Annotated in this window: 53 protein-coding genes and 1 tRNA gene (2 of these 54 cut by a window edge); 23 read left to right on the plus strand and 31 right to left on the minus strand. The window is 66.7% G+C overall.

Annotated elements, in window-relative coordinates; all coding sequences use genetic code 11:
• Together FIU85_RS16245 and FIU85_RS16250 are read right to left on the minus strand one after the other, a co-directional pair.
• On the minus strand, positions 1-1,184 hold the beginning of the coding sequence (locus FIU85_RS16245; RefSeq protein WP_152497628.1) for an ABC transporter permease. It extends 1,318 nt beyond the left edge of the window; only the first 1,184 of its 2,502 coding nucleotides appear in the window; its start codon is at positions 1,182-1,184; its stop codon lies beyond the left edge, outside the window.
• Positions 1,181-1,879, minus strand: coding sequence for an ABC transporter ATP-binding protein (locus FIU85_RS16250; RefSeq protein ID WP_152497629.1), 699 nt, complete (start codon positions 1,877-1,879; stop codon positions 1,181-1,183). Before FIU85_RS16250 ends, FIU85_RS16245 begins: the two co-directional genes overlap by 4 nt.
• Positions 1,880-1,928: 49 nt before the next feature.
• Between FIU85_RS16250 and FIU85_RS16255 the strand changes: the two genes are divergently transcribed.
• On the plus strand, positions 1,929-2,555 hold the full coding sequence (locus FIU85_RS16255) for an arylesterase (protein ID WP_254702926.1): 627 nt from the start codon (positions 1,929-1,931) through the stop codon (positions 2,553-2,555).
• Between the two features lie 190 nt (positions 2,556-2,745).
• Here the strand turns inward: FIU85_RS16255 and FIU85_RS16260 are convergent, their stop codons facing one another.
• Both FIU85_RS16260 and FIU85_RS16265 read right to left on the minus strand, forming a co-directional pair.
• A complete protein-coding gene (locus FIU85_RS16260; RefSeq protein WP_152493436.1) occupies positions 2,746-3,309 on the minus strand; it encodes a L,D-transpeptidase in 564 nt (187 codons plus the stop codon).
• A 118-nt stretch (positions 3,310-3,427) separates the two neighbouring features.
• Positions 3,428-4,594 carry a geranylgeranyl reductase family protein gene (locus tag FIU85_RS16265; RefSeq protein WP_152497631.1) on the minus strand — a complete coding sequence of 389 codons (1,167 nt, stop codon included), beginning with the start codon at positions 4,592-4,594 and terminating at the stop codon, positions 3,428-3,430.
• A gap of 149 nt (positions 4,595-4,743) precedes the next feature.
• Here FIU85_RS16265 and FIU85_RS16270 point away from each other — a divergent pair, with 149 nt between their 5' ends.
• Together FIU85_RS16270 and FIU85_RS16275 are read left to right on the plus strand one after the other, a co-directional pair.
• Positions 4,744-5,073 carry a BrnA antitoxin family protein gene (locus tag FIU85_RS16270; RefSeq protein WP_152497632.1) on the plus strand — a complete coding sequence of 110 codons (330 nt, stop codon included), beginning with the start codon at positions 4,744-4,746 and terminating at the stop codon, positions 5,071-5,073.
• Between the two features lie 43 nt (positions 5,074-5,116).
• Positions 5,117-5,671, plus strand: coding sequence for a transposase (locus FIU85_RS16275; protein WP_152497633.1), 555 nt, complete (start codon positions 5,117-5,119; stop codon positions 5,669-5,671).
• A gap of 172 nt (positions 5,672-5,843) precedes the next feature.
• On the opposite strand, the gene ettA is transcribed toward FIU85_RS16275, so the two are convergent.
• On the minus strand, positions 5,844-7,499 hold the full coding sequence (gene ettA / locus FIU85_RS16280) for an energy-dependent translational throttle protein EttA (RefSeq protein WP_152497634.1): 1,656 nt from the start codon (positions 7,497-7,499) through the stop codon (positions 5,844-5,846).
• 82 nt (positions 7,500-7,581) lie between these two features.
• Positions 7,582-9,435 (minus strand): bifunctional diguanylate cyclase/phosphodiesterase, encoded by a 1,854-nt coding sequence (locus FIU85_RS16285; RefSeq protein ID WP_172978903.1) that lies wholly within the window; start codon positions 9,433-9,435, stop codon positions 7,582-7,584.
• 181 nt (positions 9,436-9,616) lie between these two features.
• On the opposite strand from FIU85_RS16285, the gene FIU85_RS16290 reads away from it, so the two are divergent.
• The 3 genes from FIU85_RS16290 (at position 9,617) to FIU85_RS16300 (ending at position 12,553) form a co-directional block, all read left to right on the plus strand.
• On the plus strand, positions 9,617-10,231 hold the full coding sequence (locus FIU85_RS16290) for a nicotinate-nucleotide adenylyltransferase (RefSeq protein WP_152498287.1): 615 nt from the start codon (positions 9,617-9,619) through the stop codon (positions 10,229-10,231).
• A 77-nt stretch (positions 10,232-10,308) separates the two neighbouring features.
• Positions 10,309-11,811: a D-alanyl-D-alanine carboxypeptidase/D-alanyl-D-alanine-endopeptidase gene (dacB, locus tag FIU85_RS16295; protein WP_152497636.1), complete on the plus strand. Its 1,503-nt coding sequence runs from the start codon at positions 10,309-10,311 to the stop codon at positions 11,809-11,811.
• Positions 11,812-11,992: 181 nt separating this feature from the next.
• Complete coding sequence (locus tag FIU85_RS16300; protein ID WP_152497637.1) at positions 11,993-12,553, plus strand: helix-turn-helix transcriptional regulator; 561 nt, start codon at positions 11,993-11,995, stop codon at positions 12,551-12,553.
• A gap of 14 nt (positions 12,554-12,567) precedes the next feature.
• On the opposite strand, the gene FIU85_RS16305 is transcribed toward FIU85_RS16300, so the two are convergent.
• The 8 genes from FIU85_RS16305 to FIU85_RS16340 form a co-directional block, all read right to left on the minus strand.
• Entirely contained in the window at positions 12,568-14,346 is a 1,779-nt protein-coding gene (locus FIU85_RS16305) for a TadG family pilus assembly protein (RefSeq protein ID WP_172978904.1), read from the minus strand.
• A complete protein-coding gene (locus FIU85_RS16310) occupies positions 14,333-14,779 on the minus strand; it encodes a TadE/TadG family type IV pilus assembly protein (RefSeq protein ID WP_152493427.1) in 447 nt (148 codons plus the stop codon). The genes FIU85_RS16305 and FIU85_RS16310 overlap by 14 nt, the downstream gene beginning before the upstream one ends.
• Before the next feature lie 4 nt (positions 14,780-14,783).
• Positions 14,784-15,755, minus strand: coding sequence for a type II secretion system F family protein (locus FIU85_RS16315; protein ID WP_152497639.1), 972 nt, complete (start codon positions 15,753-15,755; stop codon positions 14,784-14,786).
• Positions 15,748-16,689, minus strand: coding sequence for a type II secretion system F family protein (locus FIU85_RS16320; protein ID WP_152497640.1), 942 nt, complete (start codon positions 16,687-16,689; stop codon positions 15,748-15,750). The genes FIU85_RS16315 and FIU85_RS16320 overlap by 8 nt, the downstream gene beginning before the upstream one ends.
• 3 nt (positions 16,690-16,692) lie before the next feature.
• Entirely contained in the window at positions 16,693-18,390 is a 1,698-nt protein-coding gene (locus FIU85_RS16325) for a CpaF family protein (RefSeq protein ID WP_152497641.1), read from the minus strand.
• Complete coding sequence (locus FIU85_RS16330) at positions 18,387-19,601, minus strand: hypothetical protein (protein WP_152493423.1); 1,215 nt, start codon at positions 19,599-19,601, stop codon at positions 18,387-18,389. The genes FIU85_RS16325 and FIU85_RS16330 overlap by 4 nt, the downstream gene beginning before the upstream one ends.
• Positions 19,602-19,698: 97 nt before the next feature.
• A complete protein-coding gene (locus FIU85_RS16335) occupies positions 19,699-19,908 on the minus strand; it encodes a Flp family type IVb pilin (RefSeq protein WP_152493422.1) in 210 nt (69 codons plus the stop codon).
• Between the two features lie 370 nt (positions 19,909-20,278).
• Positions 20,279-20,713, minus strand: a complete 435-nt coding sequence (locus FIU85_RS16340; RefSeq protein ID WP_152493421.1) for an Lrp/AsnC family transcriptional regulator — start codon at positions 20,711-20,713, stop codon at positions 20,279-20,281.
• Positions 20,714-20,822: 109 nt separating this feature from the next.
• On the opposite strand from FIU85_RS16340, the gene FIU85_RS16345 reads away from it, so the two are divergent.
• Both FIU85_RS16345 and FIU85_RS16350 read left to right on the plus strand, forming a co-directional pair.
• The gene (locus FIU85_RS16345) at positions 20,823-21,953 is read left to right on the plus strand and encodes a type III PLP-dependent enzyme (protein WP_152497642.1); all 1,131 of its coding nucleotides are present in this window, start codon (positions 20,823-20,825) and stop codon (positions 21,951-21,953) included.
• A 311-nt stretch (positions 21,954-22,264) separates the two neighbouring features.
• Positions 22,265-23,341 carry a DUF2235 domain-containing protein gene (locus FIU85_RS16350; protein ID WP_152497643.1) on the plus strand — a complete coding sequence of 359 codons (1,077 nt, stop codon included), beginning with the start codon at positions 22,265-22,267 and terminating at the stop codon, positions 23,339-23,341.
• A gap of 65 nt (positions 23,342-23,406) precedes the next feature.
• Here FIU85_RS16350 and FIU85_RS16355 read toward each other — a convergent pair whose 3' ends face one another.
• Both FIU85_RS16355 and metF read right to left on the minus strand, forming a co-directional pair.
• Positions 23,407-23,904 (minus strand): PaaI family thioesterase, encoded by a 498-nt coding sequence (locus FIU85_RS16355; RefSeq protein WP_152497644.1) that lies wholly within the window; start codon positions 23,902-23,904, stop codon positions 23,407-23,409.
• Positions 23,905-24,967: 1,063 nt separating this feature from the next.
• On the minus strand, positions 24,968-25,834 hold the full coding sequence (gene metF / locus FIU85_RS16360; RefSeq protein ID WP_152497645.1) for a methylenetetrahydrofolate reductase [NAD(P)H]: 867 nt from the start codon (positions 25,832-25,834) through the stop codon (positions 24,968-24,970).
• A 101-nt stretch (positions 25,835-25,935) separates the two neighbouring features.
• On the opposite strand from metF, the gene FIU85_RS16365 reads away from it, so the two are divergent.
• The 8 genes from FIU85_RS16365 (at position 25,936) to FIU85_RS22550 (ending at position 30,514) form a co-directional block, all read left to right on the plus strand.
• Complete coding sequence (locus FIU85_RS16365; protein ID WP_152493416.1) at positions 25,936-26,859, plus strand: LysR family transcriptional regulator; 924 nt, start codon at positions 25,936-25,938, stop codon at positions 26,857-26,859.
• Positions 26,860-26,921: 62 nt separating this feature from the next.
• Positions 26,922-27,806, plus strand: a complete 885-nt coding sequence (locus FIU85_RS16370) for a carbon-nitrogen hydrolase family protein (RefSeq protein WP_152497646.1) — start codon at positions 26,922-26,924, stop codon at positions 27,804-27,806.
• A gap of 81 nt (positions 27,807-27,887) precedes the next feature.
• Positions 27,888-28,106 (plus strand): translation initiation factor IF-1, encoded by a 219-nt coding sequence (gene infA, locus FIU85_RS16375; protein ID WP_005978431.1) that lies wholly within the window; start codon positions 27,888-27,890, stop codon positions 28,104-28,106.
• Positions 28,107-28,191: 85 nt separating this feature from the next.
• Positions 28,192-28,788 carry a nucleoside triphosphate pyrophosphatase gene (locus tag FIU85_RS16380; protein ID WP_152497647.1) on the plus strand — a complete coding sequence of 199 codons (597 nt, stop codon included), beginning with the start codon at positions 28,192-28,194 and terminating at the stop codon, positions 28,786-28,788.
• Positions 28,785-29,810 (plus strand): ribonuclease E/G, encoded by a 1,026-nt coding sequence (locus tag FIU85_RS16385; protein ID WP_152497648.1) that lies wholly within the window; start codon positions 28,785-28,787, stop codon positions 29,808-29,810. The genes FIU85_RS16380 and FIU85_RS16385 overlap by 4 nt, the downstream gene beginning before the upstream one ends.
• A gap of 107 nt (positions 29,811-29,917) precedes the next feature.
• Positions 29,918-30,112, plus strand: a complete 195-nt coding sequence (locus tag FIU85_RS16390; protein ID WP_152497649.1) for a DNA gyrase inhibitor YacG — start codon at positions 29,918-29,920, stop codon at positions 30,110-30,112.
• 80 nt (positions 30,113-30,192) lie between these two features.
• Positions 30,193-30,267: transfer RNA gene (locus FIU85_RS16395), tRNA-Phe, on the plus strand.
• A gap of 112 nt (positions 30,268-30,379) precedes the next feature.
• Positions 30,380-30,514 (plus strand): hypothetical protein, encoded by a 135-nt coding sequence (locus tag FIU85_RS22550; protein WP_302848994.1) that lies wholly within the window; start codon positions 30,380-30,382, stop codon positions 30,512-30,514.
• A 203-nt stretch (positions 30,515-30,717) separates the two neighbouring features.
• On the opposite strand, the gene FIU85_RS16405 is transcribed toward FIU85_RS22550, so the two are convergent.
• A complete protein-coding gene (locus FIU85_RS16405) occupies positions 30,718-31,401 on the minus strand; it encodes a fumarylacetoacetate hydrolase family protein (protein ID WP_152493328.1) in 684 nt (227 codons plus the stop codon).
• A 176-nt stretch (positions 31,402-31,577) separates the two neighbouring features.
• On the opposite strand from FIU85_RS16405, the gene FIU85_RS16410 reads away from it, so the two are divergent.
• The 4 genes from FIU85_RS16410 to FIU85_RS16425 all read left to right on the plus strand — a co-directional run bounded on the left by FIU85_RS16410 (position 31,578) and on the right by FIU85_RS16425 (position 33,201).
• Positions 31,578-32,276, plus strand: a complete 699-nt coding sequence (locus FIU85_RS16410) for a FadR/GntR family transcriptional regulator (RefSeq protein ID WP_254702927.1) — start codon at positions 31,578-31,580, stop codon at positions 32,274-32,276.
• A 112-nt stretch (positions 32,277-32,388) separates the two neighbouring features.
• Positions 32,389-32,610, plus strand: a complete 222-nt coding sequence (locus FIU85_RS16415) for a hypothetical protein (protein ID WP_152497651.1) — start codon at positions 32,389-32,391, stop codon at positions 32,608-32,610.
• 50 nt (positions 32,611-32,660) lie between these two features.
• Positions 32,661-33,047, plus strand: coding sequence for a hypothetical protein (locus tag FIU85_RS16420; protein WP_254702928.1), 387 nt, complete (start codon positions 32,661-32,663; stop codon positions 33,045-33,047).
• On the plus strand, positions 32,935-33,201 hold the full coding sequence (locus FIU85_RS16425) for a helix-turn-helix transcriptional regulator (protein WP_152497652.1): 267 nt from the start codon (positions 32,935-32,937) through the stop codon (positions 33,199-33,201). The genes FIU85_RS16420 and FIU85_RS16425 overlap by 113 nt, the downstream gene beginning before the upstream one ends.
• A 129-nt stretch (positions 33,202-33,330) precedes the next feature.
• On the opposite strand, the gene FIU85_RS16430 is transcribed toward FIU85_RS16425, so the two are convergent.
• The 5 genes from FIU85_RS16430 to FIU85_RS16450 all read right to left on the minus strand — a co-directional run bounded on the left by FIU85_RS16430 (position 33,331) and on the right by FIU85_RS16450 (position 39,371).
• Complete coding sequence (locus FIU85_RS16430) at positions 33,331-34,686, minus strand: TRAP transporter large permease subunit (RefSeq protein WP_152497653.1); 1,356 nt, start codon at positions 34,684-34,686, stop codon at positions 33,331-33,333.
• Positions 34,687-34,691: 5 nt separating this feature from the next.
• Complete coding sequence (locus FIU85_RS16435) at positions 34,692-36,002, minus strand: TRAP transporter small permease subunit (RefSeq protein ID WP_152497654.1); 1,311 nt, start codon at positions 36,000-36,002, stop codon at positions 34,692-34,694.
• Between the two features lie 79 nt (positions 36,003-36,081).
• Positions 36,082-37,182 carry a TRAP transporter substrate-binding protein DctP gene (dctP, locus tag FIU85_RS16440; protein ID WP_152493323.1) on the minus strand — a complete coding sequence of 367 codons (1,101 nt, stop codon included), beginning with the start codon at positions 37,180-37,182 and terminating at the stop codon, positions 36,082-36,084.
• 231 nt (positions 37,183-37,413) lie between these two features.
• Positions 37,414-38,379: an ABC transporter ATP-binding protein gene (locus tag FIU85_RS16445; protein ID WP_152497655.1), complete on the minus strand. Its 966-nt coding sequence runs from the start codon at positions 38,377-38,379 to the stop codon at positions 37,414-37,416.
• Positions 38,376-39,371 (minus strand): ABC transporter ATP-binding protein, encoded by a 996-nt coding sequence (locus FIU85_RS16450; RefSeq protein ID WP_152497656.1) that lies wholly within the window; start codon positions 39,369-39,371, stop codon positions 38,376-38,378. The genes FIU85_RS16445 and FIU85_RS16450 overlap by 4 nt, the downstream gene beginning before the upstream one ends.
• Positions 39,372-39,562: 191 nt before the next feature.
• On the opposite strand from FIU85_RS16450, the gene FIU85_RS22080 reads away from it, so the two are divergent.
• Positions 39,563-39,736 (plus strand): hypothetical protein, encoded by a 174-nt coding sequence (locus FIU85_RS22080; RefSeq protein WP_172978905.1) that lies wholly within the window; start codon positions 39,563-39,565, stop codon positions 39,734-39,736.
• A 35-nt stretch (positions 39,737-39,771) separates the two neighbouring features.
• Here the strand turns inward: FIU85_RS22080 and FIU85_RS16455 are convergent, their stop codons facing one another.
• The 3 genes from FIU85_RS16455 to FIU85_RS16465 form a co-directional block, all read right to left on the minus strand.
• Positions 39,772-40,728 carry an ABC transporter permease gene (locus tag FIU85_RS16455; protein WP_152497657.1) on the minus strand — a complete coding sequence of 319 codons (957 nt, stop codon included), beginning with the start codon at positions 40,726-40,728 and terminating at the stop codon, positions 39,772-39,774.
• Complete coding sequence (locus FIU85_RS16460) at positions 40,728-41,714, minus strand: ABC transporter permease (RefSeq protein WP_152497658.1); 987 nt, start codon at positions 41,712-41,714, stop codon at positions 40,728-40,730. Before FIU85_RS16460 ends, FIU85_RS16455 begins: the two co-directional genes overlap by 1 nt.
• Positions 41,715-41,802: 88 nt before the next feature.
• Entirely contained in the window at positions 41,803-43,383 is a 1,581-nt protein-coding gene (locus FIU85_RS16465; RefSeq protein ID WP_152497659.1) for an ABC transporter substrate-binding protein, read from the minus strand.
• A 220-nt stretch (positions 43,384-43,603) separates the two neighbouring features.
• On the opposite strand from FIU85_RS16465, the gene FIU85_RS16470 reads away from it, so the two are divergent.
• Entirely contained in the window at positions 43,604-43,744 is a 141-nt protein-coding gene (locus FIU85_RS16470; RefSeq protein ID WP_152493318.1) for a DUF2256 domain-containing protein, read from the plus strand.
• A gap of 2 nt (positions 43,745-43,746) precedes the next feature.
• Here FIU85_RS16470 and FIU85_RS16475 read toward each other — a convergent pair whose 3' ends face one another.
• The 4 genes from FIU85_RS16475 to katG all read right to left on the minus strand — a co-directional run bounded on the left by FIU85_RS16475 (position 43,747) and on the right by katG (position 48,403).
• Positions 43,747-45,075: an AarF/ABC1/UbiB kinase family protein gene (locus tag FIU85_RS16475; protein WP_152497660.1), complete on the minus strand. Its 1,329-nt coding sequence runs from the start codon at positions 45,073-45,075 to the stop codon at positions 43,747-43,749.
• Complete coding sequence (locus FIU85_RS16480) at positions 45,072-45,473, minus strand: thiol-disulfide oxidoreductase DCC family protein (RefSeq protein WP_152497661.1); 402 nt, start codon at positions 45,471-45,473, stop codon at positions 45,072-45,074. The genes FIU85_RS16475 and FIU85_RS16480 overlap by 4 nt, the downstream gene beginning before the upstream one ends.
• A gap of 2 nt (positions 45,474-45,475) precedes the next feature.
• Complete coding sequence (locus FIU85_RS16485) at positions 45,476-46,030, minus strand: response regulator transcription factor (RefSeq protein ID WP_152493315.1); 555 nt, start codon at positions 46,028-46,030, stop codon at positions 45,476-45,478.
• Positions 46,031-46,183: 153 nt separating this feature from the next.
• Entirely contained in the window at positions 46,184-48,403 is a 2,220-nt protein-coding gene (gene katG / locus FIU85_RS16490) for a catalase/peroxidase HPI (protein WP_152497662.1), read from the minus strand.
• Between the two features lie 187 nt (positions 48,404-48,590).
• Between katG and FIU85_RS16495 the strand changes: the two genes are divergently transcribed.
• The gene (locus FIU85_RS16495; RefSeq protein WP_152497663.1) at positions 48,591-49,517 is read left to right on the plus strand and encodes a hydrogen peroxide-inducible genes activator; all 927 of its coding nucleotides are present in this window, start codon (positions 48,591-48,593) and stop codon (positions 49,515-49,517) included.
• An 89-nt stretch (positions 49,518-49,606) separates the two neighbouring features.
• On the opposite strand, the gene FIU85_RS16500 is transcribed toward FIU85_RS16495, so the two are convergent.
• Together FIU85_RS16500 and FIU85_RS16505 are read right to left on the minus strand one after the other, a co-directional pair.
• Entirely contained in the window at positions 49,607-53,863 is a 4,257-nt protein-coding gene (locus FIU85_RS16500; RefSeq protein ID WP_152497664.1) for a translocation/assembly module TamB domain-containing protein, read from the minus strand.
• Positions 53,863-55,488, minus strand: the 3' portion of a protein-coding gene (locus tag FIU85_RS16505; protein ID WP_254702929.1) for an autotransporter assembly complex family protein. 171 nt of this gene lie beyond the right edge of the window; 1,626 of the gene's 1,797 nt are visible here — the last part of the coding sequence; its start codon lies off the right edge, out of view; it ends in the stop codon at positions 53,863-53,865. The genes FIU85_RS16500 and FIU85_RS16505 overlap by 1 nt, the downstream gene beginning before the upstream one ends.

Genomic DNA, 55,488 nt, shown 5'->3' on the forward strand with positions numbered 1-55,488 from the left:
AACCCCGCGCCGGGGATGGTGCCGGAGGTGTCGGCATCGCGGTAGAGCGCGGCGGGCCGGATGTCGCGCGCCTGGGCCAGCGGCCAGAGGGTGAAGATGAGGATGCTGAGGGCGCTGTAGATCGCGGCCTCGGCCATCGGTCCCGGATACGGCGCAAAGACCGCCGGAACGGGCAGTTGCGCGGTGATGATGGGCGACAGCAGGACGGGCAGGCCGACGCCGAGCGCGAGGCCCAGGGTGATGCCAAGGACGCCCAGCACGGCGACCTGCATCAGGTAGGTGAGGAAGATCGTGCGTTGGTCCGCGCCGAGGCTGCGCAGGATGGCGATGGTCTGCGTCTTGCCCGAGAGGTAAGCGCGGAGCGCGGCGGAGATGCCGACGCCGCCGACCGCGAGACCGGACAGGCCCACGAGGATCAGGAACGCGCCGAGACGCTCGACGAATTCGGCCACGCCCGGCGCGCCGTTGCGGGCGTCGGACCAGCGCATTCCGCTGCCTTCCAGCGCCGCTTCGGCGTCCGCCCGCGTGGCGTCGAGATCGGTGCCGGGGGGCAGGTCGAGGCGGTAATGCGAGGAAAAGAGCGTGCCGGGTTCCAACAACCCCGCGCCGTCCAGCGCGCTGCGCAGGACGATGGTACGAGGGCCGAGGCCGAAGCCGCCGGTGCGGCTGTCGGGTTCGCGTTCTATGAGGGCGCGGAGGGTGAAGGATTTGGAGCCCAGCGTGACGGTGTCGCCGGGGGCGGCACCCAGGCGGTCGGCGAGGGTGGGGTGCATGACGAGGCCGTCATCGGCCAGCGCCTGGTCCAGAGGGATGTCGGGGGAGAGTTCTACCGTGCCGACAAGGGGATAGGCGCTGTCGACAGCCTTGACCTGCGTCAGGCTGCGTTCCTCGCCCATGACGGCCATGGAGCGGAAATCGGCGATTTCGGAGACCTGCGTGGCGGTGGTGTCCATCCAGGCGCGTTCTTCGGGGGTGGCGAAGCGATAGGTCAGTTCGATCTCGGCGTCGCCGCCGAGGAGCGTGGCGCCTTCCTGTGCCAAGCCTTCGGCGATGCTTTCACGCACGGTGCCGACGGCGGCGATGGCCGCGACGCCGAGGATCACGCAGGCCAGGAAAATGCGGAAGCCGTGCAGGCCGCCGCGCAATTCGCGGCCCGCAAGGCGTGCGGCGAGACGGAATTTCATGCGGTCCGGGCCTTGGGGGGCTGGCGTTCGGACAGATGGCCGTCGCTCAACTCGGCCACGCGGGCGCAGCGGTCGGCGAGGCTGGGATCGTGCGTGACGAGGACCAGCGTGGCGCCGTGGCGCTCCTGTAGCCCGAACAGAAGGTCGATGATGGCGGTGCCTGTGGTGCTGTCGAGGTTGCCGGTGGGCTCGTCCGCCAGGAGGATATCGGGGCGCGGTGCGGCGGCGCGGGCGAGTGCCACGCGCTGTTGCTCGCCGCCCGAAAGCTGCGAGGGGTAGTGATTCAGGCGCTTGCCCAGGCCCACTGCGGTCAGTTCTTCCTCGGCGCGGGCGAAGGCGTCGGGGTTGCCGGCCAGCTCCAGCGGGGTGGCGACGTTTTCCAGCGCGGTCATGGTGGGGATAAGGTGGAAGGACTGGAAGACCACGCCGATATGATCGCGGCGCAGGCGGGCCAGCGCATCCTCGGACATGGTCGTCAGGTCGTTCCCCAGCGCCGTGACCGTGCCGCCGGTGGCGCGTTCCAGCCCGCCCATCAGCATCAGCAGCGAGGATTTGCCGGAGCCCGACGGCCCCACCAGCCCAAGCGTGTCGCCACGGTGGACATCGAGGCTGATCGCCTCAAGTATGTCGACGGGGCCGGCATTGCCTTGCAGCGATAGCGCGGCCTCGCGTAGCGATAACACGGGGTCTGTCATGGGGTTCTGCCTGTCTGTTTTTAGTCGTTTCACATATGGGGTCCGGGCCTTGGCGGGCAAGGTGGCGGCGCTTGTTTTCCTTGGTTTACCGGCCTTTGGTGAAGAGCCGGTGACGATCCTGGCGCTGGGCGACAGCCTGACGCAAGGGTACGGTCTGGCGCAGGCGGATGGGTTCGTGCCGCAGCTTCAGGATTGGTTGCAGGAGAACGATGTGGCCGCCGAGGTGATCAACGCGGGCGTTTCGGGGGACACCACGGCGGGCGGCGCGTCACGGGTGGAGTGGAGTCTGACACCCGAGGTGGACGCGATGATCGTGGCGCTGGGCGGTAACGACATGCTGCGCGGGCTGGACCCGGGGCAGGCACGGGCGAACCTGAGGACGATCCTGGAAGTTGCGGAGGCGCGCGACTTGCCGGTGCTGCTGGTGGGGATGCAGGCGCCGACGAATTTCGGGCCGGACTACAAGGCGGCGTTCGACGCGATGTATCCCGAGCTGTCGCAAGAGTTCGGCGCGCTTTATTTCGAGAGCTTTTTCAAGGGGTTGGGCGAGGGCGATCCGTCCGAGCTGCAGGGGTATTTCCAGTCGGACGGGATTCATCCCAATGCCGAGGGGGTCGACCGGATCGTCGAGGCGATGGGGCCTTCGGTGGCGGACCTGGCTGAGCGGGTGGAGTGAGACCGCGCGGACTCAAGGCCGAAGGCCGCCGCGCGATCGCCAGACCGCCCGGACGGGCTGGCGATTGGGTGAAGATCGCGCGTCGAACAGAGGTTTTTCGGATTCGGCAGCGATAAAGTGCCCTGAAACACGTTCAGGTCGCCAGCCCGCGGTCTGGCGATCGCGCGGCTGGTTCCCTACGGGCTTGGGTTCAGAGAACCGTGACCACCGTGCCCAGCGGCACACGTTCGTACAGGTCGATCACGTGCTCGTTGATCATGCGGATGCATCCGTTGGACACCGAGCGCCCGATCGAGCGGGGCGCGGTGGTGCCGTGGATGCGGAAATACGTGTCACGGCCGTTCTGGAAGAGGTAGAGCGCGCGCGCGCCCAGGGGGTTGCCCTTGCCGCCCGGCTGAACGTAATCGTTGCCCTTGAACTTGGCGTAGGTCTTGGGCTCGCGCTCGATCATCTCTTGCGTCGGGCGCCAGGTGGGCCACTTTTTCTTGACGTCGATGGTGGCGCGGCCGGTGAATTCCAGCCCGGCCTTGCCGACGCCCACGCCGTAGCGGCGGGCCCGGCCCTGTTCGGTGATCAGGTAAAGGAAATGCGCCTTGGGCAGGATCAGCATCTGGCCGGGCGCGTAGCTGGCCGAGATGTTCACGTCCTGCGGCATGTATTTCGGAGCGATCTGGAACGATTGCGCGACCGCGGGCAGGGCGGGCGCAGTGGCGGCCGCGGCGGCGGTGGCCACGAATTGGCGGCGATTTATCATGTTTTCTTCCCCTCGAAACGGCGGCAGATTGAATATGGCGATATTCCGCCACATGAGCATTTAGAAATCAAAAACAAGTGAATGGCGGCAGGGCAAGCGATTCTGTGACCCCCGGGTCTCAGTTTCGCGACGCTGCGGCAGAGAGGTAACGGATTGCCGCGCGGGGCAGGCGCAGGGCGGTGCGGCGCAGCAGGGCGGGATATTCCATGTCGCCCGAAAGCAGGTGCATGTAGTCGCGTTTCAGCGTCTGCGAGGCGGCGAAGGTGCGGGCGAAGAAGGGCTGGAGACGGGCCGAGAAGATCAGCGGCCGCAGGATGCGGGCCTGCGCGATGGCGCGGCGAATGGGCTGTGTGGCCTTCGTGTAGAGGGCCAGGGCGCGCCCGGCATCCGCTTGATCCAGCGCGGTTTTCGCCGCACGCGCGGCCAGCGCGCCGGAGTGGATGGCGTGGCCTATCCCCTCGCCGGTGATCGGGTCGACAAGGCCCGCCGCGTCGCCCACGAGCAGGACATTTCCCTTGCCGGGGGTGGGTTTCGGCGCGCCGAAGGGCAGAAAGTGGCCTTTGACCGTTGCGCTCTGGCCGGTGCCCAGCCTGGCGAGATAGGCGGAAAGGTGGGCCTTCATCTGCGGGTTCCGGGCGTGCAGGCCGCCCAGGCCGATGGTGGTGCTGTGTTTTTTCGGGAAGGACCAGCCGTAGCCCCAGTCGGCGGCGGCGAAGTCGATGCGGATGGGGGTGGCCTCGGTCGGGGCCTGCGACGGGGCCTCGACCTCGAGCGCGAAACCGATGGTGTCGCGGGAAAAAGGCTGTCCGAACAGGGCCTTGGCGGTGGGGCTTTGCACGCCATCGGCGGCGATGAGCAGGCGGTAGGCGAGGGTTTCGCCACTGGCCAGCGTGAGGCGGTCCGCCGTGAGGTCATGGGTCTCGACGCGGTGGCCGGTATAGTCGGCGGCCCCGGCGGCAAAGGCCTCTTGCAGGAGGCGGTGATCGAAATCCCACCGCATGGTCAGGTGCAGGGGCGGGACGTCTTCGAGCGTGCCAAGTGGTTGATCGCGAAGGTGGAATTCGAAGTTGCGGCGGGTCTCGAAGAGGTCGGGGGTGATCTCGATCCCGAAGATCTCGGCCAGGTGCGCGGCGCAGCGGCCTGTGACCAGCCCGCCGCAGAGCTTGGGGCGCGGAAACACGGCCTTGTCCACCAGCGCGGCGGTGAGGCCCAGGCGGCGGGCCTCGCGGGCGGCGGCTGTACCGGCGGGGCCGGCGCCGAGGATGACAAGGTCGAAATCGGGCATCGTGGGATTTCAGATAGAACATCCCGAAGGGGGCGAAAAGACGTGTCGGTATCGCGTCGGTATCCGGGTGGTAATGCGGCGGTGCGGTGGGGTTAAGTGATGGTAAGGGGATTGGGCGAGGATACGGGCTCGCCACAGAGGAGCCCGACATGCCCACCAAGACCGAACGCGCCGCCCGCGCCAGCCTGATGCAAAGCCTGATCTACCTGCAACAGGAAAGCTGGATCCCCGACACCATCGCCGAGGAGATCCCGGAGGCGTGGCACACGCTGGAGATGGACGTGCCGGTGGAGGAGCCGAAGGAGAAGGTGACGCTGTATCTGGACCGGTCGGTGGCGCGGTTCTACCGGGCGATGGGCAAGGGCTACCAGGGGCGGATCAACCGGCTGCTGGCGACGTATATGCAGATGCATCTGGCGAAGGAGCTGCGGTTGGAGGAGGTGCTGAGGGAGAGGGTTGGGATGGGGTGTGAATCCTAGAAACCCAACCATTCGTTAACCAAACTTGCGGCATGGTTTTGCCATGTCGAACTATCTTCGCCCCCGCGTTTCCGGTGCGACCGTGTTCTTTACCGTCAATCTGGCGGAACGCGGTAGCCACCTTCTCGTGGATGATATCGAACGGTTGCGAGCCGCCGTGCGACAGACACGGGCCGAGCGGCCGTTTAAAATCGACGCCTGGGTCGTGTTGCCGGATCACCTGCATGCAATCTGGACCTTGCCGAAAGGTGATGCGGATTTTTCGACACGGTGGGGGGCGATCAAAGCACGGTTTTCGATGGATGTGCGTAGGGCGGGGTTCACCCCGCCGCGCCGCCTGCCGGTGGTTCGATCTGGCCGGTATGCCGGGGTGAACCCCGGCCTACTCAAGGAAAAGGGCGAGGTGGCCATCTGGCAGCGGCGGTTCTGGGAGCATCATGTGAGAGACGACGCGGAATATGCCGCGCTGATGCGGTATTGCTGGATGAACCCGGTGAAGCACGGGTTCGTGGCGGAACCGGAGGATTGGGCGTATTCGTCAGTGCATCGGGACAGGGCGGACGGGCGTTATGCGCGGGGATGTGTGGGGGTGGGGTGAAACCCCACCCTACGTCATCCTCGGGCTTGACCCGAGGATCTCGGGGTCCGGAGGTACCGGATCACGTCCGGGACGGCGGCGTGGAGGGTGGCACCCGGATTTGCTACCGGGGTGCGCACGCATTTCCTGCGGAAACGCTTTCGCGCACGCGTCGAACGCTATGCGTTCGACGTCACCGCGCAAATTTCTTGTGCTTGATCCGTTTGGGTTCCAGCGCATCCGGGCCGAGCCGGCGCTTCTTGTCTTCCTCGTAATCCTCGAAGTTGCCTTCGAACCATTCCACGTGGGCCTCGCCCTCGAAGGCCAGAATGTGCGTGCAGATGCGGTCGAGGAAGAAGCGGTCGTGGGAGATGACCACGGCGCAGCCGGCGAAGTCCACCAGCGCGTCTTCCAAGGCGCGGAGGGTTTCGACGTCGAGGTCGTTGGTGGGCTCGTCGAGCAGCAGGACGTTGCCGCCTTCTTTCAGCAGGCGCGCCATGTGGACCCGGTTGCGTTCGCCGCCTGACAGGAGCGAGACCTTTTTCTGCTGGTCGCCGCCCTTGAAGTTGAAGGACGAGCAATAGGCGCGGGAGTTCACTTGCGCGTCGCCCAGCTGGATGATCTCGGCCCCGCCGGTGATGGCCTCCCACACGGTTTCCCCATCCTTGAGGTCGTCGCGGGACTGGTCGACGTAGGAAAGCTCGACCGTGTCGCCATAGGTGATCTCGCCCTTGTCGGGCTGTTCCTGCCCGGTGAACATCTTGAACAGCGTGGATTTGCCGGCGCCGTTGGGGCCGATCACGCCGACGATGCCACCGGGGGGCAGCGAAAAGGTCAGGTCCTCGATCAGGAGCTTGTCGCCCATGGCCTTTTGCAGGCCCTCGACCTCGATCACCTTGCCGCCAAGGCGCGGGCCGTTGGGGATGACGATCTGGGCGCGGGAGACCTTTTCACGCTCGGACTGGTTTGCCAGCTCGTTGTAGCGTTCGATCCGGGCCTTCTGTTTGGATTGGCGGGCCTTCTGGCCCTGGCGCATCCATTCCAGCTCGCGTTCGAGGGTCTTCTGCTTGGACTTGTCCTCGCGCTTTTCCTGCTCCAGCCGCTTGGCCTTTTGTTCCAGCCAGGCGGAATAATTGCCCTCGTAGGGGATGCCGCGGCCGCGGTCCAGTTCGAGGATCCAGCCGGTGATATCGTCCAGGAAATAACGGTCGTGGGTGACGATCAGGATCGTGCCCTTGTAGTCGATGAGGTGCTGTTGCAGCCAGGCGATGGTTTCCGCATCCAGGTGGTTGGTGGGCTCGTCGAGAAGCAGCATGTCGGGCGCTTCGAGCAGGAGTTTGCACAGCGCCACGCGGCGCTTTTCACCGCCCGAGAGGGTGGTGACGTCGGCGTCGTCGGGGGGGCAGCGGAGCGCCTCCATCGAGACGTCGACCTGGCTGTCGAGATCCCAGAGGTTGTTGCTGTCGATCTCGTCCTGGAGGGCGGCCATCTCGTCGGCGGTCTCGTCCGAGTAGTTCATCGCCAGTTCATTGAAGCGTTCCAGCTTGGCCTTGTGGGCGGCGACGCCCAGCATGACGTTTTCGCGCACCGTAAGGTTGGGGTCGAGTTCGGGCTCCTGCGGCAGATAGCCGACCTTGGCCCCCTCGGCCGACCACGCCTCGCCGGTGAAATCGGTGTCGAGGCCGGCCATGATCTTCATCAGGGTGGATTTACCGGCGCCGTTCACGCCGACGACGCCGATCTTCACGCCGGGCAGGAAGCTGAGATGGATGTTCTCGAAGCATTTCTTGCCGCCGGGGTAGGTCTTGGAGACGCCCTGCATGTGGTAGACGTATTGGTAGGCTGCCATTTTCCGTGCTCTTTTTCCTGAAGGGAATGCGTTGCGGCCCATGTAACCGCGCCGGGCGGCGAATTCAAACGGTCAAAATGCGTCAGTCGCCGGGATGCAGGCGGGTGACGCGCGGCTCGGGCGGGTCGCGTCCGAAATCCGTCGGAAGGGGCAGGTTGGCGGAAAGCCAGGCGATCATGTCGTCGCAGGGCTGGGGATGGGCCAGCACGAAGCCCTGGATCGCGGGGCAGCGGGCGACGCGCAGAAGGCGCAGTTGCTCGGCGGTCTCCACCCCTTCGGCGGTGACATGGGTGCCGAGCTTGCGGCACAGCTCGATGATGGAGCGCACGATGGCGCGGTTGCGCGGGTCGGTGGCGAGGTTGGCGGTGAGCGAGCAGTCGAGCTTGATCTCGTCCACCTCGATTTCCGAGATATGGGCGAGGCCCGCATAGCCGGTGCCGAAATCGTCGAGCGCGACGCGGGCGCCCATGCGTTTCAGCCGGTCGACGGCCGCGGCGATGGTGCGCCCGCCGCCCTGAAGAATGGTGGTCTCGGTGATCTCGACGCAGATCTGCGAGGGATTGAGCCCGCGCGACTGCAGCGCCCAGTCGAGAAGGCCGGGATAGTTGACGTCGGTCAGCGCCTCGGCCGAGACGTTGAGCGCGATGGTCAGGTCGTCGAAGCCCGCCGCGTGCAGGCGCGTGAGCGCGTCGAGCGACAGGTGCATCGAGTGGTAGTCGAGATCGGCCAGAACGCCGGCGCGGCGGGCGGTCTCGAAGAACGCGCCGGGGGGCAATTGGCCCAGGCGCGGATGGTTCCAGCGCAGCAGCGTCTCGCAGCCGGTTACGCGGCCGCGGGCGAGGTCGAGCTGGGGTTGCAGGTGCACGGTCAGCTGCTTTTCCGCGGCGGCGAGGCGCAATTCGCGGGTCATCCGGTTCTGCGCGATCTGAACCTGGCCCAGGGCGGGGGTATACAGCATGACGCGACCGCGACCGCGGGTCTTGGCCTCGTAGAGGGCCTGATCGGCGTGGTGGATGAGCGCCTCGCCGCGCTCGGTGCTGTCCTGGGTGAGGCAGGCGCCGATGGAGAGGCCCACGCGGATCGCCTGGTTGTTCCACATCAGCGGGTCGTGGGTGGCCCCGAGCAGCAGTTCGGCCCGGGTCAGCAGGGCGTCTTCGGTGGCCGTGCCGAGGCAGACCAGCAGGAATTCGTCGCCGCCGATCCGGCAGGCGAGGTCCTGCGGGCCGCAGAAGCGGCGCAGGAGGTCGGCCACGTGCCGGAGCGCGGCGTCGCCCGCCGCATGGCCGAGCGTGTCGTTTATTTCCTTGAACTTGTCGAGGTCGAGATGCAGCACGCCCACGCGCCGTTCGGCCAGGGCGCGGCGCAGGATGTCGGAGGCGAGGTATTGCGTGAGCCGCTTGCGGTTGGCGAGCCCTGTCAGGTCGTCATGATGGGCGGCGTGCTGCAGCCGGGCCTTGGCATGGCGCAGGGTCTGTTCGGCCTCGACCGTTTCGGTCACGTCTCGGCAGGTCACGGCGACCTTGGGACCCGTGGGCGTGGCCAGGAGCGTGAAGCTGTGCAGGTTCCAGAAGACCTGCCCGCCCACGCGCTTGTGCCGGGCGAGGTGGGTGCGGTCGAAGAGACTGCTGCCGATGTCATAGCGGAAGGCGGCGATCTTGGCCGGATCGACCCGGGCGCCGTCGGGCAGGACGTGGCCCATCACCTTGATCCCGCGCACGGCGTCGAGGCTGACGTTGAACATCGCCTCGGCGGCGGGGTTCATCCATTCCAGATGCCCCTCGATGTCCTGGAGGATGATGGCGTCGCGGGTGCGGTGGAGGAATTGCGGGCAGAAGGGCAGGTCGGCGCCGGGCGGCGCCGGGCCGGGGCCGTTCGCAGCCGGATCCTTCGCCGCATCGGCAGGATGCGGGTGCGCTGTGTCGCTTGGCTCTGCCACGCCCAACCTCGTGCCGTCTCTCACCGGGTATCGTCATGCCACGCGACGCTTAACAATCGGTGCGCCTGCAAAGGCTAAATCCCTAAAATTGCGCCGAATCCCGGGGACGCGGGCGGTGGTGAAAAGGCTGGACATCCCGCCGCATCCCGGCGATTTCAGGGGCGACGCGAAGGGAGAGGACATGCGTGTGCGCTTGCCGATGACGCGGCCCGGCATGGTGATCGGGCTTTTGGGGGGATCGTTCGACCCGCCCCATGCGGGCCATGTGCATATCAGCCGCGAGGCGCTGCGCCGCTTCGGTCTGGACCGGGTGTGGTGGCTGGTCAGTCCCGGCAACCCGCTGAAGGCGCGCGGGCCGCAGCCCCTGGAGCGGCGGATGGCGGCGTGCCGGGCGCTGGTGGATCATCCGCGCATCCACGTCAGCGATTTCGAGGCGCAGGTCGGCACGCGCTATACCGCCGAGACGCTGGCCGTGCTGCAAAGGATGCGGCCGCATGTGCATTTCGTCTGGCTGATGGGGGCCGACAACCTGGCGCAGTTCGAGCACTGGCAGGACTGGCAACGGATCATGCAGACGGTGCCGATCGGCGTGCTGGCCCGGCCCGGGCAGCGGATCTCGGCGCGGATGTCGAAACCGGCGCGGATCTATCGCGCCGCGCGCATCCCGGCGCGGCAGTCGCGGGCGCTGCGCTTTGCCGTCGCGCCGGCGTGGTGTTTCGTCAACGTGCCGATGAGCGCACTGTCGTCGACCGCCCTCAGGGCAAGGGGCGACTGGGGCGATCTTTCGGAAAGTTGATCGCGACGTCGCGACCTGGGGCCGGGATGGCGGAATTGCCGATTGTGTGACCCGCCGCGCTTGGGTTAATTGGGCCCATGCGACGCGATATTTCCAGACGTTTCCTGTTGACGACCGCGCTGGCCAGCCTGGCCGGCGGCGCGCTGGCCAATGCGCCCAAGGTGTCCTTGCGCCCGCAGCTGCGCCCCGAGGGCGGCGCGGAGGCGGCCCGCCAGCGGTCGGTGCCGAGTGCCGACGCGCTGATCGAGCGGGCCAAGCTGGGCGGCGATGTCGGCTTTTCGGTGGTTGACGTGAAAACCGGCAAGGTGCTGGAAGGCCACGCGGCAGACATTCCGTTGCCGCCGGCCAGCGTGATGAAGGCGATCACCGCGTTATATGCGCTGGAGACGCTGGGCGAGGATTATCGTTTCGAGACGCGGCTGATCGCGACCGGGCCGGTGACCGACGGCGTGCTGGACGGCGACGTGGTGCTGGCCGGTGGCGGCGATCCGGTGCTGGACACCAACGGGCTGGCCGACATGGCGGCGCGGCTGAAGAAGGCGGGGGTTACCCGCGTGACCGGCCATGTGCGGGCCTGGGCCGGGGCGCTGGCCTTTACCCGGTTCATCGACGACGAACAGCCCCTGCATGTGGGCTATAACCCGTCGCTGTCGGGGCTGAACCTGAATTTCAACCGGGTGCATTTCGAGTGGAAGCGCTCGGGCGGGGATTACACCGTGGAGATGGACGCGCGGTCGGACCGCTATCGCCCGTCGGTGCGGGTGGCGCGGATGCGCGTCGCGCAGCGCAAGGGGCCGGTCTATACCTACGAGGACGGGGGCGATCACGATGCCTGGACCGTGGCGTCGGGCGCGCTGGGCAATGGCGGGTCACGCTGGCTGCCGGTGCGGCGGCCCGGCGAATACGCGGTGGAGGTGTTCACCGCGCTGGCGCAGGCGCAGGGCGTGACGGTCACGGCGGGCGAGCCGGTCGAGGCCGCGCCCGAGGGCGAGGTCCTGGTGCGCCACCAGAGCGAGCCGCTGGTGCCGATCCTGCAGGACATGCTGAAATATTCCAACAACCTGACCGCCGAGCTGGTCGGGCTGACGGCGACGCGGGCGCGGCTGGGCCAAAGCGTGGACCTGGCGGCGTCGGGGGCCGAGATGACGGCCTGGGCGCAGCAAAGCCTGGGCATCACCGGCGCGACGCTGGTCGATCACTCGGGCCTGGGCGAGACGTCGCGGGTGACGCCCGAGGCCATGGCGCGGGCGCTGGCGCGGGTGCATGGCGACGGTCTGTTGAAGCCGATCCTGAAGCCGTTCGGGATGCGCGACGGTCAGGGCGCGCCGATGCCCGACCATCCCGTCAAGGTGGCCGCCAAGACGGGCACGCTCTATTTCGTCAGCACGCTTGCGGGCTATGCCACGGCGCCCGACGACACCGAGCTGGCCTTTGCGATCATGACGGCCAACCAGGAGCTGCGCGAGCCCATCGACAGCACGTCGGAGTCGCGCCCGCCGGGAGCGGCAAGCTGGAACGGCCGGTCCAAGCGGCTTCAGCAGGCGCTGATCGAGCGCTGGAGCGCTCTTTACGCCGGGTGAGGCGGGTTTCGGGGCCGGTCAGAGGCGTGTGTGGACCACTTTTGCCTGAACGAGAGTGGGGAGATTCTGCCAATGCGTGCATGGAGCCTGAAATCGTCGACAATTTAGAAACAGTTACCTCAAAATTGCCTCAATTTGCGGTAAGGTTGCCCGCGGAATAACGCGAACAGGAGGTGACGCGATGTCACGGATTTGGGTATTTGGGTGTGTCTTGGTTTCGGTCATCGCGGCCCTGAAGACGCTATTGGTTCTTCACTTTGCCTTTGCGGGAGCCGAGGCCGCGCCGAGCGTGGCGGTCGTCTCGGGGCTTTTCGCGCTGTTTTTCGCGCTGACGGCGGTGGTGGCCTATGTCGCCTGCACGCAGTTGGCGCGCCACGTGGTGCAGAAGCGGAAGGAAAAGCTGGCCCCGGGCATGAGCGAGCCCATCGCCAAGGAAACGGTGATCCTGCGCCATGCGCCGGACTGGGGCCTGTCGCAGGCCGAGGCGGACGTGGCGATTTTCGTGGCCAAGGGGTTTTCCAACAGCGAGATCGCCGAGATGCGGGGCAGCGCCATCACCACGGTGAAATCGCAGCTGGGCCGGATCTATCAGAAATCGGGACTCGAATCGCGGTATCAGCTGATCGCCTTCGTCACCGACGAGGTCGTGTCGATGGCGCGCGAGGTCGAGGAACCGGCGACGAAGATCAGCACGCAGGATGCGCTGCCGCTGGTCGGGCGCCGCAAGCAGCACGTCGCCTGACACCGCGGCCGGGCTTACTGCACCAGCCGGATGAGTTCGCAGTGATGGCCGGTCAGGGTCAGCTCGCCCGCGCCAAGCTCCAGCCCCACATCTGCCAGCACGCCGTCGACCACGCCGTCGACAGGCGTGGTGAGCGCGGCCAGAAGCTGGCCGGGAAGGTTGGCGAGCAGGGTGTTGACGACGGGCGCCGCAAGGCCGGTGACAAGGCCCTGCTGGTCGGGTTTCACACGGATCTCGGTGGTTTCAGATGACAAAAGCGTGCTGACGGCACTTGTCACCAGCTGTTCCGAGCCGAAGCTGCGGACGGTGTCACCTGCGGCCACGTCGCCGCGGGTGAAGGTGATGGTTTCGGTGTTCGAGCGGCCCAGGGCGACGTGGCTGCGGGCCTGGACCACGAGATCGGCCAGCACCAGATCGGGCAGGAGCGGCACGGGGATCGCGATGCGCACGGTCAGAAGGTCGGCAAAGCCGAGGCTGGCCGGGTCGATCGCGGCGGTGGCGCTGGTGCCCGTGGGCAGGGTGCCGAGGTAAAGCGCGGCGACCGAGGTGCCGTTTGCGGGGTGCAGGGGCGTGTGCGAGACCGAGAAGGACGCCGCGAGATCCGAGGCGCGCGCGGCAGTGCAGCTGATCTCTTCCAGCGAGGCGGTGGCGCCGGCGAGTTCCACGTAGAGCGGCACGCGCAGGCGGGTGGCCGTGACCTCGGGGGCGAGCCCGGTCAGCAGGCCGGGATCGGCGTCGATGTCGAGCGCCAGGCGCGCGGCGGCGCGGTGCAGTTGCACGCCGTCCTCGCCCAGGGCGACCCAGCCCGAGCGGGCGGGCGGTTCGCCGGCCGAGAGCCGCGCGTCGACGCCGACGACGCCGGTGACGTCCAGCCCGAGGCCCAGGGATGCAGCCTCGATGGCCTCGGCGGCGACCACGGCCTTGACGATATCGAGGGCCGTGACGTCGATTTCGGTCAGGAAATCCGTGGCGGTGAGGCCCAGGCGGGTGTCGATGCCGCCGACGACGGCGGCGACGTCGATGTCTTGCCCGGCAGCGGCGCTGGCAAGCCCGGCGAGGCTGCCGGCGAGGGCGGGCGGAAGGTCGGAGGCAAGTGCGTCGAGCAGGGTGTCGGCGGTGGTGACGGCATCGAGCACGTCGGCGGGGTTGCGCGACGTGCCGCCGGAGAGGGCGTCGAGGGTCTCCATCAGGGTGCCCAGATTGACCTGCGCCTCGGCCAGAAGGCCAAGATCGCCCGCGTCGATCTGCGCCCCGGCGCCGTATTCCGCCGTGAGCACGGCGTTGAGCGCGGCGGGGTCGAGGTCGGCCAGGTGGCTGTTCAGTGAAAAGCTGGCCGCGCCGGTGCGGGTGGCCAGGGCGCTGCGATTGAGCGCGACGGTGGAGGCGCCGCTGAAGATCTGGCCGAAATAGAGCGGCGAGTCGTCGGTGAGCGTGACGAAGGCGGCATTGACCGGCGCGGAGTCGTCCTCGGAGGCCACGAACCGCTCGGTTCGGGGGATGGCGGGGTTGCGGAAGTAGCGCCCGGTTTGCAGGTCGGTCAGCGTGGAGGCGGCCCGGCCATTGTTGGTGATGGCGTCGATGGCGCGGTCCCGGACGGCGGAGGTGTCGGCCATGGCGGTGAGTGCGCCGAGGTCGCTGGTGGCCTGAAGCCGGGCGCGGTCGCGGTAGAGCGAGGCGACGTCGACCCCCAGGGCCACGAAGCCGAAAAGCACCGTCAGCATCAGCGACACGATGATGGCCACGGCGCCGGACTCGTCGTGGCGGAAGCGGGCGATGCGGTCAGTAAGCGACATAGGCCTGCCCCTCGATGGTGTCGATCCCGAGGCCGAGAAAGCCGTTGGCCACGTCCAGCAACGTGCCTTCGGCCGCATAGGTGACGTTGACGGTGATGCTGCCCATCGCCGCCCCGGAATAGGCGAGCGAGGTGGAGAGCGCGTCGTCCGTCAGCAGTGGATAGCGGGTGGCGCCCTCGGCCAGGTAGGTGGTGGCGATGTCGCGCCGCTCGGTCTCGTCGAGGCCCGCGACGGAGGCGCGGGCGGCCCCGGCGGCCAGCTGGTGCACCGAATGGCTGACGCCCATGTAGAAGCCCAGGGTGATGATCCCGAGGATCAGCGCCAGCAGGATCGGCGCGATCAGCATGAACTCGATGGCGACGGCGCCGGAGGTGTCACGGGCGAATTGGCGGGCGAAGCGGCGGGCGGCAGTGGTGAGGTGGCGCAGGGTCATGGTCTCAGCGTCCCGCGAGGATGTTGTCGAAGACCGAGAGCCCGGCGGGGCCGACCAGCACCACGAACACCGCCGGCATGATGCAGAAGATCAGCGGCACGGTCATCAGGACGGGCAGCCGGGCGGCCTTTTCCTCGAGCGCGATCAGGCGGTTGGCGCGTTGTTCGGCCACCAGGTTGCGCATGGCGCGGGCAAAGGGCGTGCCGTAGGTGTCGGACTGGTCCAACGCCTGGGTGAAGATCGCGATTTCGGGCAGGGGCACGCGGGCCGAGAGCTTGGCATAGGCGGTGCGGCGGTCGTTGGTCATGGAGATCTCGGCGACCATCTGCTGCATCTCGGCGGCAAGTTCGGGCGTGCTGTAATGCAGTTCGCGCGCGACGCGGTGCAGGGCCTGCTGCGGGCCCTGGCCGGCCTCGGAGGCGATCACCAGGAGTTCCAACAGGTCGGGAAAGCCGCGGCGGATGCGGGCGAGGCGGGCGCGGCGTTTGCTGTCGACCACCATGTCGATGCCCATCGACATGCCGAGCGCCACGGCCAGTACGATGGCCGAGGGAATGAGCGCTTGCATGCCGATGGGGTAGACGGTCAGGACCCAGACGCCACCGGACAGGAAGGCGCAGACGGGCAGGACCGTTTTCAGGAAAGCGTAGACGAGGAGGGCGTCGCGGCTGCGATAGCCCGCCGAGCGCAGGTCGGCGGCGGTGTCGCGGGCCTCGCCGCCGAGGATCACCGAGAGGCTTTCGCCCAAGCGCAGGACGATCCGGCGCAGCCCGCTGCGCAGCCAGGCGAAGCTGCCCGAGCCCGCGGTGCCGGGCGCGGCGCGGGGGCCGAGCGTCAAGCCGCCGGCGCGGCGCAGGCGCAGCATTAGGCCGGCGCGCCGGCGTTCGATGTCGACCAGCGCGCCGAGGCCGAGCGTGGCCATGATCACGCCCGCGAAGACCATCCAGGACAGGATATTCACCGTCGCCTCAGACATCGGGACGCCCCATGCGGGCCATCAGGTAGACCCCGAGCGCGACGCTGGTCAGCGCGCCCGCGGCCATCACCTGGCCGCGCGGATCGGTGAAGAGCGGTTTGAGATACGCACCGTTCAGCACGAAGAGCGCCAGCGCGACGCAAAAGGGCAGGGCCGCGAGGATCATGGCGCTGGCACGGGCCTCGGACGAAAGCGCCCGCGCCTTCTTGCGCAACTTGCGGCGTTCGCGCAGCTGTTCAGCCAGGTTTTCCAGCGTCTCGACGAGGTTGCCGCCCGAGTCGGCCTGCAGCGCGGTGGCGACGGCGAAAAAGCCGATCTCGGCGGTGCGCATCCGCATGTAGAGGCCCGCGAGGCTGTCGGGCAGGGGCGTGCCGAGGCAGATCTCGCCGTGGCAGCGGGCGAATTCGGTCTGCACGGGGCCGGTGGTGGTTTCCACCACGATGCGCAGCGAATCCGCGATGGGCCGTCCGGCGCGCAGGCCGCGGGCGAAGATGTCGAGCGCCTCGGGCAGGCGTTCGGTGAAGGCGGCCTGATAGCGGGTGCGGGCGTGGCGCAGCACCGCGACGGCGAGGCCCACGGGCAGGGCCACGGCCAGCCCCAGCGCCAGGACAGGGTTCATCCCGGCATAAAGCACCGCCAGGCCATAGATCGCCACGGCGGCGATGGTGACCTGGATGCAGATGTCGCTGGGCGCGACGTTGAGGCCGGTCTGGGCCAGCAGCGCCTCGATCCGGGCGGTGAGGCCGCCCCTGTCGCCCTCCATGCGGATCACGCGGCGGGGCGGTTCGAGCGCCGCGGCGCGGGTCTGGGCGAGGCCGCGCCGGAGCCGCGCGTGTTGGCGGCGGCGGGTGCGGTCGACATGCACCAGCACCCACAGCACGAGGGCAGTGAAGGTGGCGATGCTGGCCGTCAGGGCGATGAGAAAAAGGCTCATGGGTTATCCTCTCAGCACGGCGTCGAGATCGGCGCCGACGCCGTAGTCGGCGGCGCGGCTGGCGAATTTGGGGCGATAGCCGGAATAGCGGAACTGGCCGCGCACCTCGGCGCGGGTGCTGTCGGGGTCGGTCTCGAAGGTGAAGAGATCCTGGAGGGTGACGACATCGCCTTCGAGACCGGCGACCTCGGAAATCGAGGTGATGCGGCGGGTGCCGTCGCGCATCCGGGAAATCTGGATCACCAGCTGCACCGCGTCCGCCAGCTGGCGGCGCACCACGCCCGAGGCCATGTCGAAGCCGGCGAGCGCAGCCATGCTCTCGATCCGGGTCATCGCCTCGCGCGGGGAATTGGCGTGCAGGGTGCTCATCGAGCCGTCATGGCCGGTGTTCATGGCTTGCAGCAGGTCGAGCACCTCGTCGCCGCGGATCTCGCCGATGATGATGCGGTCGGGGCGCATCCGCAGGGCGTTGCGCACCAGCGTACGCATGGTGACCTCGCCCTTGCCCTCGACATTGGGGGGGCGGGTTTCAAACCGGACCACGTGAGGCTGCTGGAAGCGCAGTTCGGCGGCGTCCTCGATGGTGACCAGCCGTTCGGTGGCGGGGATGAAGGCGGAAAGCGCGTTCATCAGCGTGGTCTTGCCCGAGCCGGTGCCGCCCGAGACCAGCACGTTGAGGCGCAGGTGGGCGGCAAGCCCCAGAAAGCCGGCCATCTGTTCGGATAGGCTGCCGTTTGCCACGAGGCTTTCCAGCTTCATCGGTGCGGCGGGAAACTTGCGGATGGTGATGGTGGGGCCGTCGATGGCCAAGGGCGGGATGGCGACATTGACGCGGCTGCCGTCCTTGAGGCGGGCATCGACCATCGGCTGCGCCTCGTCGATGCGGCGGCCCACGGCGGCGACCATGCGGGAGGCTACGGCATGGACATGGGCGTTGTCGCGAAAGCGCGTGCCGGTCAGTTCCAGCTTGCCGCGCCGCTCGGCATAGACCTGCGCGGCGCCGTTGACCATGATGTCGGTCACCTCCTCGTCGGCCAGCAGGCGTTCGAGCGGGCCGAGGCCCAGCATGTCGGCCAGCACGGCCTGCACCAGGTCGGCCACTTCGCGCCCGTTGAGGTGCATCTTGCGCTGCTCGGAGATGCCGTGGATGGCGTCGTGGATGCGGCTTTCCTGGTCGGCGCGGGGCAGCGCGGCCATCTCGGTGAAGTCGAGCAGTTCCGAGAGGGCCTGGATCATCTCGCCGACCATGGTCGAGACGTCGGAGCCGGCGGTGGTGGCGGCGTTGACGGATTGGATGAGGGCGGGAAGCTTCGGCTCGGGCGCCGACCTGGGCGTGCCATTCGCGGGCCGTTGGGCCGGGGCGGGGGGCTGCGCGGCGGGGCGGGCCGGGGCATCAAGAGGCGCGTGCGGGCGCGGCTGCTGCGGCGACGCGGCCCCGGCCCGGGCCGGTGTCGGCACGCGTATCTGCGCCTGGGCATCGGACGGGGCGGGGGCTGTACCGCCCAGGGCCGCCACGGCCTGGGCCAGGAGGGCACGCTGCTGGCCGAGCGAGATCGGGGTCTTCGCGGCCTCGACCACGAAGGTGAGGGCGGTGTTGACCTTTTCCTCGACCGACAGGCCGTCGGCGTCGATCCGGCGTGCGATGTGCAGCACGCGGTCGAGCGCGGGACGGTTGTCGTGCTCGACGACCTCGTGTTTCATCCGAACAGCCTCTTGCGGGGCGTGGCCTTGCGCGGGGCGGCCTTGGCCGCGGCGGGGTCCGTGGCCGCGTCGAACACGGTGCGCACGGCGCGGGCCCAGGGCGACCGGGGCTGCAGCGTGACGAGCGGCCGCGCGGCCTTGTGCGCCTTTGCCAGCGCCGACGTGCAGCAGGGCAGGATCGCGGTGAGGGGCATGTCGAGCGCCTTGGCGATGTCCTTGTGGCGGATGCCCGCATCCTTGAGGGTTTCCGACAGCACGGCAAGGATCGGCATGTCGGGATGATCCGCCCGGACCTGGCCGATCAGGCGGCTGGCGGCGTTGACCCCGGCAAAGCCCGCGGGCAGGACCAGCACGAGGCGGTCGAGCGTGCCGATCACGTCGGGCTGGCGCAGGACGAGGCCGCGGGGCAGGTCGGCGATGACAGTGTCGAACGCATCGCGCAGGCGCGGCAGGAGCGCCGCGAGGCCGGGTTCGTAGTCGGCGGCGGTCTGGTCGCGGCGCACCTGGCCGGAATAGAGCGAGAGCGTGTCGCTGATCTGGTCCATGGTGGCGGTGATGAATGTACCGTCGACCCGGGCAGGCGCGCGGAGCGCGTCGAAGAGGCCGCGCGTCTCGTCGCGGTCGAGGTCGATCGCCTGGCTGCCGAACTCGAGATCGGCATCCAGGAGGGCGGTGTTTCGCGCGGCGCCTTTGGAGGCGGAGGCGTGCGCGGCGAGGTTCTGGGCCAGCAGGCTGGCGCCGGTGCCGCCCTTGCAGCCGATGACGCCGATGGCAGGCCCGCGCTGGGCCTGCGGTTCGGCGACGGCTGCAGCGAGACCGACCGCCGGCGGCGTCGCCGTGGTGGCGGCAAGAATGTCGGAGGCCTTGGCCGGCAAGGCGAAGTAGTCGCGCGCGCCGGCTCGCCGCAACGCGCGGTAAGTGGCGATGTCGTCGACGCGGCCCAGCACGATCACCTCGATGCCGGCGCGGGTCAGTTCCGCGACGCATTCTGTCGCCATGTCGAGGGAAAGCTGGCCCATCTCGGCCAGGATGCACTTGACCCTCGACGCGTTGGGCAGAAGCCGGGCCGCCCCGCTGAGGCCGCCGCCGTGGATCGCCTTGGCCGCCTGTTTGCTTTCCGCCAGAACGGCGCGGGCCGTGGCGGCGCCGGTATCGGAACAGACATAGGCCTGGAGCGACGGGGCGACGCCGTCTTGGGTGTCGAAGGGCATGGGCGGTCTCCGGGGGTAAAGAGTGTCGACGTTCGATGATTGCGGAGCGGCCCAACAGGGTGTGGGGGGCCGCTCCGGTGGCGACCGGCAAGGCCGGTTATGGCGAGCCGGTGCCGTTGGCCTTCTGAAGTTCGGTTTTCATCGTGGTGAAGCCGGTATGGGTTTCCGTGCCGACCTCCGAAACGGTGACGATGATCACGGCGCCGATGAGCGCGGCGAAGAGGCCGTACTCGATGGCGGTGGCACCGTCCTCGTCGCGGGCGAAGGTGCGGGCGAGGGTCTGGATGGATTTGCGTGCGATGGTCATGGTCGTTTTCTTCCGTGGTTGTCGTGGTTGTTGAGTGCGGGTCGTGGCGACCCTCGTGTGGCTTGAGAGTGGCGCGGCGCGGCGAAGTACGAAATCCTTCCTCGGTCGGTGCGGTGCTTTACGACCCGATCGTCGGAAGGTCGTCCGACCAAGGTCGTACGGAATCTTGCGCCGAAATTGGCGGAAGCGGGCGCGGATGTGGCGATACCGTGGCGGGGCCCGAGGGGGTCGGACGCGGAATGATTTTCCGGGCCGGGGACGGGCGGGAACCGGCGCGGAAAAAGGCGGGAAAACCGGCCCGAACGGGCTGGCTCGGACGAATCGGTCGTGCGGCGGGGAGGTCCCGGATCAGGTCCGGGACGGGGGGTGCCTAGTGCCCGCGGTCGAGCTTGGTGGCGAGGTGGATGAGCGATTCCGAGCCGCGCACGCCCTTGGCGTCGCCGATCCGGTCGAGCGTGTCGTCAAGTTCTTCGGTGGTTTCGGCCTCGAGCGTGACGATCAGGTCGAAACGCCCCGAGGTGGTGTGCACGCGGCGCACATTGGGCAGCGATTGCAGGCGCGAGAGCACCGTGGGCTGGCTGCGGGCCTCGATCTGGACAAGGGCGGTGGCGCGCAGGGGCGCGCGGCGCGCGGCGTTGAGGCGCAAGGTGTAGCCCAGGATCACGCCGGAGGTTTCCAGCCGGTCGAGCCGGGCCTGGACGGTGGTGCGCGCAAGGCCCAGCCGCCGGGCGAGCGTGGCGACGGGCATGCGCGCGTTTTCCTGCAGGAGTGCGATCAGCGCTTCGTCAAGTTCGTCTGTTTGCATGATTCCCTCGGCGTTTTGCCGACATGTTGCGACATTTCGTACAATTTGACCCGACAAATCCACGCGGTTTCGCTTCACACTAAAGAAAAGACCATCAACGAGGCGACACATGCAGCATCAGACATCCACGTGGCAGAGCCCGCTGGCTCATCTTGTACGGCACCGCCCCGACGTGCCGGTTCTTTATTTCAGTCCCGAGGTTCTTCAGGCGACGGCGCGCCGGTTCCTGGACGGGTTCGACGGGCTGGTGACCTATGCGGTCAAGGCCAATCCGGGCGACGAGGTGCTGGCCAACCTGGCCGCGGCGGGCCTCACGGCGTTCGACGTGGCGAGCCCGGCGGAAATGCGGGCGGTGCGGGTCGCCGCGCCCGGCGCGGTGCTGCATTACAACAACCCCGTGCGCTCGGTCGCGGAGGTCGACACCGCCGCGGCGATGGGCGTCGCCTCGTGTTCGGTCGATTGCATGTCGGAGCTGGAAAAGCTGGCCGGCCTGCCGCGCGACCTGGAGGTGACGGTGCGGCTCGCGCTGCCGGTGCGCGGCGCGGCCTATGATTTCGGGGCCAAGTTCGGGGCCGCGCCGGAAGCGGCGGCGGCGCTGTTGCGGCGGGTCGCAGAGATGGGGTTTGGTCCCGGCATCTGCTTTCATCCCGGCACGCAATGCGCCGACCCGGCGGCCTGGGGGGCGTATGTGAGGGCCAGTGCCGAGGTGGCGCGGATGGCGGGGGTGACCCTGGAGCGGCTGAACGTGGGCGGCGGGTTCGCGGCGCACCGCTCGGGGGCGGCGCCGGACCTGGAGGCGATTTTCGACCACGTGGCGGAGGTGGCGCGCGCGGCGTTCGACGTGCCGCCCGCGCTGGTCTGCGAGCCGGGGCGGGCGATGGTGGCCGAGGCGTTCACGCTGGCCGCGCGCGTCAAGGCGGTGCGCCCGGACGGGAGCCTTTTCCTCAACGACGGGATCTACGGCGCGCTGGCCGAGGCCCGGGATATCGACGCGCTGACGCGGGTGCGGCTGGTCCGGCCCGACGGGCAGCCGCGCGGCGGTGCGCCGGTGGCGCGCGTGGTCTTCGGGCCGACCTGCGACAGCCTGGACCGGCTGCCCGACCCGCTGGCGCTGCCCGAGGATGTGGCCGAGGGCGATTACGTGCTGTTCGAGGGGATGGGCGCCTATTCGCGGGCGCTGGCGACGCGGTTCAACGGCTATGGACCGGACGGGCCGATCATGGTGACGCGGCTGTCCTGACCGGGGCGGGTGCGGAAAGCCGAGGGCCGCGCGCACATTTGTCGGGCTGAAACGCGGCGGCGGAGCGTCGGGCCCGTGCATCGGCGCCGGGCCTCTTTGCGGTCCGCGAGAGGGCGGGGCGGTGCCGGGGCAGGTTTCACCGCGACGACCGGCGTCGTCGCGGAGCGGGCGCGGGCTGGCCCAGGCCACAAGATCCCCACTGCGGGGCGCGTCACGGCGGTGCCGGAAAGGAAACAGGGTGCCGGCAAAAGCGCGGGAGCGGTGCGCAGGGTCCTTTACCCCGGGCCGGGTTTGGGGGATGCTGGTCTGCGATGAGCTGGACGAAACGCATTGGCCGGGCCGTCCGGCGGCTGGTTGGCCTGACCCGTGGCGAACGGGTGCGGACCAGGCATGTCGCGCGGGGCGCGGTGAGCCATGTCATCATCCTGGACGGCACGATGTCGTCGCTCGATCCGGGCTATGAGAGCAATGCGGGCCTGACCTTCAAGCTGCTGAACGAGACGGTGGGCGTGGGCATGTCCCTCTACTACGAGCCCGGGGTGCAGTGGCCGGACTGGCGGCGCACCGGCGACGTGATGCTGGGGCGCGGGATCAACCGGCAGATCCGGCGGGCCTATGGCTATCTTGCGTCCCGCTATCGGCCCGGCGACAGGATCTTCTTGTTCGGGTTCTCGCGCGGGGCCTATGCGGTGCGGTCGCTGGCCGGGGTGATCGACCGGGTCGGGCTGTTGCGGGCGGAAAATGCGACCGAGCGGCAGGTGAAGACCGCCTATCGCCATTACCGCGACGAGGCGGCGGGGTCCGCCGCGGCGGAATTCACCCGCGCGCTGTGCCACGAAAGCTCTCCGATCGAGATGGTGGGCGTCTGGGACACGGTGAAGGCACTGGACTGGTCCGGCCCGCTGATCTGGCGATTGCTGACGCCGAAGAACGCGTTTCACAGTCACGCGCTGGGGCCGCATATCCGGCATGGTTATCACGCGCTGGCGCTGGACGAGACGCGGCGGGTCTATACCCCGGTGATGTGGGAAACCGGGCCGGGCAGTACTGCGGGCGAGGGCCGGGTGGAGCAGGTGTGGTTCCGGGGCACCCATGGCGACGTGGGCGGGCAGCTGGACGGGTTCGAAGCGGCGCGGCCCCTGTCCAACATCCCGCTGGTCTGGATGCTGGAGCGGGCCGAGGCGCATGGGCTGAGCCTGCCCGAAGGCTGGCGTGCGCGGTATCCGACGGACCCCGACGCGCCGTCGATCGGCAAGTGGCGCGGCTGGGGCAAGATCTTCTTGTTCCGCAAGGCAAGGGTGGTGGGGCGGGACCCGTCCGAGCGGCTGCACGAGAGCGTGCAGGGCCGCGGCGCACCGTATGCGACCGATGCGCAGGCGGTGATGTAGGCGCGGGCAAAACTTTCGCGAAAAGTTTTGCCAAATCTTTTGTCGAAAAGATTTGGCGCGGGTGGTCAGGCGGCGTCCATGATCAGGCAGGTGGTGCTGCCGGTGGCGTAGAGCTTGCCGTCTTCCTTGCCGCGCAGCTCGCCCACCGCGGTGGCGGTGCGGCGGCCGCCATGCTGGGTGGTGCCGGTGGCCACCGCCGCCATGCCCAGGGGAAGGGCGCGGGTGATGTTCACCTTGTATTCGAGCGTCGTGTAGACTTGGCCCTTGTCCAGCAGGGTCATCACCGCGCAGGCCATGCAGGAGTCGAGGATCGCCCCGTACCAGCCGCCATGGACCCCGCGCATCGGGTTGAGCGCGCCGAAGCCGGGCGTGCCTTCGAACACCACCCGGCCGGGATCGGCGGAGAGCGCGGTGAAGCCGAGCGTGGCGCCGATGGGCGGGGCGGTCAGGCGGCCCGCGATCATGTCGCGCATGAAGTCGAGGCCGGAGCGCGACAGGAGCGCGTCCATGTCGGGCATCTGGTCCAGCGATGTGGCGGTGAAGGGGCGGGCCGTGTCGGTCATGGCGGCACGCTAGTTCGGGCCGGGGAGGGTGGCAAGCCCGCCCCGACGGCGGGGCATGAAAGCATCACGGCTTTCGCGGGTCGTGGCGGTGATGGAGGGGCTGCATTTTGAGGCGCGGAAGGTTTGCGATTCCTGTCGTGGAGCCTGGCAAAGACCGCCTGTACGGACTTTACTGCCATTCACGACAGAGGCGATCGTCAGCCCCTGAGATGGCGATCCGACGGCAATCATGAAGCACTTTATGCCTGCCAAACACATCCTCGGCCCGCCCAGCCTCGCCAAATCGCCAGCCCAAGGGAGCGGCCGACGATGGCCGGGCCGCTTCGCGGCTGTTAACCGGCCGGGGGCTCGATGCCAGTGTCTCTCACGGGCTCGATCCCGGCATGTGTTGCGGGCGGCACGAATGTCGGCTTTGTGGTCGAGACGGAGGGTGGGTTTGTAGGGGCCGCGCATCGACGGGCCGCGGCGCGGCGATCCAACGATGGTTCTACAGCACTTTATCCCCGCCAACTCTGCAAAACCTCCGAGCGGCACACCCGGCCTCACCAAATCGCCGGGCCGTCGCACCAAAGGTGCGCCAACTATAGTCGGCACGCCTCTGGCGTGACGGGGCGGCCCGGCGATGCGCGGCGGTGCAGCAAGCTGCACCTATATTCCGCGCGGGCGTTCGCGTTGGACGTTCACATTGCGGACATAGAAGGCCTATGACCTACACCCGGCGCGGAAACAGGCCGCAGGCCCCGCGCCATCGCCGGGCCGCCCCCACGGCCAGGCGATTGGGTGACGTTCGGTGGATCGCTCAATCCTGCTTCGGATCTGGCCTGGATAAAGTGCTGCGAACTGCCGTCGGATCGCCGCGCCGCGGCCCGTCGATGGCGCTTGAGGATATAGATCACGCGTCTCCGCAAAGGATTCAACCCTGACGGTCGAGCACTGGTCAAGCACGCGCCGCATTACCTGCGCGCCTGACAGGTGTGCACGAAAAAGCCCCGCCTTCGGGGAAGGCAGGGCCAGGCGTTGCGACAGCCCCGGGGAGGGGAGTGTCACAGGGATCAAAGGTGCGTCAGGCGACGTCGCGCAGTTCGACCTTGGGCGTGACCCCGAGGGCGTGGCAGACGTCGCGCGTCAGCTCGGGGCGGTTGAGCGTGTAGAAATGCAGGTGCTCGGCGCCGCCCTCGATCAGCTCGCTGCAGAGTTCTGTGGCCAGGGCCGTGGCCAGCAGCGTCTCGCGGTCGTCGCGGGCGGCCTTGGTGAAGGCCTCGTCCAGCCAGGCGGGAATTTTCGTGCCGCAGGCGGCGGCGAAGCGCTTGGTGCCGCCCCAGTTCTCGATCGGCAGGATGCCGGGAATGATCGGCGCGTCGATGCCCGCATCGGCACAGGCGTCGCGGAAGCGGAAGAACGCCTCGGTGTCGAAGAAGAACTGGGTGATCGCCTCGGCCGCGCCGGCGTCGATCTTGCGCTTGAGGTAGTCGATATTGGCCTGGGCATCCGCCGCCTCGGGGTGCACTTCCGGGTAGGCGCCGACGCGGATCTTGAAGCGGTTCATGTCGGCCAGCGCCGAGATGAGCTCGCAGCTGTCGGCAAAGCCCTCGGGGTGGGGCGTGAAGCCGTCCGAGTCCTTGGGCGGGTCGCCGCGCAGGGCGACGATCTCGTTCACGCCGGCATCGGCGAAGTCCTGGGCGATGGCCAGCGTTTCCTCGCGGGTGGCCTCGACGCAGGTGAGGTGGGCGGCGACGTTGAGGCCGCTGGACTTGTGCAGCGTGGCGACGGCATCGCGGGTGAGTTCACGGGTGGTGCCGCCGGCGCCGTAGGTGACCGACACGAAGCTGGGGTCCAGCGGCGCGAGCGTCTGGACGGTGTCCCAGAGGCGGAACGACGCCTCCAGCGATTTGGGCGGGAAGAACTCGAAGGAAACGGTAGGGGTGCTCATGACGGGTATCCTGCAATGGGGTGTTGAGTCTCTTGTCGCAGGCGCGCGTATGTGAGACAACTTCATAAAATTCATGGTTTGAATGAGGCGGGCTAATATTCATGCATATCGACTTTCGCCATCTGAGGACGATCCGGGCCATTCACCAGGCCGGGGGGCTGGCCCGTGCGGCGGATCTTCTGCACATCACGCAGTCTGCTTTGTCCCACCAGATCAAAGGGTTGGAGGATCAGGCGGGGGTGGAACTGTTCGTGCGGCGCTCGAAGCCGCTGAAGCTGTCGGCGGCGGGTCTGCGGCTGCTGCGCGTGGCGGAAAAAGTGCTGCCCGAGGTCGAGGCGCTGGAGGCGGAATTCAGCGGATTGCGGCAGGGAAGCGCCGGGCGGATGCATATCGCCATCGAGTGCCACGCCTGTTTCGAGTGGCTGTTCCCGGTGCTGGAGCGATTCCGCCAAACCTGGGCGGAGGTGGATATCGACATAAGGCCTGGCCTTGCCTTCGATGCGCTGCCGGCGTTGCAGAAGGAGGAGGTGGACCTGGTGGTGTCGTCGGACCCCGAGGACCTCGATGGCGTGATCTTTCAGCCGCTCTTCGATTACGAGCCGCTCTTCGTGGCCTCCAGCCAGCATGTGCTGGCGGGCAAGGATTTCGTCGAGGCGGACGATTTCCGAGACGAGACATTGATCACCTACCCGGTGGACCGCTCGCGGCTGGATATCTTCACCGAGCTTCTGACGCCCGCCAAGGTGGAGCCGCGCGCGGTGCGGCAGATCGAGCTGACGGCGGTGATCCTGCTGCTGGTGGCGTCGAATCGCGGCGTTGCGGTGCTGCCCGATTGGGTGTTGCGCGAGCAGCGGACCAGCACGGAATACATCACCCGGCCAGTCACGAAGGGCGGGCTGACAAAGCGGCTGTACGCGGCGATCCGTGAGGACGAGGCGGACAAACCCTACATGGCGCATCTTCTTCGGCTGGCGCGGGAAATTCCGCTGCGGATGCAACGGCCGGTGGAGCGAGAAGCGGTCTGAGTGGCGCCTGGCCGGTCGGGCCGTTAGGGTGCCGGTGAAACCTGTCATGGAAAGCGAAAACGATGAAGATTGCGACTGCGGCCTACCCGCTGGACGAGTTCGACAGCTGGGACGCCTATGCCGAGAAGATCGAGGCCTGGGTGGCCGAGGCCGCTGGGCGGGGGGCCGATCTGCTGGTCTTTCCCGAATATGCGGCGATGGAACTGGCGCCGCTGGCGGGGCGGGCGGTATCGGCGGAGCTGGAGCCGTCCTTGCGGGCGGTGTCGGAGCGGATGCCCGAGGCGGACGCGCTGCATTCCACTCTGGCGGGCAAATATGGCGTGCATATTCTGGGCGGCTCGGCGCCGGTCTATGACGATGCGATTGGCCCGCGTCCGGTGAACCGGGCGGCGTTCTTCGGCCCCGGCGGGGGCAAGGGCGTGGTGGACAAGCAGATCATGACCCGCTGGGAGCGGGAGCCTATGGCGTGCGTGGGCGGCGGGCCTTTGAAGGTGTTCGATACCGCGCTGGGGCGGGTTGGCGTACTGATCTGTTATGACAGTGAATTTCCGCTTCTGGGACGCGCGATGCAGGATGTGGACATCCTGCTGGTGCCGTCCTGCACCGAGACGCTGGCCGGGTACTGGCGGGTGCGGATCGGGGCCATGGCCCGCGCGCTGGAGCAGCAATGCGTCAGCGCCATGTCGTCGCTGGTGGGGCCTGCAGACTGGTGCGAGGTCTGTGATGTGAACACCGGCGCGGGCGGCGTTTTTGGCCCGCCGGACATTGGCTTTCCGCCCACGGGCGTGCTGGCCGCAGGTGAACTGGATGCGCCAGGTTGGACCTATGCCGAGGCCGATTTGAAGAAAATCGCTCAGGTGCGGGCCGATGGCGGGGTGCTGAACCGCACCCACTGGGCCGAGCAGGCGGGACGCGACGGCGCCCCCACAGTTGAACGGCTGCAATGATATTTGACTTGAAAACCTTGGGGAATGGGGCCATTTAAACGCCTGTCCTGCGACCGGCAGGGCGGAAATCAAGGAGAGACCATGGCCAAGGAAGATACGCTCGAATTTCCAGGTGTCGTGAAGGAACTCCTGCCGAATGCGACATTTCGGGTCGAGCTAGAGAACGGCCATGAGATCATCGCCCACACGGCAGGCAAGATGCGCAAGAACCGCATCCGCGTTCTGGCAGGCGACAAGGTACAGGTGGAAATGACACCTTACGATCTGACCAAGGGTCGAATCAATTATCGATTTAAGTGAGGCGAAACAGGGGTTTGCCTGGTGCGCGGAAGCGTTTCACCTGAGGTGAAATGCGTGCGCACCCCGTCGATCATCTGGGGGCAACATGACGACAGCGCAGAGCCCCAAGTTGATCCTGGGCTCCGGCAGCCCGCGACGCCGGGATCTGCTTGCGCAGATCGGCGTCGTGGCCGATGACGTGCGCCCGCCGGATATCGACGAGACCCCCGAAAAGGCCGAGCTGCCGCGCCCCTATTGCGTGCGCATGGCGCGGGAAAAGGCGCTGGCCGTCGAGGCCGGGGGGGACGATATCGTGCTCTCTGCCGATACGACCGTGGCGCTGGGCCGGCGCATCCTGGGCAAGCCCGAGGATGCAGGGGAGGCCGAGGATTTCCTGCGCAAGATGTCGGGGCGGCGGCACAAGGTGATCACGGCGGTGGCTGTGCGCCGCGGTGACCGCCTTTGGGAGCGCGACGTGGTCAGTGCCGTGAAGATGAAGCGGCTGGATGATGACGAGATCGCGTTCTACCTGGGATCCGGCGATTGGCGGGGCAAGGCCGGGGGCTACGGCATCCAGGGGCCAGCGGGGGCGTTCATTCCGTGGATACAAGGCTCGTTCACGGCCATCGTGGGCTTGCCGCTGAAGGAGACGGCGGGGCTGCTTTTGGCCGCCGGATACCCTGTGTGGAAGGGAAAGACATGAAGGGACGCGTGGTGGCGCTGGGCCAGCTTGGCGATTTCGAGGCGGCGGCGCTGATGGAGGATGGTGTGCTGTCCGATCTGCTGGTGGATACCGACCAGCCGCGCCCCGGCACGATCTATCGCGCCGTGATCGAGCGGCCGGTGAAGGGGCAGGGCGGGCTGTTCGTGAAGACGCCCGACGGCAACGGATTTCTGCGCCAGGTCAAGGGGATGAGTGCCGGGGGCACGGTTCTGGTGCAGGTCACGGGCTATGCCGAACCGGGCAAGGCGATCCCGGTGACGGCGAAGGTGCTGTTCAAGAGCCGCTACGCGATCGTCACGCCCGGTGCGCCGGGGATCAACGTGTCGCGGGCCATTCATGATGACGACCTGAATGATCGCCTGATGCTGATCGGCAAGGAGGTGATGGCGGGCGATGACAACGGGTTGATCCTGCGCTCGGCCTGCGAAGGCGCGGAGGAGGAGGCCGTGGCCGAGGACGTGGCGCGCATGGCGGAGCTGGCCCGCGCGGTCATTGCCGATGCGAGCGGCAAGCCCGAAAAGCTGGTCGAGGGGCCGGGGCCGCACGAACTCGCGTGGCGCGACTGGCCGGAGCCCGAGATCTGGGACGAGGACGCGCAGGCGTTCGAGCACCACGGCGTGCTGGATGCGGTCGAAGCGCTGGCCAGTCCCCGCGAGGATTTGCCGGGCGGGGCAAGCATCTATGTCGAGCCGACGCGGGCGCTGGTGGCGGTGGATGTGAACGCCGGCGGCGACACCTCTCCGGCGGCTGCGGTGAAGGCCAACATGGCCGCCGCGCGCGTCTTGCCGCGGGCCTTGCGGCTGCGGGGGCTGGGCGGGCAGGTGGTGCTGGACCTCGCACCCATGCCCAAAAAGGACCGCAAGACCTTCGAGGCCGCCCTGCGCGCCGCGTTCCGCCGCGACACGGTAGAGACGGCCCTTGTCGGCTGGACGCCCCTTGGGCACTATGAGTTGCAGAGAAAGCGAGACAGGCTGCCGCTGCCGAAAGCGGTTCGCCATTGACCTGAGACATCAGCTTATGACGAAGCGCGTGCAACGATTGAATGTCGTGCTGCGTTTCGCGATAAGCTGCTAGGCAGGTTAATCGCGAAACGCTTTAAAGGTTTGATATGAGTTGCCCGATTTGCGGCGAAGACACGGTGAAGAAATACCGTCCCTTCTGTTCCGAACGCTGTGCCAACCGCGACCTTGGCGCGTGGCTGCGCGGGGATTATGCCATTCCATCCAGCCGGTTGGACGATGCCGAGGAGGTCGCCGAGGCGATGGACGAGGCGCAGAACGCGGCCCCGGGAAAACCCCACTGAAAAGTGGCAAAAACCCACTGGACAGTGGCGTGGCCCTCGCCTAGAAAGCCGGAACCCGAACGGCGCGCCCGTTCACCCGTGCCCGGGTAGCTCAGGGGTAGAGCAGTGGATTGAAAATCCTCGTGTCGGTGGTTCGATTCCGCCCCCGGGCACCACTTCAAAATCCGAGATAGTCCAGAGAAGCTCTGGTGGCCGCTTGAATCAATCGTTTCTGCCATTTCTTGTCCGGCGTGGTCCGCGCGCGCCATCCGAGTTCAGCTTGCACTCATGGCGTGCGAGACCGAGACCGACGAGGATATCTGGGACATCGCGGGCGTGACGGCGTTCTTCGGCCTGTCGAACCGGATGGCGAATTTTACGTCGATGCGACCGAATACGGAATTCTACACGATGGGACGATAGGCGCGCGAGCCCGCGCCGTGTGAGGTGGTGCGGGCTTTACGCCGCGGTCCCAGGCGCGTCTTTGGTGCACCGGGCCGGCGCCGATCCTTCGGCGCCGGGTTTTCGACCGGGGTGGCGTTTCGGGAACGGGACCCGGCGCGTGCATCGCTGCACGCGTGCAGAAAGGCCGCAGCGCGGGCTCGATTGAGCCCGCTCGGGTCAGGTCAGACCACTTTGACCTCGAAGTCCTGCAGGCCCTCGACCTTGGCAAGCATGGTGTCGCCTTTCTGGATTGCCCCGACGCCTGCTGGCGTTCCCGAAAGGATGACGTCGCCGGCGGCGAGTTCGAAATATTCCGACAGGTAGCTGATCATTTCCGGGACCTTCCAGATCATCTGGTTCAGGTCGCCGTCCTGCCTGGGCTCGCCGTTGACGTGCAATTCGATCCGGCCTTCGTCGAGCGGGCCGCTTTCCTCGATCGGCACCAGCGGAGAAATCGGCGCGGAACGCTCGAACGCCTTGCCGATCTCCCAGGGGCGGCCCATTTTCTTCATTTCGCCCTGCAGGTCGCGGCGCGTCATGTCGAGGCTGATCGCGTAGCCCCACACATGCGACATCGCATCGCCAAGCGGAATGTTCGCGCCGCCGGATTTCAGCGCAACGGCAAGCTCGACCTCGTAGTGAACGTCGGAGCTGTGGGCCGGGTAGGGAAACTCGCCCGACGCATCGAGATTGTCGGGGTTCTTCTGGAAGAAGAACGGCGGTTCGCGGTCCGGGTCATGGCCCATCTCGATGGCGTGGGCGGCATAATTGCGACCGATGCAATAGACGCGGCGCACGGGGAATCGCGCGCCGGAGGCGGTGGGAACACTGATAACTTCGGGCGGGGAGATAGCAAAGTCAGCCATGGCAACCTTTCAGATTAATTTGACATAGAGCCATAGAAATAACTTCTGAAAAGATCAATTTAAAAATGATCTGGGCAATAATTTTATAAATCAGTTGATTTTTGGAATTCAAGGTGGCAACCATTGCGACCAATTGCAGGATTGATCTGATATATCGAAAATTGATCGGGATGGGCGTGGACGAGACTACTCAAATCCGGACGGCTGACAACGAGGCGGCGGCAACCCGGCTGCGCGCCTTCATCGAGGAGCGCAATTTCGGTCCGGGCGACCGTCTTCCGTCCGAGCGGGCGCTGCTGCACGAGCTGGGCCTGAACCGCGCGGCGCTGCGCAATGCGCTTCAGGACCTGGAAGACGAGGGAAAGATCTGGCGGCACGTCGGCAAGGGCACCTTCATGTCCGACCCCGACAGCGCGGAAGAGCAGGCGGACACCACGCTGGCCCTGTCGCGGCGCACCACGCCGGTCAAGATGATGGCCGCACGTCTGGCAATCGAGCCGTCCATCGCGCGGGAGGCGGCGATGAATGCCTCGGCCGAGGCCCTGGACCGGATCGCCGCAGCGGAGCGCGCGACCCACGCGGCGGGCTACTGGGACGCCTACGAGGCCGCCGACGATGATTTTCACCGTGCGATTTCGGAGGCCACCGACAACATCCCGCTGGTCGCCATCTTCGACAGGCTCAATTCGATACGCCGCTCGGTCACGTGGGGCGCGGTGCAGCGGCAGACGCCGAAGCCGTCGCGCGATCATGGCAGCTTCGACGAGCACAGGCGCATCGCGGAGGCCATCGCCAATCACGACCCCGACGCCGCCCAGGCGCTGATGCGCGCGCATCTCAAGGCGGTATCCGTCCGGTTGTTCGGAGATTTCTGAGTTTCCTGCCGGGCCTGTGGCGATGCCGGGCGGGACGCTGAATACGATCGGTCGTTCGGGCCGATCGGTCAGGCGGCTCGAAGGGGCCGCACAATGGGAGGAGTGAAACACCATGAAGAAATTGCTGGGAGCCGCGCTTGCGGCGATGATTGCGACCGGCGCGGCGGCGCAGGAGGATTATCCGAACCGCGCCATCACCATTCTCGTGCCCTTTGCCCCGGGCGGCGTGGTCGACCTGGCGTCGCGCACGATCGGCGAGGGGCTTTCGCGGCGCCTGGGCCAGGAGGTTATCGTCCATTTTCGGTGCATGTCGGGCAAATTGCCCGAGACATGACGGCCGGTTTGCCCGATCCTTGGAGGCAGCCCGTTCAGGGAGGAAGCGACATGAGCCTGCGATTTCGACTGGTCTTCACGCTTTGGCTGGTGACGGCGCTGGCGGCCGCGATCACGCTTGGCCTGGCGGCGGCGGATGCGTACCGGACCGCCCGGAGCGACACCCAGACGACGCTGACGCGGGCCAGCTATGTGCTGGAGCGGAACTATCACATGGAGCCGCGCGTGGGTGACCCGCTCTATGCCGAGATGACGTCGATCAAGCTTCTGGGCGTGATGGCGCCGGGCACATACATCCGGTTCGACCAGCGGATGATCACCGGATGTGATCGAGGCAATCGCGCAGGACCGGATTGCCGGCACCGGCACGGGCCTGGACGAGCTGAGCACGCGCCAGACGGAAATCCTGCGCCTGCTGGCAAGCGGCTGGCCGGCTGAAGAGATTGCCGACGCGTTGTCGATCAGCGTCAAGACGGTGCGAAACAATCACTACCAGATCAAGGGCGTGCCGGGCCTTGAGACCGACGCGCAGATGGTCTGGTTCGCGCTTGGGGCCGGGCTGGTGGAAACGTCGAGGGCCAGCGACGTGTGACTGTGTGCAAATTGCCGCTCGGTGACGCTGGAGCGACGGTTCCCGAACCCGCTGGTGGCGGAGGTGCTGGGCTAGCCTGGGGTTCAGGTTGGAGGTCGGCCCCCGCGCGGGGCGGGGACCGTTTCGCGATCAGCCGTAGATCAGCCTGGGCAGCCAGGTGATGATCTGCGGGAAGACCATGCAGAGCACCAGCCCGACGATTTGCAGGAACAAAAAGGGCAGGGCGGATTTGAAGATGTCCGACATCGGAATTTCCGGCGGTGCCACCCCGCGCAGGTAGAAGAGCGCGTAGCCGAAGGGCGGCGACAGGAAGCTCATCTGCATGTTCACGAGGTAGAGCACGCCGAACCACAGCACCAGGTCCTCGGGGCTGTCGAGGCCAAAGGCGGCGGCCCCCAGCGCCTTGATGATCGGCACGAAGATCGGCACGCAGAGGAGCAGGATGCCGACCCAGTCGAGGAACATGCCGAGGATTACCAGCAGGATCTGCATAAGGATCAGGATGCCCCAAGGGCCGAGGCCGGTGGCGGCCAGCGCGTCCTGCACGAACTGTTGTCCGCCTTCGAGCACGTAGAGGCCGACGAAGATTGTGGCGCCGAACATGATCCAGATGACCATCGCGCTGGCCTTGAGCGTGGTGGTGCAGGCCTCGCGGATGGTGGGCCAGTCGAGCTTGCGGTGGATGGCCGCCACGATGAAGGCGCCGAAGGTGCCGATGCCCGCGGCCTCGACCGGGGTGGCCACACCGGAAAAGATGATCCCGAGCACCACGATCACCAGGACGATGGGAGCGGCCATCTTGCCGATGAGCTGTACCTTCTCTTTGTTCGAGACGCGCTCTTCGACCGGGATGGCCGGACCCAGGGCCGGGTTGATATAGCTGCGCATGACCACATAGGCGATGTACATGCCCGAGAGCATCAGGCCGGGGATGACCGCGCCGATGAACAGCTCGCCCACCGATTGTTCGGCCACCACGGCGTAGATGATGGCAAGGATCGACGGCGGGATCAGGATGCCCAGCGTGCCGCCGGCCATGATCGAGCCCATGGCGATCTTGGGGTCGTAGTGACGTTTCAGCATTGCCGGCAGGGCGATGATGCCCATGGTGACGACTGCCGCGCCGATCACGCCGACCATGGCGGCGAGGATCGTCGAGGCGATGATCGTGGCCGCAGCCAGTCCGCCCTTCAGCCCGCCCATGACCTTGTAGATCACGTCGAACATGTCGTTGATGATGCCTGCCCTTTCCAGCATGGCAGCCATGAAGATGAAGAGCGGGATCGCCGAAAGCTGGTAGTTGGTCATCAGCGGGAAGATGCGGCTTGGCACGATGTTGAGTGCGCGTTCATCGCCAAGGATGAACAGGAACACGCAGGCCAGACCGCCGGTGACGAAGGCCAGTGGCAGGCCCGCCATGAGCAGCGCCAGAAGGCTGCCGAACATGATGAGCGTGAGCCACGCGATGTCGATTTCAATACCCATGAGCCTCAGTTCCCCCGTGCGATTTCACGGATGTCTTTCGACAGTTTCGAGATGCCTTGCAGGACGAGCAGCAGCCCGCCCATGACCATGACCCATTTCATCGGCCAGAGCGGCACTTCCCATTCGTTGAAGCTGATCTCGCCCCAGCGGATGTTGGGATCGGTCCACTGGTTCAGACCGAAGCCCGAGACCATCTCGCCAAAGGTGATCTGGCCTCGCGCCCAGTCGGACACGACCGCGTTGCCGGACGGCACGGCGATGGCGTCCATGGCGAAGATCCATGAGGTGACCAAGAGCGTGCCGGCGAAGATGAAGAAGAAGATCGAGGTCAGCAGGTCGACCCACGCCTTGTTCTTTTTCCGCATCGGCGCATAGAAGATGTCCACGCGCACGTGGGTTTCGGTCAGCATCGCGTAGGCGCCCGAGATCAGGTATTGCATCCCGAACATCAGGTACATCGCCTCGTGCGCCCAGTTGGTGGGCGAGCCAAAGACGTAGCGGGCCAGCACCTCGTAATAATAGACGAAGACGGCGATCACGGCCCAATAGGCCACGAATTCCCCGCAGAAGAGCGACAGGCGGTCGATCCAGTTCTCGGCATAGTCGCTGTCGTGCTTTGGGTTTTCCTCCGCCTCGTGGGCGGCAAGGGCCTTTTCGGTGTCGGACACCTCCTCGGGCGGAATCTTTTCGTTGGCGCGGCGCACCAGCCTTGGCATCAGCACGAGGTCGATCGCCAGAAGGGCGAGGATGGCGTAGAACGCATAGCCTGCGGCGTTGTCCCACCAGGCGCGGGTGCGGAACGCCTCCACTTGCTGCGGGCGGATCTCTTCCAGCGTGGCCTGCGCCTCTTTAAGCCTTGCGGCACCGCTGTCGAGCGTTTCCTTCGCCCGATTCAGGCGGCGCTCGGCGGCGCGTTGGGTAAAGCTGCCTTCTTCGGCCTCGTCATAGGCGGCCTGAAGGTCGGGCAGGTCGGCGCGGGCCTCTTCGACGCGGCCCTGTTCGCGGTCGATCACCCGCTGGGCGACGCGCAGATCGTTGTCGAAGCCCGACAGGATGGTGCGGGCCTCTTGGGTCTGCGCGTTGGCGTAGAGAATGAACAGGAAGATCGGAATGAAGACCAGGCCCCACAGGCTTTTGAGGTAAAAGCGGTGCAGGCCGAGGATGCCGCCGGTGACGGCGATCATGTAGGCCAGCGGCAGGGTATAGCGTTTCTCTTCGGGCTGTGGTCGGCGCGACAGGATCATCGCGATGATGGGGAAGACGATCAGTCCCACCCAGTACAGCCAATGCGGCAGCGTGAAGCTGAGCCCCGGCATTGCGGTCCTCACTCGTTGAAAGCGTTGAAAAATGCCGCCCGGGGGCGCGGGGCCCTCGGGCGGCGGATCGGTCGGGGGATCAGAGCTTGAGCTCGAGTCCCTCGGTCAGGGCCGGGTCGACATAGCCCAGCGAGCCGGACTGCATGTAATCAAGCTGAATCTTGAAGACGCGCGCGGCCTGCGGGTCGCGGTTGGCGTAGTCGAACCAGATCGGCACGGCGACCTCTGTCATCAGAGCCACGTCGTCTTGTGAAAGGCGGGTGACCTCGGTGCCGTCGGCCTCGAACTTTTCCCAGGCTTCCTGGTCGGCGGCCTGGATCGCGGCGTGGTGCATGTCGGAATAGACGTGGGTTTCCATCTCGACGAATTGCTTCATCTCGGGCGACAGGGCCTCCCACGCGTCCATGCCCACGGTGATGTCCATGGTGTCGACCGGCTGGTACAGCGACATGAAGCCCGGAGGGCCCATGACGATATAGTCGGTGACCTGGCTGAAGCCGAGGGCGTAGTTCACCGCCGGACCCACATAGTCGGCCACGTCGATGGTGCCTTTTTCCAGCGCCGGGAAGATTTCCGAGCCGGGCAGAACGGTGGTTTCGGCGCCGATCTCGTTGAATATCTCGGCCACCATGCCGCCGGGCAGGCGCATCTTGCGGCCCGCGAAGTCGTCAATCGAGCGGATCGGCACCTTGGAGTGGATGATGTTCGGGCCGTGGTGCACGGGGCCGACGAAGTGCAGGCCTTGCGCCGCGTAAAGTTCGCGCGCGATGTCGATGCCGCCCAGGCCGTAATAGAACACGTCGAATTCATGCGGGTTGCGCATCCCCAGCGGAATGGACGTCAGGAACGTCGCGGCCGGGATGATGCCCTGGGCGTAGATGGTGAAGGGGTTCACCGCCTCCAGAACGCCGTTTTTCACGGCGTCGTAAAGCTGGAAGTCGCCGACGACGTCGTTCGCGCCAAAGGGCTGAAACGTCAGCTCGCCGCCGGTCTTTTCGGCGATGGTGCCGCACCAGTCCTTGAAGATTTGCAGACCGGCGCCGCCGGGCCAGCTTGTCTGGATTTTCCAGGTGGTGCCGTTGGCCTGCGCCCCGGCGATATGCGGTGCGGCCAGCGTGGCGGCGCCTGCACCGGCAATGGTGCGCAGCGCATTGCGCCGCGTGGTCAGTTTGTTGGTCATGTGATTCCTCCCAGTTCGTGGGCCGGCCCCATTTTTGCCTAGGGTCCAGCCAGGCCGAGCGTACTGGAAAACCGCCAAATTGGTAAAGTGATTTTTCCAATATGTGGTAAAGTCGAGCCGGTCGCCTGGCGCGGACCTGCGGACCGCGCGGTTTGGCACGGCCTTTTGGAGCCGCGCCTGACGCAGAATTCGCCCGGACTGTCGCGTGACAAGCGGGAAACTCGTGCTGTGTTATTCTGCCCGGTGGCACGCCACGCGGGTCTGGCCCAGCTGGCGCATCTGGGGGCGTTCCTTGCTGCACCTGTCGATGGCGATGGGGCAGCGCGGGTGAAAGGCGCAGCCCGACGGCGGGTTGATCGCGTCGGGGATCTCGCCCTTGGGGGGATCGACCTCGCGCCCGAAGGCATCCATGCGCGGGGCCGCGTCGAACAGCATCTGGGTGTAGGGGTGTTTGGGGTCGGAGAAGAGCGCGTCGCGGGGCGCTTCCTCGACCAGCCGGCCAAGGTAAAGCACGCCGATGCGGTCGGCCATGTGGCGCACGACGGTGAGGTCGTGGCTGATGAAGAGGTAGGTGAGGCCGAACTCCTCGCGCAGGTCGGACATGAGGTTGAGGACCTGGCTTTGCACCGAGACGTCGAGCGCTGAGGTGGGTTCGTCGCAGACGATGATCTTGGGTTCCGAGGCGAGCGCGCGGGCGATGCAGATCCGCTGGCGCTGGCCACCCGAGAATTCGTGCGGGTACTTGGAGGCGTCCGCCGCTGACAGGCCGACCTGTTCCAGCAGGCGTTCGGCCAGCCCCGAGGTGTCGCCGCCCTTGGCCGCGACGGGTTCGGCGATGATGTCGCGCACCCGCCAGCGCGGGTTGAGCGAGGCGTAGGGATCCTGAAAGATCATCTGGATCTCGTCGCGTACCGCCTCGATCTTGGCCGCGTCGGTTTCGGTGGCGAGGTCCGTGCCGTTGATCTCGACGCTGCCCTCGGACGGCGGGGTGAGGCCGACGACGATCTTGCCGATGGTGGACTTGCCAGAGCCGCTTTCGCCGACCAGCGCGTAGACGCTGTTTTCCTCGATATCGAAGGACACGTCCGAGACGGCGGTCAGATAGGCCTTGTTCAACCGTTCGATCACCCGGTTCAGCCAGGGTTTCGAGACGTCGAAGCGGCGGGTGAGGTTGCGGATGGAGATCAGGGCGCTCATGCGACGGTGTCCTCCTTTTGCGTGGTGCCGAGCGGGAACCAGCAGGCCGCGCGACCATCGCAGGCCTGAAGGCTGGGGCCGGGCTCGCGGCGGCACTTGTCCTGCGCGTATTCGCAGCGGGGATGAAAGGCGCAGCCGTCGGGCAGCGCGCCGAGGCGCGGCATGGCGCCGGGGATCTGTTTCAGGCGCTTTTGGCCGACGCTGGCGAGCGGGGTCGAGGCCATGAGTCCCGCGGTATAGGGATGATGGGCGTTGGTGATGACCTCGCGCACGGGACCAAGTTCGGCCAGGCGGCCGGCATACATGACGGCGACGCGGTCGGCGGCCTCGGCGATGACGCCCATGTCGTGGGTGACCAGCATGACGGCCACGCCGCGCTCGCGGCAGAGCCGCTTCAGAAGCGCCACGATCTGGGCTTGGACCGAAACGTCGAGCGCGGTGGTGGGCTCGTCGGCGATGACCAGTTCCGGCTCCGCGCAGAGGGCAAGGGCGATGACCACGCGCTGGCGCATCCCGCCGGAGAACTCGTGCGGGTAGCTGCCGATGCGGGCCGAGGCGGCGGGGATGCCGACCTCGTCCAGCGCCGCGATGGCGCGTTTGCGGGCCTCGTCCTGGCCCACGTTCAGGTGCTCGGTGATGGTCTCGGTCAGCTGGTCGCCGATGGTCAGAAGCGGGTTGAGCGAGGTGAGCGGGTCCTGGAAGATCATGCCCATATGCTTGCCCCGCAGGCGGCGCAGCCTGGCGCGCGGGATGTCGTGGATTGGCTCGCCCTTGAGCAGTACCTCGCCTCCGGTGATGCGGGCGGGCGGGTCCAGCAGGCCGATCACGGCGTTGCCGGTCATGGATTTGCCGGCTCCGGATTCGCCCACCACGCCCAGGATTTCGCCGGCGCGGATGTCATAGCTGACGTGATCCACGGGGCGCAGGATGCCGTGCCGGGTGGGGATTTCCACGGTCAGGTCGCGAACGGAAAGGACGGGTGTGTCGGTCATGCGGTTGCGTCTTTCGTCTGTCTCACGGGCTTGTGTCCACGTTTTTCGGGACAGGAGGGGAGCGTGCTGTATCTTAACGATTGGTCATGCAGCGCCGCCGCACGATGGTAAGACGCCATGGCGAGAAGGCGGCAGAGGCCGTGCGAGGCCCGTGCCGGAGAGGGCGACCACGCAGAAAAAGGAGAGTGCCCATGTGCCTGACCAGCGAAGCCTTCGCCCTGTTCCTGACGATGATCGGGCCCGAGGCGGTGACCTCGGAAGAGGCGAAAGTGACCATCCACGCGACCGATGGCGATGTCGAATGGCACATCGTCGAGGACCGCTGGTGCACCGACGCGCGCGACACTGACGGCACGGAGGGCTGACGCCGCACCGGTGCCGGGGATGAGCGTGAGCGCAGTCATCTCAGCCTCGGGTTCAATGCGTCGCGCAGCCAGTCGCCCAGGAGGTTGATCGACAGCGCCAGCGCCAGCAGGGTGCCCGCGGGGAAGAGCAGGATCCACCATTCGCCCGAGAACATGAACTCCTGCCCGATGCGGATGAGCGTGCCGAGCGAGGGTTTCGTGGGGGGCGCGCCGACGCCGAGGAAGCTGAGCGTCGCCTCGGCGATGATGGCGAGCGCCAGCGAAATCGTGGCGATGACCAGCACCGGGTTCAGCACGTTGGGCAGGATATGCTTGAGCATGATGATGAAGGGCGAGCGGCCGATCAGGCGGGCGGCCTGCACGTATTCCTTGTTCTTTTCCACCAGCGTCGTGCCGCGCACCACGCGGGCGAACTGCACCCAGTCCGACAGGCCGATGGCGAGGATCAGCACCCACAGAGCCATCTGGTCGCGATAGGCGGGCGGCGTGATGCCCTTGGCGATGCCGAAGATCAGCATCGCGACAAGGATGGCCGGAAAGGTCAGCTGCACATCCGCGATGCGCATGATGATCGTCTCGGTCCAGCCGCCCACGTAACCCGCGATGAGGCCGAGCGTGACGCCGATCAGCATGGCGAGGAAGACCGCCGCGAAGCCCACGAACAGCGAGATGCGCATCCCGTAAAGGATGGTCGAGAACACGTCGCGCCCCTGGTCGTCGGTGCCCAGCAGGAAGGTATCGCCGGTAAAGGCGTTGGCCTGCCCCGGTGGCGTGAAGCCGTTCATCAGGTTCAGAGAGCCGGGGTTGAACGGATCGAACGGCGCGATGAGCGGCGCGAAGACCGCCGACAGGATCAGGATCAGCACCACCGCGAAAGAGGCGATGGCCACCGGCGCGTGCCGGAAGGACCACATGAAATCACTGTCCCAGATGCGGCGAAAGCGGCTGTCGCGCACTTTCGGCGCCGGGGGTGTGACGGGGGTATCGGTCATCAGTGGCCTCCTGCAGCGCTACGGTCCACGCGCAGGCGCGGGTCGATGGCGAAATAGAGCATGTCGACGATGAGGTTGATGCCCACGAACATGACGGAGATCATCATCAGGTAGGCGGCCATCACGGGGATATCGACGAACTGGATCGCGTTGATGAACAAGAGCCCGACGCCGGGCCACTGGAACACCGTTTCGGTGATGATGGCGAAGGCGATGATGGAGCCCAGCTGAAGCCCGGTGATGGTGATGACGGGCACCAAAGTGTTCTTCAGCGCGTGGCGGAAGTTGATCGCGCGTTCACGGATGCCGCGGGCGCGGGCGAAGCGAATATAGTCCATGCGCAGCACCTCGAGCATCTCGGTCCGCACCAGCCGCATGATCAGGGTCATCTGGTAGAGGCCCAGTGTGATTGCCGGCAGGATCAGCGCCTGAAGGCCGGATTTCGTCAGAAACCCGGTGGACCAGCCGTTGACCCAGGTGACCTCGCCGCGTCCGAAACTGGGCAGCCAGCCAAGCTCGACCGAAAAGACATAGATCAGCAGGATGCCGATCAGGAAGGTGGGCAGCGAGACCCCGATCAGCGACAGCGTCATGATGACATTGGCCGAAATCCCGCGCCTTCGGATCGCGGTATAGATGCCAAGCCCGATGCCGCCGATCAGCGCCAGCAGCCCCGACACGAAGGCCAGTTCCAGTGTGGCGGGCAGGCGTTCGATCAAGATGTCGGCCACGGGCCGCCCTTGGCGATAGCTGAGTCCGAAATTGCCCTGAACGGCGTTGGTCAGGAACTTGTAGTACTGGAAAACGAAATTCTGATCGAGGCCCAGCTCGGAGCGCAGGCGCTCGATATCGGCGACGGTGCGTTCCTGGCCAAGCATGTTGTCGACCGGATCACCGACAAAGCGGAACATGGCAAAGGCCACGAGGCCCACCACGAGTAGCACGAGCGCGGACTGGGCCACGCGCCGGATGATGTAAGCTAGCATGTTTCGTCCCCGAAGCGGTCGTCACGCACTGTTATTCTTCTGGCTGTGACGGCAGGCGGGCGGCCCCGGAAGGCCGCCCGCGATTGGCTTAGTTCATCTCGAAGAATTTGAACTTGGGATCGTCCTCGGGGCTGACCTCGGTGCCGACCGCGTCGGTCATGCCCCAGTTCAGCACCTGGTGGTGGATCGGGATGTAGAGCTGTTCGTCCTGAACCACCTGCCAGATCTCGTTGATCGTGGCGTTGCGCGCCTCGAGATCGGTTTCCGAGGCGAGGCTGACGATCTTGGCGTCAAGATCGGGGTTGGAATAGCCCGTGCCGTTCCAGCTGCCGCGTTCGTCGCCGCGGGTGTGGACGAGGAAGTTGAAGATGTATTCCGAATCGTAGGTCGGAACGCCCCAGCCCAGCATGTAGAAATCGGTCTCGCCGTTCTCGATCAGCGGGAAGTGCTGTGCCTTGGGCTTGGCATCCAGGTTCACGGTGACGCCGATCTGCGCCAGCATCCCCACGGCGGCCTGGCAGATCGCCTCGTCGTTGACGTAGCGGTCGTTCGGGCAGTCGAGCTGGATGCTGAACCCGTCGCCATAACCGGCCTCTTCCATCAGGGCCTTGGCGGCCTCGATGTCGGTGGTGGCGCTGCTGTCCATTTCCTCGTTCCAGCCGTTGACGAAGGGCGGGGCGATCATGCCCGCGGGCTGGGATTGCTCGCGCATGACGACCTGCTTGATGGCGTCGCGGTTGATGGCCATGGACATCGCCTTGCGCACCTTGGCGTCGGCCAGCGGGTTGGCGCCATCGACGTCGTCATTCTCGATATCGTCGGCGCCCATGTTCATGCCGAAGAAGATCACCCGGTTCTGCGGCGCGGTCTTGACCACGAGGCCGTCAGTGTCGCCGACGCGGCCAAGGTCCTGCACCGGAACGTCCTGGATGAAGTCGACCTCGCCCGACAGGAGTGCTGCCACGCGGGTGGCGGCGTTCTGGATCGGGGTATAGACGATTTCGGTCACGTCGAGCGGGAACTCGTCCTTGCCCCAGTAATTCTCGTTGGCTTCCAGCACGGTCTTCACGTCGGGTTCGCGGCTGACCAGGGTAAAGGCGCCGGTGCCGTTGGTGTTGGACGAGGCGAAGGTGGTTTCGCCGCCGGCCACGTCCTGCACGGCGACGGCGTCGTTTTCCTCGGCCCAGCCCTTGTCCATCATGAAAAGGTTGGTGAGGTTGGCCGGAAGGATCGGGTTGGGGCCGTCGGTGACGAACTCGACGGTGTGGTCGTCAACGGCGCGCACCTCTTTGATCGAGGTCAGGAGTTCCTTCATCGCGGACGTTTCGGACTTGGCACGGTTGATCGAGAACACCACGTCCTCGGCGGTGAAGTCGGCGCCGTCGTGATAGGTGACGCCCTGGCGCAGGGTGAAGACCCAGACGTTCGGGTCGTCCTCTTTCGGCGCCCAGTCGGTCGCCAGAGCGGCCTGGAACTCGCCCGAGTGGTCGCGGATAATCAGCGGCTCGTAGATCTGGTGCGAGAGCGTGTGCGTCGGCCCTTCGTTCTGGGCGTGGGGGTCGAGCGTCAGCGAGTCGCCCGCGCGGGCCCATCGCAGCGTTTCGGCCGAGGCGCCGGTCATCGCCGTGGAAGCGAGAAGTGCGGCGGCAAGGACTGTCTTGGTTTTCATGAATATCTCCCTGGATATCGCCCGGGTTGATCCTCGGGCTGATCCCGAAAACATAACTTAGTGTTCCGGCTCTGCAAGCAAACGAATGGGAAGATGCCTTCACGTCACTTGAAAAACGGAAGGCGAAACCGGCAGGACGGGCGTGGATGCGGGGTGACGCGCGGGCGATACGGGCTATCGTTGGCCTGCGGAGCCCTGTGGAAGAGGAACGGCGAAGACCATGAAGATGCGGCGGAAATCGGACTTGCCGACCAAGGTTTGCGCGGCCTGCGGGCGGCCTTTCGCTTGGCGCAAGAAGTGGGAGAAGGTCTGGGACGAGGTGCGCTATTGCTCGGAACGCTGCAAGCGGGCGCGGGGCTGAAATCAGGCGAAACGCGCAAGGATCGGGTCGAGATCGACCCTGGCGCGGAGCCGTTCGGCCAGCAGATAGCAGCCCAGAACCTTGCGTTGCAGCAAGAGCGTGTCGGTGGGCGGCGCATGGATATCGACCTGCTCGTCGGCCAGAAGCAGCCCCTCGCGGCGCAGGCGGGCCAAGAGGCCGCAGGTGGCGAAATCGAGCGTGCCGCCCTGGCGCAAGGGTTCGGCGGCGAGTTCGAAAAGCCGCAGGATATGGGCGCGGTCCGTGGCGGTGGTGTCGGTGCCGACGAGGCCGATGGCGATCATTGCGTCCCAGGCGGCGTCCATGTCGCCGCTGAGCGCGGCGTTGAAGAGGGCGCGATAGCTGCCCACGCGCTCGGGCTCGAATTGAAGCGTCGCGCCGAAATCCAGAAGGACGATACGGCCCGTGTCGGGCTGGTAGCGGTAGTTGGCGAAATTGGGGTCGGTCTGCATGTCGTGCAACTCGAACAGCTCGCGCAAGGTGAGCGTGATGAGCGCCGTGGCGATGCGGTCGCGGGTGGGCTGGTCCATGTCGGCGGCGGCGTCGATGCTCTGGCCTTCGACATAGGTCATGGCTAGGATGTCGCGTGTGCTGAGGTCGTGCTGGACCTCGGGCAGTATGAAATCGCTGTCGTCGGCAAGGTGGGCGCGGAAACGGGTGAGGGCGGCGGCCTCGCGGGTGTAATCCGTTTCCTCGTGCAGTTGCGCCGCCGCGTCGGTTAGCATCCGGTCCGTGTCGAAGCTGGCGGGCATCATGCCGGAGTGGCGCAGGATCAGGCCGAGGTTGCGCATGTCGCTGTCGATGCTGTCGCGGATGCCGGGATATTGCACCTTGATCGCAAGGTCGCGGCCATCGCGGGTCTGTGCGCGGTGGACCTGCCCGATGGAGGCCGCGGCGATGGGATGTACGTCGAAGCGTTTGAAATGGCGCAGGAAATCGCGGCCCCAGTTGGCGGCCAGAACTTTCTTCAGCTGCGAAGGCGGCATGAATTGCGCGTCAGCGCGCAGGCGGGCGAGGATTTCGGCCAGCTCGGGCGGGAGCATGTCGGCGGTTTCCATCGACAGAAGCTGACCCGCCTTCATGGCGGCGCCGCGCATGTTGGCCAGATGGTCGGCCACGCGGGTGACGTTGGACGGTGTCATCAGCAGGTCCTGCAGGCGGGGTTTGCGGCCGCGCAGCAAGTCCCATCCGCCGCGGGTGGCGACGTTGCCCGCCAGCGCGGTCGCCATGCCGCCGGTGCGGGCCATGCGCGAAAACCGCCCGGTGGGCACGCGCGCGGCGCGCTTGCGGTCAGGCGGGTTCTGATCGTTCATCGCGTGCCCTCGGTGCGGTCTTCCAGCCGAGGGCCGAGGAGACGGACAAGCGCCGGGCGCAGCCGCAAAAAGGCGCGGTAGGCCAGTTCGGCCACCGGCACGACGCCGGGGATGCGTGACAGCCTGGCAAGGTGGCGCCAGCCGGGCAGGCGCTTCCAAACCTCGAAAAAGCCGGCGGCGCCGGACACCAGAGTGCCATCGGGGCGGCGGGTGTGGAAGCGGCCCATTGCGGCCTCGCGGTCAAGGTCGGGTGCCGGATCGTCGGCGCTGCGCGAGATGTCGGTGAAGGCGATGCGGCCTGCCCGGTCGCGTTTGCGGTAAAAACCGATCTCGGCACGGCAGAGCGGGCAAGAGCCGTCGTAATAGACCGTCAGTCGGGGATCGTTTTCGCCCGTCACGGTCAGCCCGCGTCCTTGCCCAGATCGGGCGCGCGTTTGAGAATCCGCTGGAGGGTGCGGCGGTGCATGTTCAGCAACTCGGCGGTCTTGGTGATGTTGCCGTCGGTGCGTTCAAGGAAGCGTTCAATGTGCACGCGCTTGGCCTCTTCGGGCGAAATCGGGTTTTCCGGCGCGGGCGGCTGGACCCCTTCGGCGGCAAGCAGCGCATCGACGATCTCGTCGCCGTCGGCGGGCTTGGCGAGATAGTCGACAGCACCCAGTTTCACGGCGGCGACGGCCGTGGGCGTGTCGCCATAGCCCGTCAGGACAAGGGCGCGGGCCGATTTGCGCTGTTTCTTGAGCATCTCGATGACCTCGAGCCCGGAGCCTTGGCCGAGATGCAGGTCGATGATGGCAAAGGCCGGCTGGCGGGTCTCGATCGCGGCGGCGGCCTCGGCCACGGTGCCGACCGGGATCGGATCGAAGCCGCGGCTGGCCATGACCTTGGACAATTGCTCGCGGAAGACGTCGTCATTCTCGACGATCAGGAGCGTGGTGTCTTTGGGTAGCTGTTTCATATCATCCTCTCTGCACGTGATACGTGCGGGCGGCGCGGTTGGATGACCGCCGGGGCCGGGGTGCGACAGTTTGCGCAGGGCGTGGCCCGAAATGCCGACGGCGCCCCGGGGTGACCCGGAGCGCCGTCTGTTTTTGCACGTTTCGGCAATGGCTTAGCCCGGTTGCACCCGGTCCGCATCCATCACCTTGGCCCACGCCTTGACGAAGTCCTTGACGAACTTGCCGCCATTGTCCGCCTGGGCATAGACCTCGGCCTGGGCGCGCAGCTGCGAGTTGGAGCCGAAGACGAGGTCGCAGCGGGTCGCGTCCCACTTCTTGTCGCCGGTCTTGCGGTCCTTGCCGACAAAGGTCATGCCCTTGTCATCGGTGGCTTCCCAGACGGTGCCCATGTCCATCAGGTTGACGAAGAAGTCGTTGCTGAGCGTGCCCGGACGGTCGGTAAAGACGCCATGCGCGGTGCCGCCGTAGTTGGTGCCCAGCATACGCAACCCGCCGATCAGAACGGTCATCTGCGGCGCCGAAAGGCCCAGCAGATGCGCGCGGTCGATCATCAGTTCCTCGGCGGAAACCGTGAAGTCGCCGGAGAGGTAGTTGCGGAACCCGTCGGCCTGCGGCTCCATGATCTCGAAGGACTCGGCGTCGGTCATCTCGTCGGTGGCGTCGGTGCGGCCCGGGGTGAAGGGCACGGTGACCTCATGACCGCCCGCCTTGGCCGACGCTTCGACCGCCGCGTTGCCGCCGAGAACGATCAGGTCGGCCATCGAGATCTTCTTGCCACCCGAGGCCGACGCGTCGAAATCGGCCTTGATGCCTTCCAGAACCTTCAGAACCTTCGCCAGCTGCTTGGGCTGGTTCACCTCCCAGTCCTTTTGCGGGGCCAGACGGATACGCGCACCGTTGGCACCGCCGCGCATGTCCGAGCCGCGGAAGGTCGAGGCCGAGGACCACGCGGTGTAGGCCAGTTCGGAGACCGACAGACCGGAATCGCGGATCTTGGCCTTGAGCGTCTTGACGTCCGCCTCGTCGACCAGCGGGTGATCGACCTCGGGCACCGGATCCTGCCAGATCAGCACTTCGTCAGGTACCTCGTTGCCCAGATACATGTTGCGCGGGCCCATGTCGCGGTGGGTCAGCTTAAACCACGCGCGGGCGAAGGCGTCCGCGAACTCGTCGGGATTGGCATGGAAATGGCGCGAGATCTTCTCGTACTCGGGGTCCATGCGCATCGCCATGTCGGCGGTGGTCATCATGATGTGCTGGTTGCGGGTCGAGGGGTCCTCGGGATCGGGGGCCATATCCTCGGGCTTCTGGTCCTTGGGCTGCCATTGCCACGCGCCGGCGGGGCTTTTGACCAGTTCCCACTCGTAGCCGAACAGCACGTCGAAATAGCCCATGTCCCACTTGGTGGGGTTGGGCGTCCAGGCGCCTTCGATGCCCGAGGTGATGGCGTCACGGCCCTTGCCCGAGCCGTAGGTCGAGAGCCAGCCGAAGCCCTGGGCCTCCATCGCGCCGGCCTCGGGTTCGTTGCCCACATGCGAGGGGTCGCCAGCGCCGTGCGCCTTGCCGAAGGTGTGGCCGCCGGCGGTGAGCGCGACGGTTTCATAGTCGTTCATCGCCATACGCGCGAAGGTTTCGCGGATGTCGCGGGCCGAGGCCAGCGGATCGGGCTGGCCGTCGGGGCCTTCGGGGTTGACGTAGATCAGGCCCATCTGCACGGCGGCCAGCGGGTCCTCCAGCTTGCGGTCGCCGGAATAGCGGCTGTTGGGTTTGTCGGACGTGGCAAGCCACTCTTTTTCCGAACCCCAATAGACGTCTTCCTCGGGTTCGAACACGTCCTTGCGCCCGCCGCCGAAGCCAAAGATCGGGCCGCCCATGTCTTCGATCGCCATGTTGCCGGCGAGGATCATCAGGTCGGCCCAGGAAATCGCGTTGCCGTATTTCTGCTTGATCGGCCACAGCAGGCGGCGGGCCTTGTCGAGGTTGCCATTATCTGGCCAGCTGTTGAGCGGGGCAAACCGCTGGGTGCCCGAGCGCGAGCCGCCGCGACCGTCAGAGGTGCGGTAGGTGCCGGCCGAGTGCCACGCCATGCGGATGAAGAAGCCGCCATAGTGGCCATAGTCGGCGGGCCACCAGTCCTGGCTGTCGGTCATCAGCGCCTTCAGGTCTTTTTTCAGCGCCTCCATGTCGAGGCCCTTGAAGGCTTCGGCATAGCTGAAGTCCGGGCCCATGGGGTCGGATTCAGGGGTGTTCTGATGCAGGATCTTGAGGTTCAGCTGGTTCGGCCACCAATCGCGGTTGGACTGGACGCTGAACCGCGTCGCACCATGCATGACCGGGCATTTGCCGGAATTTTCGAGATCGTTGCCGTCCATAGAGTCTCTCCCAGGGTTTGCTGTCTGACGTTGCCGGATGCGCGTGATCCGGGCCGATTGCTTCGTGAGAAGACGTAAGCATTGCCGCGCGCGATGCAACGCGGGAATCGCTTCTCCGGGCGGACCATAGCAAGGCAATGCAATGAGAATAAGTTGCAATTATTGATTGGATTGATAAATATTTCTTATGAAAAACCTTTCGCTGAAACAGTTGCGCTATTTCGAGGTGCTGGCCCGGACGGGCCATTTCGGGCAGGCCGCCGAGATCTGCGCGGTGACCCAGCCGGCGCTGTCGGTGCAGATCAAGGCGCTGGAGGCGGCGGCGGGGGCGGCGCTGTTCGAGCGCACCACGCGCGAGGTGCGGCTGACCGGGTTCGGCGCGGAGTTCGCCGCGCGCGTGCGCGAGATCCTTCGGTCGGTCGATGAGCTGTCGGACCTTGCGCGCAAGGCGCAGGAAGGGCTGAGCGGGCGGCTGCGGCTGGGAGTCATCCCGACGATTGCGCCTTACCTTTTGCCACGATTCCTGACGCGGCTGGGCGCGGAATTTCCCGACCTGGACGTGCAGGTGCGCGAGAGCATCACGCCGCGCCTGATCGCGGAACTGGGCGAGGGCGGGCTGGACCTGGCGATCGTGGCGCTGCCGGTGTCGGAGCGGTCGCTGGAGGAATGCGCGATCTTCGAGGAGCCGATGATGCTGGTGCGGCCCGAGGCCGAGGCGGAGGCGCCGGTGCCGGAGGTGACGGCCCTGCACGAGCGGCGGCTGTTGCTGCTGGAGGAAGGACATTGCTTTCGCGACCAGGCGCTGGCGTTTTGCAACATTCCGGGCGGCGGGCCGCGCGACGGTCTGGAAGGCACATCGCTGTCGACGCTGGTTCAGATGGTGGGCGCGGGCATGGGCATTACCCTGATCCCCGAGATGGCGGTGCCGGTGGAAACCCGGTCGGCCCCGGTGTCGGTGGCGCGGTTCAGCGACCCGCAGCCCAAGCGGCAGGTCGGCATGGTGTGGCGCAGGACCAGCCCGCTGGCCGATCGGTTTCGGGCCATCGCGGACCTGCTGGCGCCGGAGGGGGCCGAACCGTCCGAGGCGGCTCAAAGCGTTTTGCCTCTAACCTGAGCTATCGGCGAAAGGCGAAACGCGTGCGACGATCGGCTGTTGTGCTGCGTTTCGCGAAAAGCTGTGATTCAGGATTATCGCGAAACGCTTTAGTAGTCTTTTTCGAAGAAGATGCCGACGCCGGTATTGCCGGTGGTGCTGGTCGAGCCCTTGACGGTGACGTTCCGGCCGATGTCGAGGTTCAGGTTGATCTCCTGGTTGCCTTCGCTGTCGGCAGTGACCTCGGAATAGAGGTTTTCCGACAGGTAGGCGCCGGCGGTGACCTGGGTTGCACCGTCCTCGGAGGTCGACACGTCGAGGTCGCTGAGGCCAAGGGCGCCGCGAATGTCCAGACCGCCCGAGCGCTGGCCTGACAGGGTGGCGGCGGCGGCGACAAGCTGGGCTGCCTGGAAGGCCGAGATGTCTTCGAGTCCGCGCCCAAAGAGCAGCCGCGCGACGGCCTCGTCCTGGGGCAGGTCGGGGACGGATTCGAAGCTGACGGAAGGCGAGCTTGCCAGGCCCTCAATGATGGTGCGGACAAGGATGCCGTCATTTTCCGTCTCGGCCACGAAGCGCAGGTAGGGGTCGAGCGCGCCGCGCAGGTCGATGACCCCTTCCGTCAGCTCGAGGCGGCGGCCGAGAATGTCGAGCCGTCCGCGAATGAGCTCAAAGAGGCCGCTGGGCACCACATCGGCCGTGGTCCCCTGAAGGCGGACGCGTCCGCCCAGTTCGGCGTCGAGGCCGCGGCCGCGCACGAAGATCCGGTTGGGGGCGTTGATTACGAGGTCGAGCGGAAAGACAACGGGAGCGCCGTCGCGGTCCTGGCCGATGATGCCGGCGCGGGTCCGGGTCTGGCGCACTGCGGCGGGCTCGCCGATATGCGTGATCTCGGGGATGTCGCCCGGCGAGCGCGTACCGCTGCCCGAGGGGACCCGCAGTTCGGTGCGGCCCAGGTTGACTATGCCGGCGATGGTCGCGCCGCCGGTGAGCGGGCCGTTGATGCCGACCTGGCCCGACAGGGTGGTGGTGTAGAGGTCGGGGTCGGTGACGACAAGATCGTTGAGCGCGGCTTCGAGATTGGCGTTGAAGGGGGCGGACAGGGTGATCGGGCCGCGCACGCGGAAATTGCCGCCGGTGCCCATGGAGGCTGTGATGTCGGTCTCGGCCCGGCCCGAGGCGAGGCGCACGGCGCCGCCGATGCCGGTGATGGCCGTCGAGAGGCTGGGCAGGGCGAGCCGGCCGTTCGAGACGTTGATCACACCCGACAGGGAATTCAGGGCGGGCGGGCCGTTGACGCTGAGGTCGAAGTTGGCGAGGCCGGTGATGGAACGTGGCGCAAGAAACGGGTTGGCCAGCGCCAGGGGCGCGGAGCCGTTGACGTCGATGTCGAGGCTGTTGCCGTACCCGTTGATCGACCCGTTGACGCGGGCATTGGTGCCGCCCGGGCCGGACGCGTCGAGCGACAGGCGGATCTGTTCGCCGGTCCGGTCGACGATGGTGATCGTGCCGTTGGCCGAGACCGCGCCGGGGAATTCGGGGACAAAAATGCCAAGGTCTGCAAGGCGTGCCGACAGGTTGACCGGCGCGCCGGGGCCGCTGCCTTCGGCGTCGACGGTCACGCGGGGTGTCTGGATGTCGATGTAGCGGATGCCGGGCGCGGATTCGCCCAGGGCGACGGAGGCGCGGGCGTCGATGCTGCCGGCGATCAGCTGGTCGAGCTGGGCGATGCCGGTGCGCAGGTTCGAGCCATCGATATCGGTGGTGATGTCGAGGGTGCGGCCGCGAACCTGTCCCGATCCTTCGAGGGTCATGTCGAGGCTGCCGGTCAGCGGACGGTTCAGGAGCGGCGCGAGGCGCGACAGGTCGCTGGCGTTGAGGGTCATCTGGCCTTCGACCGGCAGCAGCGTGTCCTCGGGGAAGACCGCGCCGGTGGCCGAGAGCGTCGTGCCGGCGCCCGAGGCGTCGAGGCGCGAGATGGTGACGGCGCCGCCTTTTTCCCAGGTCGCGGCGGCGTCGAGGGTGGCGGGGCCGGACATGCGCGGCTCGATCCGGGCAAGTTCGGCGATGGCGGCCTTTACGGTCAGTTCGCCATCGTCGGAATCAAGCCGTCCCGAGGCGTCGGCCTCGAGTGCAGGAGTGCGCACCGAGAAGCGGTCCAGCACGGTGCCGTCGGTGTCGCGCTGCGCGGCGACGGAGAGCGTGCCCGCGCCGGCCATCAGAGCGTCGACACGCGGCTCGCCGATTTCGACGTCGTTGGTTTCGGCGTCAAGCACGATGTCGAACGCGCCGCCGCGGATGCGGCCGGAGCCTTCGAGCACAACGGTCGCGGCGCCGTCCAGATCGCGGCCGGCGAGTTGGGCAAAGCGCGACAGGTCCGTCGCCGCCAGCGTGATCTTGCCCTCGGCAGGCAGGTTGGGGTTTTCGGGGAAGACCGCGCCGCTGCCCGTCAGCGTGGCGTCCGCCAGGGTGGCCTCGAGCGCCGAGATGTTGAGCGCGTCGCCAGAGTTCCAGTTGATCGAGGTGGTCAGGGTGGCCGGGCCGGAGAGCGTGGGCTCGACCTGGGCGACGTTTTGCAGCCGGGCCTCGATATCCAGCTGGCCTTCGTTCGAGTCGAGCCGGCCCGAGGCGTTGGCGGCGAGGGCCTGGGTCTGGATGGTCAGGCGTTCCAGCACGGTGCCGGTGGTGTCGCGGCGCGCGGCGAGCGCCAGCGTACCCTGGCCGGTCATCAGGGGATCAAGGCGGGGCTGTCCGATGGCAAGGTCGTTGGTTTCGGCCTCGAGTTCGATGTCGAACGCGCCGCCCAGGAGGGTGCCGGTGCCTTCGAGCGTTGCGTTGGCGGCACCGGAAATGTCCTGGTTCGAGATGGCGGCGAAGCGCGAGAGGTCGGCGGCGTTGAGCGTGGCGCTGCCGGTGAAGGGGAAGCCGTCTTCGAGGCTTTCCAGTTCACCATCGGCGGTGAGGGTGACGTTGCCGCTTTCGACGTCGAGCGCGTCGATGACCAGCGGCTGGTCCTGTTGCCACGCAAGGGTCATCGTGCCCGAGGGCGCGGTACCGATGGCCTCGGCCAATGCGGGATCGGAATGATCCACGCCTTCGGCGTTGAATTTCAGGTCACCGGAAAACGATCTGTCCGGGGCGTCGGTGATCCGGCCGGTCCCCGAGAGCGTGGCGCGATCCACGCTCAGCCCGTCCTGCAGCAGATCGACAATCTGGACCTCGGCCTGCCAGGCATCGTCCTCGGCGGCGTCGAAGCTGGCGTTGAGGCGGGCGTTCTGAAGGGTGGTGGGCGCGCCGGATACGGGCAGGCGGACCACCTCTCCGTCGTCGCTGCCGATGCGGCCTTGCAATTGCATGGTTTCGGGCCAGCCAGAGGCGGAGAGGGCCAGGTTGCCCTGAAGCTCGAGCGCCTCGGACCGGATGGAAAGCTCGTCGAGCACGAGACGTCCGCTGGACTGCGACTGGCCGGAGACGGCAAGCGCGGTGGCCTCGCCGAAGAACGGCTGGAACTGCTCTTCGAAGAGCGGGCGCAGGTCGCCGTCGAGGTCGGCGGCGAAGGTGTAGCCCTGGGTGTCGTCGCCGTCGATGGCGCCGACATTGACCGTGCCGCCGAAGCGTTCTTGTCCGTCAGAGCTGAGCAGGATGCGGGCCGAGAAATCCGACAGCGGAGCGTCGCCGGCCACCTGCAGGCGCAGGGCAGGCGTATCGGGAATGCCGAGCAGGGTGGAGACGATGCCTTCGGGTCCTTCCTGGAAATCTAGATCGAGGGCCAGGACGCGGCTTTCGTTCTCGAACGAGCCTTCGAAGGTAAGGCTGTCTTCACGATCCAGTCGCTGGATGGCGAGGTTTGCGGCGCCTTGGCCGTCGGCAAGGTTGGCGCTGCCTTCCAGCGACAGCCGGGCCGGTTCGCCGAGAACGGACTCGCCAAGTTCGACCGTCTCGATCTGAACCAGTTCGACATTCACCGAGACCGGCAATTCGGGCAGGGCGAACTGGGTCGCCTCGGCGTCGTCGGGGCTGACGGATTCGCCACCCGAGGGCAGACGTTCGAGGATGACTTCGGCGGCGGTCAGTTCGTCGACCTCGAGCCGGCCGCGCAGCAGGGCGGACCGGGACCACACAAGCGAGGCATCGCGAAGGGTCAGCCAGACGCCGTCCTCGTCGGCGATGGTCAGCGACTCGAGCGTGGCATTGGACGACAGCGCGCCGCGAAAGCCGGTGACGGTCACGTCGCGGCCGGCGCCGGAGAGATTATCCTGCAGCCAATCCTCGATGAAGGACTTGTCCTCCTCGGCCTGATCCTGTGCCAGAGCGGGTGCGGCCAGGCCAAGCGTGAGGACCATCAAAAGAAGAGAAAGCAGAACGCGCATCAGAATGCCTGACCAATACCAATATAGAACTCGTAATCCTGGCCCGCGTCTCCGTCGAGCGGCGTGGCCACGTCAAAGCGGATCGGGCCGATGCCGGTATCGTAGCGCACGCCGAAACCCGCGCCGGAGTGCCAGTCGCCGGTGCCGGAGCCGAAGCTGTCGCGGCCCACGTAGCCTGTGTCGGCAAAGCCCACCACCTGCCAGCTGTCGGCAACGCGGGCGCGCAACTCGCCCGACACGGCGAGGAACGACCGCCCGCCACTGGTGTTGCCGCCGCCGAGATCCACGCCAAGGGATTGATAGGGCTGGCCGCGGACGGTGTTGGACCCGCCGGAGAAGAACAGCATGTCGGGTGGTACGTCGAGCAGAGATGCGCCGGTCACCGAACCCAGCTGGGTGCGCCCGGCCAGCACGATCGTATCGTTTTCGCCGAAGCCCACATAGGTCCGCGCGTCGGCGTAGAGACGGAAAGCGGGATCGCCTGCATCCAGCGCCAGGAACGGTGTGGCTTCGAGCCCGACATAGAACCCTTCGGTCGCGTTGAGCGCGTCGTCGCGATTGTCGAAGGTCAGCTTGCCAGGGAGCAGCAGAAGTTGGTTGGTGCGCGAGCCGAGGTCGTCGTCGATTTCGGCATACTGGTAGGCGATGCCAAGCTCGCCTTCCAACTCGTCGGAGAAGATGTGCGAGACACCGCCGCCGATTTCGAAGGTGGTCTGGCGGTATTCCTCTTCGTCCAGTTCCTCGATGCGTGCTTCGAGAAAGGCCGTGGTGTCGGGCGTGAAGGTTGCGGGACGTTCGAACCGGGCAGACAGGCGGTAGTCGATACCGCCCGAGTCGCCGCCGATGCCGCCGACCTCGCCCTCGATCCGAAAGCGTTCGGCGCCTCCCAAAAGGTTGCGGTGGAGCCAGAAGCCGCTGAGCGTCAAGCCTTCGAGCGAGGCGATTTCGGCGCCGAAGCCGATGCGGCGCGGCTTGGCGTCGATCACTTCGGCCTGGATGTCGAGCGTGCCGTCGGGGTTGGGCACGGCGGCTTCGTTCAGCACGACCGAGCGGAAGGCGCCGGTGCGGCGCAGGCGCTGGCTGGCGTCATCGAGTTCTTCCGGCGAGAAAACCTTGCCCGAGGGCAGGCCGGCGATGGCGCGGATGCGGTTGGCCCGCACGGCACTGGGGCGGGTGATCACCAGATCGCCGAAGCGCAGGCGTGGGCCCGGCGAAAGACGGATGTCACTGGCGAGCGTGGCATTGCGATGATCGGCGGTGATCGACTGGCCGCTGAGTTCTACCTTGGCGTGGCCGGCCTCGCGCCAGCCGGTGACGCCGGCCTCGGCCGCGTCCGAGATGACCGTGGCGGCGGCGGGCTGTCCACGCGCGTAGCCTTCGGGAAGTTCGGTTTCGGGAGCCACAGGGCCGATAGCGGCGCGCGAGAAGGTGAAGGGCGGGCCGGGCTGAACGATCACGTCGACGCGGTTGATGCGGTTGGGGCCGGCGATGGGCGAGATGTCGGAAGCCTCGCGGCCGTCGACGCGAATGCTGACGACACCGCCGTAAAACCCCGCGTCATAGAGCGCGCCGACCATGCGGGCATAGTCGGCACGGGCGGCCGCGAGAATGTCTTGCGCCGTGGC

The sequence above is a fragment of the Roseovarius sp. THAF8 genome (assembly GCF_009363735.1).
GTDB lineage: Bacteria > Pseudomonadota > Alphaproteobacteria > Rhodobacterales > Rhodobacteraceae > Roseovarius.

Coding starts and splice junctions, on each gene's coding strand:
- FIU85_RS16250 (WP_152497629.1), bottom strand. CDS start 1,879: ATGACAGACCCCGTGTTATCGCTACGCGAGGCCGCGCTATCGCTGCAA.
- FIU85_RS16260 (WP_152493436.1), bottom strand. CDS start 3,309: ATGATAAATCGCCGCCAATTCGTGGCCACCGCCGCCGCGGCCGCCACT.
- FIU85_RS16265 (WP_152497631.1), bottom strand. CDS start 4,594: ATGCCCGATTTCGACCTTGTCATCCTCGGCGCCGGCCCCGCCGGTACA.
- FIU85_RS16270 (WP_152497632.1), top strand. CDS start 4,744: ATGCCCACCAAGACCGAACGCGCCGCCCGCGCCAGCCTGATGCAAAGC.
- FIU85_RS16275 (WP_152497633.1), top strand. CDS start 5,117: ATGTCGAACTATCTTCGCCCCCGCGTTTCCGGTGCGACCGTGTTCTTT.
- ettA (WP_152497634.1), bottom strand. CDS start 7,499: ATGGCAGCCTACCAATACGTCTACCACATGCAGGGCGTCTCCAAGACC.
- FIU85_RS16290 (WP_152498287.1), top strand. CDS start 9,617: ATGCGTGTGCGCTTGCCGATGACGCGGCCCGGCATGGTGATCGGGCTT.
- dacB (WP_152497636.1), top strand. CDS start 10,309: ATGCGACGCGATATTTCCAGACGTTTCCTGTTGACGACCGCGCTGGCC.
- FIU85_RS16300 (WP_152497637.1), top strand. CDS start 11,993: ATGTCACGGATTTGGGTATTTGGGTGTGTCTTGGTTTCGGTCATCGCG.
- FIU85_RS16305 (WP_172978904.1), bottom strand. CDS start 14,346: ATGTCGCTTACTGACCGCATCGCCCGCTTCCGCCACGACGAGTCCGGC.
- FIU85_RS16310 (WP_152493427.1), bottom strand. CDS start 14,779: ATGACCCTGCGCCACCTCACCACTGCCGCCCGCCGCTTCGCCCGCCAA.
- FIU85_RS16315 (WP_152497639.1), bottom strand. CDS start 15,755: ATGTCTGAGGCGACGGTGAATATCCTGTCCTGGATGGTCTTCGCGGGC.
- FIU85_RS16320 (WP_152497640.1), bottom strand. CDS start 16,689: ATGAGCCTTTTTCTCATCGCCCTGACGGCCAGCATCGCCACCTTCACT.
- FIU85_RS16325 (WP_152497641.1), bottom strand. CDS start 18,390: ATGAAACACGAGGTCGTCGAGCACGACAACCGTCCCGCGCTCGACCGC.
- FIU85_RS16330 (WP_152493423.1), bottom strand. CDS start 19,601: ATGCCCTTCGACACCCAAGACGGCGTCGCCCCGTCGCTCCAGGCCTAT.
- FIU85_RS16335 (WP_152493422.1), bottom strand. CDS start 19,908: ATGACCATCGCACGCAAATCCATCCAGACCCTCGCCCGCACCTTCGCC.
- FIU85_RS16340 (WP_152493421.1), bottom strand. CDS start 20,713: ATGCAAACAGACGAACTTGACGAAGCGCTGATCGCACTCCTGCAGGAA.
- FIU85_RS16345 (WP_152497642.1), top strand. CDS start 20,823: ATGCAGCATCAGACATCCACGTGGCAGAGCCCGCTGGCTCATCTTGTA.
- FIU85_RS16350 (WP_152497643.1), top strand. CDS start 22,265: ATGAGCTGGACGAAACGCATTGGCCGGGCCGTCCGGCGGCTGGTTGGC.
- FIU85_RS16355 (WP_152497644.1), bottom strand. CDS start 23,904: ATGACCGACACGGCCCGCCCCTTCACCGCCACATCGCTGGACCAGATG.
- metF (WP_152497645.1), bottom strand. CDS start 25,834: ATGAGCACCCCTACCGTTTCCTTCGAGTTCTTCCCGCCCAAATCGCTG.
- FIU85_RS16365 (WP_152493416.1), top strand. CDS start 25,936: ATGCATATCGACTTTCGCCATCTGAGGACGATCCGGGCCATTCACCAG.
- FIU85_RS16370 (WP_152497646.1), top strand. CDS start 26,922: ATGAAGATTGCGACTGCGGCCTACCCGCTGGACGAGTTCGACAGCTGG.
- infA (WP_005978431.1), top strand. CDS start 27,888: ATGGCCAAGGAAGATACGCTCGAATTTCCAGGTGTCGTGAAGGAACTC.
- FIU85_RS16380 (WP_152497647.1), top strand. CDS start 28,192: ATGACGACAGCGCAGAGCCCCAAGTTGATCCTGGGCTCCGGCAGCCCG.
- FIU85_RS16385 (WP_152497648.1), top strand. CDS start 28,785: ATGAAGGGACGCGTGGTGGCGCTGGGCCAGCTTGGCGATTTCGAGGCG.
- FIU85_RS16390 (WP_152497649.1), top strand. CDS start 29,918: ATGAGTTGCCCGATTTGCGGCGAAGACACGGTGAAGAAATACCGTCCC.
- FIU85_RS22550 (WP_302848994.1), top strand. CDS start 30,380: ATGGCGTGCGAGACCGAGACCGACGAGGATATCTGGGACATCGCGGGC.
- FIU85_RS16405 (WP_152493328.1), bottom strand. CDS start 31,401: ATGGCTGACTTTGCTATCTCCCCGCCCGAAGTTATCAGTGTTCCCACC.
- FIU85_RS16415 (WP_152497651.1), top strand. CDS start 32,389: ATGAAGAAATTGCTGGGAGCCGCGCTTGCGGCGATGATTGCGACCGGC.
- FIU85_RS16420 (WP_254702928.1), top strand. CDS start 32,661: ATGAGCCTGCGATTTCGACTGGTCTTCACGCTTTGGCTGGTGACGGCG.
- FIU85_RS16430 (WP_152497653.1), bottom strand. CDS start 34,686: ATGGGTATTGAAATCGACATCGCGTGGCTCACGCTCATCATGTTCGGC.
- FIU85_RS16435 (WP_152497654.1), bottom strand. CDS start 36,002: ATGCCGGGGCTCAGCTTCACGCTGCCGCATTGGCTGTACTGGGTGGGA.
- dctP (WP_152493323.1), bottom strand. CDS start 37,182: ATGACCAACAAACTGACCACGCGGCGCAATGCGCTGCGCACCATTGCC.
- FIU85_RS16445 (WP_152497655.1), bottom strand. CDS start 38,379: ATGAGCGCCCTGATCTCCATCCGCAACCTCACCCGCCGCTTCGACGTC.
- FIU85_RS16450 (WP_152497656.1), bottom strand. CDS start 39,371: ATGACCGACACACCCGTCCTTTCCGTTCGCGACCTGACCGTGGAAATC.
- FIU85_RS22080 (WP_172978905.1), top strand. CDS start 39,563: ATGTGCCTGACCAGCGAAGCCTTCGCCCTGTTCCTGACGATGATCGGG.
- FIU85_RS16455 (WP_152497657.1), bottom strand. CDS start 40,728: ATGACCGATACCCCCGTCACACCCCCGGCGCCGAAAGTGCGCGACAGC.
- FIU85_RS16460 (WP_152497658.1), bottom strand. CDS start 41,714: ATGCTAGCTTACATCATCCGGCGCGTGGCCCAGTCCGCGCTCGTGCTA.
- FIU85_RS16465 (WP_152497659.1), bottom strand. CDS start 43,383: ATGAAAACCAAGACAGTCCTTGCCGCCGCACTTCTCGCTTCCACGGCG.
- FIU85_RS16470 (WP_152493318.1), top strand. CDS start 43,604: ATGAAGATGCGGCGGAAATCGGACTTGCCGACCAAGGTTTGCGCGGCC.
- FIU85_RS16475 (WP_152497660.1), bottom strand. CDS start 45,075: ATGAACGATCAGAACCCGCCTGACCGCAAGCGCGCCGCGCGCGTGCCC.
- FIU85_RS16485 (WP_152493315.1), bottom strand. CDS start 46,030: ATGAAACAGCTACCCAAAGACACCACGCTCCTGATCGTCGAGAATGAC.
- katG (WP_152497662.1), bottom strand. CDS start 48,403: ATGGACGGCAACGATCTCGAAAATTCCGGCAAATGCCCGGTCATGCAT.
- FIU85_RS16495 (WP_152497663.1), top strand. CDS start 48,591: ATGAAAAACCTTTCGCTGAAACAGTTGCGCTATTTCGAGGTGCTGGCC.
- FIU85_RS16500 (WP_152497664.1), bottom strand. CDS start 53,863: ATGCGCGTTCTGCTTTCTCTTCTTTTGATGGTCCTCACGCTTGGCCTG.